The following is a 57,671-nucleotide window of genomic DNA, read 5'->3' as shown; positions in this document are numbered from 1 at the left end:
AAATACTGAGCTTAAAAATATAAAAGATAATTACAATCTAAATATTTTAAGCTTATATGAACTTTGTGATATGAATATGTATCAAGATACGTCTAACTTATTGAAAAAAATTATAAATACATACCAAAATAGCGGAAATGTTTATGAAAAGGATGCTGAGGGTTCTTCACTTTTATCTCTAGCGACTAAACATGTTACAAGAGATGATGTAAAAGTTATTGTATCAGATAATGCTAATTTTAGGTTAACAACAATGAAAGAGATGGATTTATATCGAATAATAATTAATATAGTCAACAATGCGGTAAAGGCTATGAAGAATAAGGGAACTATAATTGCTGAATCATACGAGGATTTAAACAATATAGTTATAAATATAGCAAATGACGGGGAAAAGATTCCCGATAACATAATTAATAAAATTTTTGATTCTGGATTTACTACTAAAAATAATAATAACAAGAATCATGGCTATGGTTTAAGTATAGTAAGAGAATTAATTGAAAAGCATAATGGAAGAATTAAAGTTGAAAGCAATGAATATATGACTAAATTTACGATTGTGCTACCAATAAATGTGGCTGCATAATTACATATATATTTAGATAATAAAGGAACATCTTTTTAATAAAAACAGCTATTGGACTTTTTCACTATATCTGAAAGTGGAAATCCAATAGCTGCTTTTTTATTCCCTTTATGAATTGTAACTTCCTAAATAAGTCTTTTCCATGAATCATATCGTCAAGGGGCATAATGTCTACAGATTTAACTTAAATATAAATTTCTAGATAATAAAAAAGGCAGCAACTTTCGTTGCCACCAAGTCCATTTTGCAAAATTAGTATAACTTAAGTTATCTATAGAAATCAAGGGGGAGTAGTTAAAATAATTTAGCATATAGAATTAAATAAATAGCTCCAATATTATACTGTAGCTCATAATTAAAGATTGGTTATGCCAGTATTTACAATTTATGATATAATTTATTTATATAAAATTAGAAGAGGCAGATGATTTTTGCAGTATGGGGGAAAAAATGAGTGATAAAAATAAGGGCAAAGTTACTTTATATTTGATGAGGCATGGTCAAACTATTTTAAATAAAGCAGGAAGGACTCAAGGATGGTGTGATGGGGTTCTAACTAAGGAAGGAATTGAAGTGGCTGTAAATACGGGACTAGGACTTAGTGATGTGAAGTTTAAAGCAGTTTACAGCAGTGATCTAGGAAGAGCAATAAAAACAGCTCAAATTGTCATAAAAGAGAATAAGGCAAGTGGGGACTTAGAACTAAAAGAATTTGAAGGCTTAAGAGAAGTATATTTTGGAAAATATGAAGGAGAGTTTGAGAAAATAAAGTTTAAGGCGATACTTGATTTCCTTAATGTAACTTCATTTGAAGAAATGGCAGAAAAATATGATTTTCAAAGGGCATATTGTGATTCATGTGCTGCATTAGATGAAACGCATGAGGCTGAAGATTATAATACAGCTTTAAAAAGATTTGTAACAACTATAAATAATATATGCATTGAAAATGAAGAAGATGGTGGAGGGAATATTCTAATAGTAGTTCATGGAGGAATGCTTAGAGTATTTATTGAACATTTAGATAAAAATTTCGATATAAGGAATATGGATAATTCAAGTATATCAAAAGTTGCATATGAAAACGGAAAATTTAAGGTTGAATCTGTAAATGATAGTAGTTATAGCGAAAAAGGTAAAGCTATGCGACAAATACTAAAATAATGAGATGCTTAGTACTTATTTCGGGGAGCCATATGCATAAGTCCAGAGCTTAGTTGGAGTATCTATAATGAATAGTATTTAGCCAAGTTTAGCTGGTATAGATTCAATCTCAAGAGTAGGAGTACTAATAATATTAACATATTAGAACGACGATGATAGCATTACAAACTCATACGTATCATTGAAGTAATTAATCAGTTTTCATAACTTCTATGATTATTTAGTAAGTGAACATTAGCATGTTGGGGGCTGGCAAGTCATGAATTAGGTGGCAAGTTGCTCCTAAATGAAACATTGCACCTTTAATATTCCCCTGGAAATATTCATTTAAAAGTTAGTAAGCTAGGTTCTTAGTTGAAGATAAGATGTAGTAGCTCAATGGCAAAAGAGATATTGTGAAACATGGGTTTAAAGAATATAATGTATATATAAGTAATTAAAGTTAAAATATTGTTTAAATAGAGGTGTGAATTTTGAGTAAAATTAACAGAAAGGTATTGCTAGGGATAACTTCATTAATGTTGTTTGCTTTAGGAATATTATTTGGAATTTCATTAGGCGGAAATCCTAGTTACGGGGACCTTATATTAAAGTTTATAGGTTTAGGTACATGGTCAAATGTTGATACAGGGCTACATTATACAGCAATTATATCTTTAATATTTTTAATACCGGCAGTTGTTTTTGGATATATGTTTTTAAAGGAAACTTTAGAATTAGTAAATATGAAGGGCAAGAGAAGAATAGAGACTTTAGAATGTAAATTAAGTATATTAATAGTTTTAATAAGCACCTTTATTTTGCCGGGGAAAATAGAACAGAATGTGGGAAGCTTTTTTGAGTACGCGTTTGGCTTTCCTTTAAATTATTGGTCTGTATATCAAGGAGACGGAAGAAGTTCTTATTTATTCGGTAACTTATTTAATGGAAATATTGGAATGAACATTAATATAGTAAATTTATTCCTTGATATAGTGATTATCTATTATTTCTTATTAATAATAAGAAAAGTATTTATAAAATTATATGCCGTATATAAAAAATAATTAATTGAGAGGATTATTTAAATATGGTGATATTCAGAAATGAATTCACCATATTTTTTTCGTATGGAAATTCCATAAAATGTAAGTTTGGTATGTTAAATATGAAGTATTCTTTAAAATTAAAGTGAATATCAATTAATATATAAAGGAAGTATAAAAAACTTAAATAGCATATTATAAGAACGTATTTATAATTATTAATATAGAATTTAGAATAATTTTCTTTTTAAAAGTAATCCTATAAATTAGATAGAATTACAGGAGGTTTTAGAATGAAGCTATTAAAAAAATTTATAATAATAATTACAGTAACAGTTATAGTAATGGAAACCTTAATTGAAGCAGTCCCATTAAATAGTCATAACAATTCAACAAATCCAGTAAATGTAGGAGTAGTTTTTTATAGATTCGATGATCCTTATGTTATCGATTTAAGGCACAGCCTAGAAGATATTGAATCACGAAATGAAGGAATGGTTAAATTTAATTTTTACAATAGTGAAAATAACAGAGATATACAAAATCAAACCATTAATAATCTTCTAGAAAGCGGAAATATTGATCTTCTCATATTAAGTTTAGTGGATTTGGTAAACGATCCCAAAGAACTAATTAATTCAATCAAAGAAAAAAATATTCCAGTAATTTTTGCTAGTAAAAGAATACTTAAGGTAGATGAAAATATAGTTAAATCATATGATAAAGCTTATTATATATTGCCAGATTCAGAGCAGGCAGGGAGGCTACAAGGAAAATTGTTAGTTAATTTATGGAATGCAAATAAAAATACTATAGATACAAATAAAGATAAGATTATGCAGTATATAGTATTACAAGGAGGAATTAATAGTAATGGTAATGAGTCAACAGATAGAACTAAATATTGCATTATGATAATCAGAGATGCTGGAATAAAAGTTGAACAACTTGCATCAGAATTTTGTAATTGGAGCGAGGATTTAGCTAGAGATTCAACGGATGCTTTATTGACTAGATATGGAAATAAAATTGAAGTAGTAATAGCTAATAACGATACTATGGCAGTTGGAGCTGTAAAAGCTTTACAAAAGCATGGATATAATAAAGGCGATGGTACAAAAACTATACCAGTTGTTGGAATTGATGCTATTCCAGAATCACTATATTTCATACAAAAAGGATATATGGCAGGTACTGTTTTCCAAGATCCAGATGTTATGGCAAATGCCTTTTTTGACGTTGCAATGCATTTATCAGGCAGAACACGTTTTGAATGTCCTAAGGAGTATCGATGTGATGAGAGTGGAAGAATAATTCAATTACCATTTAAAGAATATATGGCTTAGACTAAAAGTATGTTTATTAAATTTAAAAACGATGTTGTTTTGATGATGAATTTTATTTATCTCGAAGTTAATAATTATAAATTGGTGGTAAATAAAATTTATAGTTAAAAAATTAACAATGAAACATTCCATATTATGACCCTTGTGGCTACAAAAGTATATCACTCATTTCTGATTGGAAGGTATTTCATAGTCCAGATATAGTTTATGATTGTGTTAAATATGTAAAGGAATGCAAACCAAATAATTCTATACGAATGAATTAAGTTACTTAGAGTTTATATTTAATAGTTTCAATATAGAATACTTGTAAATAAATACATTTATAGTATAATGTGTACATGTAATGATAAAAGAGAAGTGATTTATATATTGCAATTAAATTTCTACATTTTAGGCTTTTATTTAGCACTGCGAGTTCCAGAATCTTAAATATCGCAGCATATATATGGGGGAATATACATGGGGACAGCAGTATTGATAGCAATTTTTTAAGTTATTGCAGTTGTAATATTTCAGACGGTTTTCACAATAATTGAAGCAAGAGCTGAGAGTAGATGACTCTGAGCAAATATTTTATATATTTAAGTAGATGTAAAGATGAATGTTTGCAAATAATCATGCACTAATAATAAGGAGTTGTGTTATGATGTTAATTGGAATTTTACCTGTATTTACATTAATTATATCTGGAATTATATATTTTGGAGTGAAAGTATTAGAGCGTTTATTAAATAAAAGCATAATGGGATATGTAATTTTATTATTAATAATTGCTTTTATAGGTATTTATGGGCTTTTATATTTTTCAGAAGATGATGGATGTGGTGGAGGAGCAATATTTTTACTTTTATCTATCTTTGCAATAGATTTCTTTATAATCACTTTTTTCATAATTGAAAAGTTATATAAGAAATTCAGAGCGCGGTTACGATAAATTTAGGTGAATTGTGGACAAGAAATACATTCATTAGAAAGGGAGTTAAATTAACGTGGATAGAAAGATAAAAATTTTTATTGCAGGTGATTCTACAGCTGCTACAAAATTACCAGATGAAAAACCAGAAACAGGATGGGGAGAAAGAATTGGAGAATTTTTTACTAATGATATAGAAATTTGTAATTTTGCTATCAATGGAAGAAGTTCTAAAAGCTTTATAGATGAAGGGATATTAAAAAAGATATCTAAATTAATTGAGGCGGATGATTTTTTATTTATAGAATTTGGCCATAATGATAAAAAAGAAAATGAGGAATTATATACAGATCCATTTACAACATATAAGGCTTATTTAACTGAATATATTAAAGTTGCTAGAAATGCTGGTGCTCACCCAGTATTATTAACATCTATACATAGAAGAAATTTTGATGAAAATGGCATTTTAAAAGATACACATGGAGATTATCTTGTAGCTGTAAGAGACCTTGCGGCTGAATTAAACGTACCATTAATAGATATGGGTGAAAAAAGTAAGCGTTTATTTGAGAAAATAGGAATAGAAAAAACTAAAGAGATATTCTTATGGCTTAAACCAGGTGAAAATCTTAATCATTCCGATGGGATTCAAGACAATACTCACTTTTCGGAAAAAGGAGCAAAGGAGATAGCGAGACTAGTAGTAGAAGGAATAAAAGAAAATTACATAGAATCATTGATAGGGCGTATGAAATAATCAGGTGTATTACGATGTAGCCATTAATAATTATCATCATAATGTGTGTTACTTCTCTAAAGTTACTAAGTGAGATGATCTCTAAGGTATAGACGATATGTTTTATTTTATGTAATATATTACAATTCATAGTGCACAGTTTAAAATTGCGGATAAAATTATTGCAATATTTTTAGAATTATTATGAAGAATTATTTTTACAACTTATGTATTTATTTTATTATGAAAATTGCTATAATAATTTAAAATTGGATGATATTCACTGGAAAGAATCGGAAAGTAGAAAAATAGTTATAAATTATAATGTGTGAGAGGTGTTAAAATTGAAAATTAACAATAAAGTATTTTTTATAGCAAGCATTATATTTAGCGGACTCACAATTATTTCAATATTTTTTATTCATAGTGATATTTCATTTATATTTCTAGGGTTTTCTCTATTATTCGGTGGTTTAGATGAAGTTAACTTATTAAAAGGTATAAATTCGGAAGAGACTAATAAAAGGAATAAGACTGGTGGAATAATTGCGATAGTCGCAGGTTTATTTATAATAATTACTTATATTGTTAGATTGTTATCTTAGATGAGGAGTACTTTCAAGTTATGTAAGATATTTGCGATTAAGTGGGATATATTATATACAAAGAATATTGTAATAAATATCAGGCCGTTTGAAGAAAATTAAGAATTATATTGTTTACGAGATTTGTTATAAGCAATTAAAAATAGTGAAATAAAAGAACTAATGGAATTTAAGCACATAATTTCATTAGTTCTTTTATTTATTAAAATAATCTCTTGATTGTGATTATTAATTATATTAAATCTCTAAGCCATTATTGATTCAGCATCATCATTCATAGAAGTTGCTTTTTTGCTGTGTAGGCAATAATATAAGAAAATGCAGAGAACTGCAACTGCTGCCATCATCATATATAAGCCACGATATCCTATTAATGGGACAAAGTAACCTAAGATAAATGGTCCAATACCAACGCCTAAATCTTGAAATATAAAATTAGTAGATGTAGCTAATCCTATACGATGTTTTGGTGAAACCTTTATTGCAATTGCTTGTACACTAGACGAAGTTGTACCATAGCCAAGACCTAGTATAGCGGCAGCTAATAAAAGAGTCAAGCTTTCATGAGTTTGACTAAGGAAAAATAAAGATAAGGCGAACAATGCTATTGCTGGATACATAACAAAATTCTCACCTTTTTTATCAAACATTTGTCCAGTGAAAGGTCTTGAAAGCAAAACAAATACTGCATAAACGATAAAGAAGAGGCTTCCAACGCTCATTAAATTAATTTCTTTAGAATAAGAGCTTATAAAAGTAAGTATGCTTGAATAACCAAGAGCAATTACTCCAGCAATAATTGAAATAGGAATAGCTTTTATTTCAAAGAAATTATGCAAGGAAAACTCTTTATTATTATTTGAATGTCCTTTTACAATTTCTAACTTTGGAATTTTTATAAAAAAGACAGCAAAAAAACTAAGTATTAAGAAAATAATACATACAACAAAATTCATATAAAAGTTTGAATGCTCAGCAATAAACATGCCTAGAAAAGGTCCAATTGCAGCAGCAATAGTAAGACTTAATGCATAATAACCAGTACCTTCTCCACGACGTTCATTTGGAATTATCTTTGCTACAATAGTTCCAGTTGCTGTCGAAGCAATTCCCATTGCAGCACCATTTAAGAAACGATTAATGAATAGAAATACCATACTATTCACTAAAAAATATAAAAATGTAGTAGCTAAAAATAAAATAAATCCGATATAAAGCATTTTATTCCATCCAACTTGGTCAATATATCTTCCAGAGAAAATACGTGAAAGAAGTACTCCTATTACAAATATACCAGAAGCTAATCCAGCCTCACTTGGTGATGCATGAAACCTTTCTGTTGCAAATGTGGTTATAGTAACCATCAATAAATAAAATGTAAAATAAAGAAAAAAGTTTGCCGTCGAAACAATTAAGAAATTTTTCGTCCATAATTTAGGTTTATCCATTTTTTATATCTCCTTTTCATCCGTAATGTTTTTTTGTATTTTAGGAAGTGTCTCAAATGTTATGATTTGATCATTTTCTGAAATACCCTTTACCACGTCATTTTCTAATTGAGTTATTCTTTCACGGCATACATCATAAAGTTCTTCACCGATTTCAGTTAGCTCAATTATTTTTTCACGTCTATCCTTACCGGATATTGTTTTTACTATTAGTCGTTCTTCTAAACGTTGAACTCTTCGTGTTATGCTAGGCTTTTCGATATTATAGTAGTTAGCAATATCTACTAGGGAAGATGGTTGATTATTTTTTAGATATAGAATAACCTGCCATAATGAATAAGAAAGATCATGTTCACCTAGTAATTCATTTAGCTTACTTATAAGAGGTCGATGTAGTGAAAAAAAGCGTTGAAATAGTCCTTGCATATTATACCCTCCCGAAAATATATAGTTACCATGGTTAACTATTACCCAGGGTAATTATACTATTTTTATTTATAATGTCAAGTCGATTATATAGAAATATTGGAAATCTAATTAAAACTGAATGGATAAACATGCCAAGGGTGCGCCATGCAGGTACATATTTTATATTGTTATCATGTAATACACATTTAAAGAATAAGCTCAATTTTTGTGCTATGGATTAAATTTCCACTGAGGAAATTGTATTTAGTGAAGAGCGCTTAGATGTGGCCGCCAATGAAGGGAGAATAAAAGTAGTGAAGGAATGAAAAAATATCTTTTATTCACTAAGTTATGAAAAAGTGAAGAAGTGAGCGTTGGTGAGAGTTTTGTACATATAATTTAAAGCTGGATTTAAGTGAAATTACTTTGCATGTCTGCAATATTACCTTGACAGACAAAGTAATGTGTTATATATTGTATTCAAGGAGGTGAGTATATTGTTTAATTCTAAAATATCCTCTGATTTAATAAGGGGACATATAGATACAATTATTCTAAAACTTTTGCTTGGAGGCGATAAGTATGGGTATGAAATATCTAGAACTGTGCATTCGGCTTCCAATGGTGAATATGAACTTAAAGAAGCAACTATGTATTCAAGTCTTAAAAGATTAGAGTCAGAAGCATGTGTTATATCTTATTGGGGTGAAGAAACCCAGGGTGGAAGAAGAAAATATTATAAAATTACTGATAAAGGTAAAGAATTATATATTGAAAATAAGAAGAATTGGGAAAATGCAAAGAAAATATTAGATAATTTAATTTAAGAGGTGAAATTAAGATGAGTGAAAAATTAAGAAAGCACTTGGATTATATATTTACTCCATATAATGATTTAATGGCAGTTAGGGAAATAAAAGAAGAGTTATTTATTGACTTGCAAGAGAAATTAAATGACTTAAAAAATAATGGATATGATGAAGATGAAGCATATAATAAAACTATTGAATCTATTGGAGAGGTATCAGAAATTGTAGAAAGTATTACTTCAAAAACTAGAGAGTTACAACAACTTGTTGGTATTGATTTTTCCAAGAGCCCTTTGGAAGATTCGGATTTTAAAGGCGTAGAGATAGTTAATGGAAAGTTTAACTATAGTGCTCTTAAGAATGCCGATTTTAGTAATTCTAACTTAAGAGATAGTTCATTTAAATGTAGTGATTTAAGCAATGCTAATTTTGATGGAGCTAATTTAAGTGGTGCAAAAATAAATAAAGCAAGTCTAAAGGGAGCAAGCTTTAAAGATACAATTTTAGATAATACAGATTTTAGTTACTCAGATCTATCAGGATTATGTTTTGATGGTCAGAAGCTAAATGGTACAATATTTGATTACTCAGGACTTAGAGGAACAAGTTTTAAGAATGCAATATTAAGAAATGTTTCCTTTAAGACAGAAGTTAAGAAAGCTATTTTTGATGGCGCAACTATGGATAAACTTACTTATGCAATCTTAAAAGGCTTCAAAGCTAAGTTAGACAATGTAACTATAATATAGTGGAAGCGATAGCTAAGGCCACAATAAGTATTGTTATATAATGCAATGAAAAATAAACAGAAAAATCCCATTATTCAAGATGATGATGGGATTTTTTTAGTTATAAGTTTGGTTAATTAAAATTACAGAGCTTAAAGCAAATAAAATCATAAATATTATTGCATTGATTGGAACAAGTTTAGTTATTTTATTGTTAGCATTTTTAGTTTTGGTTAATAATTAGAAATTTGAATTTTATAGAACTAAAGGTTTAAAGGAGCTAAGAACAAATATAATTGCTGTGTCATTTCTAAATAATAAAATATCATTAAATTTGCAAAATATATTAGTGTAAGTGTAAATATTTTTAAGGAATCACGAAATACTTCAATTACAAAAATGTGTTATAATTTACATATATTACGTGAAAGGCGTGAAGATATTATGAAAAGAAAAATTATTGCATTTTGTAGTGTTTTAGTTTGTTGCATTGTAGCTTTTTTAATTTTTTATCATAATACACAATATAATAAATATACAATAAAGGGTGCCGCGTACATTACAGAAAAGAATAAGCACTTAGTTGGGGCGGAAGTTGTAGATGGAAAAGGGCAGGTAGAAGAATATGATGAGCATAACATGCTGAAATATAGTAAAACTATAAAAAATATACCTGATGAAATGAATCTAGTGGATTCAGCTTTGATTAGTGACTTTGTAACAAAAGAAAAAAACAATGAATATATAACTCCAGAGATAATAGAGACAAATGGCAGTATAGGTGTATTTACGAAGGATGATGGTAGTGGTTGGAAACTAAATAAAGGAGATTCATTAGTATTTAATTTTAACAAATATCAATCAAAAGTAACGAATAATCAAGCAGCAGTAATCGGATATGTAGTAAATGGGAAGATGGTAAAAGGAGAAAATTTTAAAGATTTATCAGGGGATTATAAAATAACAGCAGACGAGCCCGGAGAATACTATATATACACAATTGATGCTAGCTCAGAATATCTTGCATTCAAAGAAGGAAGCATTAGTGTTCACGAGTGTTAATTTACCTGGAGTTTGAAATGTAAAGACAAGAAGTGTATCGTAATATAAAGGTAATTAAAAGATAAATAGTAACTTTGTTGGAGGAGATAATGTTTTCGCATGATAATATTCAAAGATTTAATGAAACTGAAATTAAGATATATAAGTTTATTATTAATAATGAAGAAAAAATACCTTATATGACTATTCGAGAATTAGCTAATGCAATTCAGGTATCAACATCGACGATTATTAGATTCTGCAATAAGTTAGATTGTGATGGGTATAAGGAATTCAAAGAAAAACTTAAGAAATATGTACATAGAATTCAGGAAATACCACCACAAAGTGATTTGACTGAGATGTTAAATTACTTTAAGAAAACTAACATTAACTCCTTTGAGCAGAAAATAGAGCAAGGTGCAGAGTTGATTAGAAAATCAGAAACAGTGTTATTTTTAGGTTCAGGTTCATCTGGTGCACTTGCGAAATATGGGGCAAGATATTTTTCTAATTTGGGGAAATTTTCAATGGGATTAGAAGATACATTTTATCCAATTACAAAGGATATGAAGACCACAGTGGTAATTGCACTTTCGGTTTCTGGAGAAACAAAGGGTGTTATAGATTTAATAAATCAATTCAAAGTTAGTAAATGTATTATTTTGAGTATAACGAATCAGTCCAATTCTACTATTGCTAAGATGTCAGATTGGAATATTTCATACGATATGGACATGCATCAAGCTAATGGTGGATATAATGCTACTACACAAGTACCAGTGTTATTTCTTATAGAAGCATTGGCAAGAAGAATATGAATCTTGAAACATCTTGTTACTAGATATGTAACAAGATGTTTCTTATACTATTGATAAACGCAATTACGAAAAAAGGAGGATTATAATATGAAAACAGAATTAGAAAAATGTATGGCAGGAGAAAATTATAACTGTCATGATGAAATTTTTTTAGGGTTTAAAAAGACAGCAAGAGCATTACTTTCAAAATATAATAGTCTTAGCTATGAGAATAAGGAAGAAAAAAGAGAAATTCTAGGACGCCTTTTTGGTAGAACAGGGAGTAATGTATCTGTCGGATCTCCATTTATATGTGATTATGGTTGCAATATCTATATTGGTAATAATGTATCTGTAAATATGAATTGTACTTTTGTAGATTGCAATAAAATTATTATAGGCAATAATGTACTAATTGCATCTAATGTACAAATTTATACAGCAACTCATCCAATAGAGTTAGAGGATCGATTGGTAGAAAATTGGGATTCAGAAGCTGGAGAATATTTTTGCCATACTTATGCACGTCCCATTACTATAGGCGATGGATGTTGGATTGGAGGCGGAGTTATTATTTTACCTGGAGTTAATATTGGAGCTGGAAGTGTTATAGGGGCAGGCAGTGTAGTAACAAAGGACATTCCTGAAAATAGTGTAGCAGTTGGAAGTCCGTGCAGAGTAATTAGAAAGATTAATGGAGCACAATAATATTATAAAGCTGCTAAAAAAATATCTTTTTAAAATAAAGAGTGGTAATTTGTCTAATATGTTATAATTGTATATAAAAAATGTACTAAGCCATGAAGAGAGGGAAGTATATAAATGATTAAAGAAATTGAAATGCGTAGAAGCATAAGAAAATATAGTAGTAAACCAGTAGAAGATGAAAAAATAAATGAATTACTTGAAAGTGCAAGGCTTGCTCCATCAGGTAACAATACTCAGCCTTGGCATTACATAGTAGTGAAATCTGAAGAAATGAGACAAAAAATAGTAGAAGCTTCTCATAATCAAAAATGGATGTTTACAGCTCCAGTATTTATTGTATGTGTTGCAGATATACGTTGCAGAATTAAAGAAGGGGATGTGTATTTAGATGATAACAGTCCTCAGGATGAATTAAAAAGAATAATTAGAGATACTTCAATTTCAACAGGGTATATGCTACTGGAAGCTAATAACTTGGGACTAGGCGTTTGCTGGGTGGCAGAATTCACACAAGAAGAAATTAGACCAGTATTAAATATACCATCAGACAAATATGTAGTTGGAGTTTTAACTATTGGATATCCAGATGAAACTCCTAAAGCTCGTCCAAGAAAGAAGCTTGAAGATATGGTTCATTACGAAAGTTGGGAGTAATAAAGTAATAACTACATTAACATTTAATATATTGAAATCTAGCCTTAATTAGGAAATTGTTTTCCTAGAGTTTTAAATTTAAATCTATTAAAGAAATATATATAATGATTTATAAACCATAAAAAGTAAATATTCGATTAAAGTATCACACTATTAAAATTTCAAGTTGGTAGTGTGATTATTTTTATATTAATGAAATAATTTTAATAAGAAGTAATTCATAATTAAGTTTTTATACAGTTTATGAGTAATGCAAATACAAGTTGCGGATTTGCAATTACAGGTTGGTGTTATTTTATTGTAAAACTCATTATAATTTGCACATAATAATAAAGAAAAGAGGTATGAAGTTATGAGTTTTTCAGATAATTTAAAATTAATTAGGCAAGAAAGAAATATTTCACAAGAGAAGCTAGCAGAAATAGTTGGAGTAAGTCGCCAAGCAGTTTCTAAATGGGAGCAGGGAAGTGGCTATCCAGAAATGGAGAAATTGCTTATCTTATCTAAAGAACTTAATGTATCTTTAGATTATTTGATGTTGAGTGAGATAAGGTCTAGTGAAAATAATAAGCCTTTATCTAATAATTTAATTCTGCCAACTGGGAAAATCACTATTAAATCATATGATGGAAAATCAATTGTTAATTGCTATAAAGTTTTAGCGTCAAGTGTAATGTATAAAGCAAGAAACGATGAGCCTAAATATTGGTTAATCGGTATTAATAGCGGAGCACTTTGGGGAGAAAAATCAACTGTACTTGGATGGTATGCTGATGAAGAAAATATTAAAAAAGAAATGGATAAAATTGCAGATGCAATTAATAAAGGCATACCAGTATATGAATTAAAATATGCAGTAAAAGTTAAGAATAAAATGCTAAGAGTAAAAATAGATGAAGATTAATAAAAGGCAGAGGCTGTTCAAATGTAACAGCCTCTATTTGCTGTAGATAACTAGTGTATTCTAATATTCTTTACCATAAATATTGTGAAGAATATATATTCTAAGCCATAGTTATTCTGAAGAATATTAGAATATATATTCTTCAGAATATGCTTGAATAATGCGGGTTTAGAGGACATGTTCTAAAAACTTTGGATTTTTAAAAGACATTAGTATTAAACATATCCACCATTAATTCGAAGAGTTTGACCTGTTATCCATTGAGCCTTATTACTAACTAAAAATTCAATAGCATTTGCTATATCATCTGGTTCACCAATACGTCCAAAAGAATTCATTTGTCTAATTGCTTCTATCTGCTCATCTGTCTTTCCAACGTTGAAAAGTTCAGTATTTATTGGACCGGGTGCTACAGCATTAATTGTAATTTTTTTAGGACCAAATTCCTTTGCTAATTGACGTGTGATTTGTTCAACTGCTCCTTTTGTAGCTGCATAAACGCTATAAGTAGGAAACATACTTCCAACCACTGAGGTAGAGAAATTAATGATTCTTCCGTTATCCTCCATATGTTTCATAGCTTGTTGGCATGCAAAATAAGTACCTTTTACATTTATATTAAAAAGCTTATCAAATTCTTCTTCTGTTACATCAGAAAGTAATTTATAAAGTATTACGCCTGCATTATTTACTAATATATCTACCTTTCCAAATTTAGTTATTGTTTCTGAAAATAATCTTTCAACGTCTTTTATATTACTAACATCAGCTTTAATTGCAACGGCTTGCTCACCTGATTTAGTTATTTCTTCTACAACTTCTTCTGCTTTTACTGCATTATTAGAATAATTGACAACTACTTTAGCCCCAAGTGCAGATAATTGTCTAGCTATAGCACTTCCTATTCCTCTAGATGCACCTGTTATTATTGCAACCTTACCTTCTAAGTTTCTCATTGATACAAACCTCCATTAAAATAATTTACTTATAATTAAAGATATATGATAGTATTTACATTGAGTAAATATTTTTGTCTTGCATATTCTTTATTTATTGATTTGATTATAGGATAATTTAGATATGAATAGGTAGCCTATTTATTCTTAATCATTGCACAATCCTGCAAAAGAAATTATAATTTTTTTATGAGGAGATATTATTATGGAAAAAAGGATTTACAATATAAAAAATTATAAATTATGTAATCAGCAAAGGCGCCTGGCTTCTCTAGTTGAGAAATTTACTTATAGAGATGGATTTCAATCAACTGATATACCATCATTGGATTTAATACGTGCCTCTAATATTTCAGAACCGCTGCATTCGATTTACATCCCATCCATATGCGTAATTGTACAAGGTGCGAAAACTGTAATTCTAGGAAAAGAAAGTTATAGATATGATGCAAACTCCTATTTAGTTGCATCTGTTAATTTACCTATTATAGGGAAAATAATTGAAGCTAGTCCTGACCATCCATATTTATGTGTCAGACTTAGTTTTAATTCAGATCAAATTCTTGATATCATCAAAGAATCAAAACAAAATTTTGAAGAAAAGCCTGGCTTGGAAAGAGGATTAACTGTAACAAAAGGTAATTCATCACTTCTTGATGCATTGCTAAGGCTTGTAAGCCTTTTAGAAACGCCAGAGGAAATTCCAGTTCTTGCTCCTCTATTTATTAGAGAAATACTTTATAGAGTTTTACAAGATAAACATGGATACATATTGAAGCAATTTGCTATGATAGGCAGCCATGCACGGGCTATCTCAAAGGCTATTAACTTGATTAATAATAATTTTGAGAAACCTCTGCGGATTGATGAATTAGCAAAGGAAATTAATATGAGTTCTTCATCGTTGCACCATTGCTTTAAGAAGGTTACTGCAATGAGTCCGCTACAATATCAAAAGCAGATTAGATTACAAGAAGCAAGGAGACTGCTGCTTTCAGAAGTATTAGAAGCAGCGGAGGCAGGTTATAAGGTTGGTTATGAAAGTCCATCTCAATTTAGTCGTGAGTATGCGCGAATGTTTGGATTACCACCTATAAGTGATATTAAACGGCTTAAGGACTCTATTTATATCAATTTTTGAGAGTGGTAAATTAATAATATAAATGGTGAGAGAGAGGTATAATAAAAAGCTTGATTCTTTACTTATGATACCGTTCACCGTATCATAAGTAAATGCGGTTTATAGCCTTAGGCATTGATATAACTTGCCTAAGGCTATTTTTATAAACAAAAATACCGTATTACAAGTAATAATTAAATTCAACTTATAATTATAAAAGAGAAAAAACGCTCAAGGGTTAGCTCAAGAAAAAGTTGCTGATTATCTGAGTATATAAACACCAGCATTTAATAAATGGGAAAAGGGTAGTTGTTATTCATATATAATTATATTAACAGCACTAGCAAGACTTTTAAGCGTAAATTTAAATATATTACGGTATTTAAATGCTATTTTAGAAAAATGCAAACAAATATTAAAAATGTTTAATTATATATAGACAAAAGTGAAAATATTATATAAAATGTAATTAGAAAACTTTGGAATTGGAGTGAGAGTAATGAAGGGGAATGAAATTTTATGGGAGTCATCTATAGATGAGATTAAAAAAGGTTACATTGAAAGAGCAGAAGAGTTTACTTGTATATTTTGCAATAGCAGCTTTGAAAAGGGGAGAATATTTAAGAGAGAAGAGGATTTTTATGATGCAAAAAAAATAACTGAAATTCATATTAAAGAAGTGCATAATTCTTCCTTAGGTTATTTATTAAATATGAATTCAGACTTTACAGGAATATCTGAGATTCATAGAGAACTAATAAAATTAATGGCTCAAGGGTTTTCAGACAAGGAGATAGCAACAAAGCTTGGCATAGCCCAATCAACTATTAGAAACCATAGATTTAAGCTAAGGGAAAAGGAAAAGCAAGCTAGACTATTTTTAGCTGTAATGGAACTTTTAAGTGATACAGCATCAAAGGAGATAAATGTTTTAGATAAGGAAGTTATAACAGACCCTCACAAAACTGCTACAACCTTAGATGATAGATATAACATTACTGATAAGGAAAGAGAAGTAACTATTAAGGCATATATGGATGAAACAAATGCTTTAAAATCCTACCCAGCTAAGGAAAAGAAAAAGATTATAGTTTTAGGGGAAATAGTGAAAAACTTCTCTACGGGTAGGACTTATACTGAGAAGGAAATAAATAGAGTATTAAAAAGGATTTTTGAGGACTATGCAACCATAAGAAGAGCCTTAATTGAGTATGGATTTATAGATAGAAGCAATGATTGCACTAAGTACTGGGTTAAGGAATAGGAGTGGTCTTAGATGATAAAAGAGTTTAGAAATTTAAATGGGGATGAAATAAGAGAGGTACAATTATATTTAAATAGCTTAGAAAAAAATGATAAATCTATACCACAAATAAAAGAGGAATTCGATACAAAGGCTTATAATTTTGGTGAGGGAATATTATTTTTTTTTAGGGATAATAAGGTAGTAGGTTCAGTAAAAGTTATCCTAGAAGCCATAAAGCATTTAAGAGTAATATATATTCATTTTTTAAATGTAGCTAATAATGTAGAGAATGAGGTTCATATTGTAAGTGAGATTCTTACATCTGCCATTAATCTTGGTAAATGTAAGGGGTGCATCAAAATCTTATTAGGGGTAAGGAATGAGAAAATTTTAAAGTTACTTAATGAGTTAGAATATATTCCAAGTTATAATTCCTATAAAATGAAACTTGGAAATAGGAAAACAACTAGTGAACCCTTAGAGTTAATTAATCTATCAGAGAAAAATAAGGAAGAGTATCTTAATGTTTTTAATAAATCATTTAGTGATATGCCCCATGGTTGCTATTACGAAATGGAGGATATAGAGAAATATTTAAATGATAATAGTGAAAATAGATATTATTTAGTTAGAGATAAAAACAAATTAATAGGATTTATGAATATAGAGATAGAGAATAAGGTTGGGAGTTTTGATATTGGCTTGTGTAATGAGTTTAGAGGTGTAGGTTATGGAAAGAGATTATTAGAAACTGCTATATACACTTTAAATGGAGTTAATGTGGATAAGGTTACATTAACTGTTATTGAAAAAAACTCAATTGCTTTAAATATGTATTTAAAAAGAGGCTTTGTAATAGATAATATCTTAAGTCACTGGATAGAAATTGCATAAGAATAAAATGGAAAAACCTCACTTGAAGTAGTTACGGAAAATCATATCACAAATAAATGACGATAAGTAAGTTTAAGCAAAAATAACTGTTTTTTATTAAAAATGGTAGCCATCCAAATTGCAAATGGGGCTACTATTTTTTTGAGATTTTTTATATAAGAATCACAATTAATATTAATAGTGACATTAAGAATAAACCAACTTGAAGTAGAAGCATAAAAATTCTTGTTTTGTTTAAAGAAGAAAATTCATAATAAATCCTGAAAATGTAATACTGCTATTTGGATAATATAACAATAATAGTATTTATATCAAAAATATACTATATCATTTATTGACATATATATCTTTTAATGATATAGTTTATTTAATGATATATCGTTAAATGATATAGAGGAGGTGTATGAGATCTGGCTAGAAATAATTCTTTAGATATGGGCGAACTTACGGATGCGTATTACTATATTTTATTATCTTTAATAAGGCCTAAGCATGGTTATTTAATTATGAAATCAGTTGAGGAAATGTCAGAAGGAGAGTTCTCAATAGGTCCTGCATCATTATATACTAGCATAAAAAAACTTCTTGATGCAGAATTTATAGAACTTACGCAAGAATTAGAAAAGAAAAAAGTTTATGTAATAACTGATAAAGGAATCGAATCTTTAAAAAATGAGCTTGAAAGAAAGCGTAAAATGGTTAAAATTGCTGAGAATGCATTTAATGATAGGGAGATGTTATAATAGATGTTTGGTACAAAATATATTATGAGTAAAGTATTGTCATCTGCTGAGGACGAGGAAATGCAGATGCTATCTGAATATGCTAGTAGAGGATGGAAATTAGAGAAATTTGCATTTATGGGATATAAATTAAAAAAAGCTGATCCTGAAAAACTCCAATATGCTTTAGATTATAGAATAAATCCAGATGAAGAATATTTTTTATATTTTAATGAAGCAGGATGGACTAATGTGTGTTCGATAGGAAATATAATTCATATATTTAGTGCTCCTGAAGGAACAAAAAAAATTTATACTGATAATGATACTGAAATAGAAAAGCATATAAGCATGTATCAATCGCTAAAAAAGGTGGCAATGCCATTTTCTATTTGTTTTAGTATACTTTTTATTTTAATGGCTTTTGTTAAATATAGCTATTTGCCTGATATATATAATACAGTGCTTTTTATTATTTCTATACCAATAATGGCAGTTTCTATTTTTACAACAATACCATGTTTAGAGCATTATAGTAAAATAAGCGAATTTCAAAAAATGTCTGATTCAGATAAGAAACCTAAAATAAGTAGATTTTTAATACTAAATTTAACAATATTTATATTGTTACTTGCTCTAATGGTTTCAAAAGTTATAAGTATGCCTACGGGAATATATTTAATTGTTTTTAACATTATTATATTAATGTCTGTATATAGACGAAAATTCATAAAATAGAAATAAGAGACTTATATATTTTAAGTATTATTTGATATAGATACTTCTATACTTTTAATTTATTAATAATATGGGGAATGCAGAAATTTTAGTATTTTATACTGATACGATGAATTATATAATAAATATGACTTACAGCTTTGGGCATTTATATATTGTCTAAGGCTATTTTTATAAGTGATTGCAATGTGTCATGAACAATGTCATGTTTACAAAATATGTTATAATTTAAAGAAGTGAGAGATGTTTTTAATATAAAATAAATATGAAAATAATGATTGGTGAAGCTTATATTTTCTATTTATTGTTGTTATTGAAAATCAGAATTTCAGTAATATTTCTTTATAATGAAAGTAAACTTTTATCAAAACGAAATTTTTAGTTTATGTAAAAAGTATTTGGGAGAGGGCCTTAAAGTGATAATTAAAAAATCTTTGATAAATAAAAGCATTGAATACATTTTGCAGCATATAGATGAGGAGATTTCTATTGAAGATGTTGCTAATTACTGTAATTTTTCAAAATATCATTTTAGTAGAATGTTTAAAGCAGAAACAGGAATAAGTTTATATTCTTTTATTAAACGTATAAAAATGGATCAAAGTGCAGTAAGTCTTAAGGTTGAAAAAGACAAAACTATTACTGATATTGGAATTAATTATGGATATAGTTCTTCCAATTATAGTTCAGCCTTTAGTAAGCAATATAGTATTTGTCCAAAGAGGTCACATGGTAATAGAAAAGAAATATCATATTAATAATTATTATTTAACTATGTTATAATTACCACATGAAGGTAACACTAAACAAAATACACGGAATGCTAGTGGAGGAAAAAGTAATGGATGCAAGTGAAATAAATATTTTAACGGAAAGATTAGAATTAAGGTGTATTACGCCTTTAGACGCTGAATCAATTTTTGAATATCGATCAAGTGAAGAAGTAGGTAAATTTCAAACTTGGAGGCCTAAGTTGCTTAAAGAAGTAGAGGAATTTATTTCTGAAAAAGTATCAAGAATTCCCAATATACCAGATACATGGCACCAGCTTGGAATTATAATTAAAGAAACTAATGAGTTCATAGGAGATGTTGGTATTCACTTTTGTGATGAAGATAATGTGCAAGTTGAAATTGGATATACATTATCTGAAAAATATCAAGGAAAAGGGTATGCTACTGAAGCAGTAACAGGCGTGATAGATTACTTGTTTAATGTTTTAAATAAACATAGAATAACGGCATCGGTTGATCCTCAAAATAAAAAGTCTATTACTTTGCTTGAGAGAATTGGAATGAGAAAAGAGGCACATTTTAAAAAAAGTTTTTGGTTTAACAATGAGTGGGTTGATGATGTAATATATGCGATTTTAAAAGAAGAATGGAATATTCAGTGACATGGAATTTGGCGCAAATAAATGATAAAAAAATATATGACAGAACTCTTGGAAGAGAGCTTTTAACTATTTAAAGTTCTTACTAAGTAGTCTATTTAATTCAGCACAAAAGCCAGTTTCCCATATAAAAATTATATTTAATGTATAATATGTTTAAATATATATACCGCAAAAATAATTCTTCATCATAATTCTAAAAATATTGTAAGAATTTTAGCTGCAATTGTGAATTGTGAAATGTGCATTGTGAATTTCAACATATATATATATAAATGGATAGATATTTTGAGCTCTATCCATTTTTTTATTTTGGTATTATATTTAAATAAATATTAATCTAATTGATTTAGATACTTACGAAAGTTTTTTTCATTTTCTTGTAAAATACCAAAAAAATTATCATCTATTTTTTCAACAACAGGAAGAGCGAGTTTTACCATTTCTTGCCCCTTTGGCAGTAGTATAATTGCATTTGCTCTACTATCTTTCGGATTTACAGTTTTTCTTATAAATTCCTTCTTTTCTAATCCCTTAACGATTTGGGATACTGACATGACATCCATATCTGCCATCTTAGAAATACTTACTTGAGTCACATTATCATCAGATTGGCTGAGAAAGTTTAAGGTGGTAAGCACTACAAATTGAGGATGAGTAATCCCTAATTTACGTAACTCTTGATTTATAATGGAATGCCATTTATTATATACACGAATAAAAAGAAGTCCGGTTGACGATTCTGCATCATCTTTAAAGCGATTTGATGGAAATTCCAATTTATTTTTCAACCTCCTTTTTAATTATCATAGTAGATTTAGGTACATCAGAAAATACATTGCAAAGAAAATTTAAATCATCTTCTGATGGTTTTTCTTTATCCAATCTCACAGTATGTTGAATGAAAGTTTTACCATCTTGTTGCAATATGTCATGTCCAAAATATATGCCTCCAACCCCAGGGACATCAGTTTTATCCCAATAAGAACAATTAGGAACTATATTAGTAAGAGTAAAAGACATCTCTGGCATTCCCTCTAGTTTCATTGTTCCAGTGGTTCCTGTTTTTAATTCTCCATTAAATTTAATGCTTTCTAAATCTTCTTCCCAAACATGTCTTTTTTCAAGATCAGCATAATAAGACCAAATAGCTTCCTTAGGTGCATTTACTTCTAATTTGAATGTTAACTCCATTTTAACATCTCCTTTAATATATATATTTATTATAAGTACATTTATTATATATATATTTATGATATTAATTCCTTATTTTGTCAAGTTAAATAAATCAATTAATTTATGTGAAGATTATTTTAGGAGGACTTCTGAAAATAATTATGTAGTATAATTATTTATTATAAATCTACATTAAGGTACAACTAAAAAATAATAGCCTAGTATGTTTGCATATTTCGCATCATGCTGAGACAGTAAATTCTTCTAGTAGATCGGCTATAAGCAGAATTTACATATCTGTCTGGCACGAAATATGAAGGGCATATTTAATTTATTATTTTATTTCATATGCTAAAATATAATAAGAAATATTACTGAGGGAGTTGGTGTATTAATCATGGAAAAGTTATATTCTTTAATAAATGAAAAAGTGAAAGAAAATTCAAAGGCGTTAATTGGTATTAGCGGCATAAGTTTAAGTGGGAAAACTACTTTCGCTAATAAATTAAAAGAAAGATACCCAGGCCAATATAATGTTTATACAATTTCTTTAGAGGAGAATCAAGATGTATTAAAAGAATCTCTTAGTAATATTAATCCATCTAAGTATTACTATGAAAATGCTTATGATTTTTCTTCAATAAAAAATGAAATTGAAAATGCATGTAAAAGTAATGATATAGTTATAGTTGAGGGAGCATTAATATTTAAGAATACTGTAGATATTAATTTTGATATAAGCGTATGGTTAGATTGTACTTTTACATCGTCCATAGAAAGAAGTGATGAAGATAAAAAAGATCTTTATGGAGATTATTTCATGTGGCTTCAAAGACAGCATTTTTCAATAGATAATCCTAAGGCAAAGGCAGATATAATAATAAAAAATGATAAAATATTAGAAAAAGAGTCAGAGGTTTTTATTGATTTAGTAAATGATCCTTCGTCAGTAGATAAGATGAAGTGGCTATATGAACCTAAAGTGTGGAAAGTGGGAGAAAAGGGAATTTACGTGGAACCTGATAAGGTAACTGATTTTTGGCAAAGGACTCATTATGGGTTTAGAAATGATAATGCTCATATGTTTTATATAGAAATCGAAAAGGACTTTACTATGACAACAAAGGTTAAGTTTAATCCAATCAATCAATTTGACCAGTGTGGATTGGCAGTAAGAGTGGATGAGGATAATTGGCTGAAGACTTCTATAGAATATGAGTTAGATAATCCTCCAAAACTTGGTGCTGTTGTAACTAATTTGGGATATTCAGATTGGTCTACACAAGAGTTAGATAAACAAGTTGATGAAGCTGAATTTAGAATTAGCAGACAAGGAAACGACTATAAAATAGAGGTTAATGTTCTAAATAAAGGTTGGAGACAACTTAGAATTTGTCATCTACACAGTCCAAAGAAAAATGTTAAATGTGGGATATATTGCTGCAGCCCTATTGATAGTGGTTATAATGTTTTATTTACAGAATTGAAGATAAAAGAGGATTTTTTTTAATATATTGCAAGGATAATTCTTCATTATAATTCTAAAGATATTTCAAAAATTTGGCATTAATTGTGAAATGTACATTGTGAATTTCCAAAATAGCAAACTTATAATGGATACGAATATGAATAAAAGAGCCTGCTATAAATATTAAATATGGATAGCGAGGAAACAGCCTAAAGCATAATACAACGTGTTTTAGGCTGTTATTTAATTTCAGTTGCTCATTTTTATTTTAGTTCGTTAGGGTTTATTAACATGTTGCGTTAAATTAATGATTATCTTTAGAAGGAATAAATCCATTTTGAATTTTAGATGTTAGTACTGAAGTTATTTCAGGAGTTATTTCATCAAATTCTATTTGTTCAAGAATACCAAAAAGTCCACATACAATAAAGGAGATGTTACTCTTATTTACAAGTCTTGATTTTTCATCATTTTGAGTTTTTTCTAAAAGCTTTTTAATAATAAGCTGTTTCGTCTTATACATAGAAAAAGAGTGCCTTGGTGAATTGAAAAATGGAACATAAAGATCCCTATTTTCCCTAAATATATCTAATGTTTTTTCAATTATTTCTGGCATGTGATTTATTAACTCGGTAAAATCATAAGGTTCTATAACTTTAATGGTTTTATCGACGGCATAATTCATAAAACTATCTGCACAATCGTAAATATCTTTGTAATGTAAATAAAATGTACTCTTATTAATGTCTGCTTCTTCACATAATTCTTTTATAGTAATATCTTTTATATCTTTATTTGATATTAATTTAGCAAAAGCAGTTTGAACAGCTTGTTGTGTTTTTCTTTTACGCCTATCTGTCATTTGTAATCCCCCATTTAATAGACAAATTTACCATTTTAGTTTATTAACAGACTTATCCATTAATATTGATTATTGAATAAGAATCCACATATTTCTATAATAGACCTGTGTCTATATAAAGGATAATTCATAAAAAATATAATGTCAATATATGTATTAATCCTAATTAAGTTAACAATAAATATACAATTTATGAGGTTTAAATTTTAGAAAATAAAGTTTTCTAGATTATATTTTAGGAGGAATTTTATGAAAGTAAAAAATGCAGCATTAGTAGTATTTTCAATGGTTGTAGCTAATATATTTACAGGATGCACGCCAGTATCTACATTAACTGGAGACAAGCTAGTAAAGCAGACTCAGAGTAATTTAATAGTGCAGTCAAATGTTGACATGACAGATGTTAATGTAAATACATTAATTCCTGGAAAGGTCAAAGAAATTAAAGTTAAGGAAGGTGATAATGTAAAGAAAGGAGATGTTCTCCTTATAGTTGATAGTGATACATTGGCAGCTCAACAAGCTCAAGTACAAGCTCAAATTGAAACAGCAAAATCTCAGCTAAATGCTGCGCAGGCAGCTAGGAATGCTGCAAGTGCAAAGCTTGAGTTAGCTCAAAATGGTGCAAGACCAGAAGAAATTGACCAAGCTAAGTCTGCTTATGATCTTGCGAAGATAACTGTAGATAGACTAAAAGTTTTATATGATCAAGGTTCAATTCCTAAATCGGATTTTGATAATGCTGAAACTCAAATGCAGGTAGCAAAAGATAAGTATGATATTGCACAAAGCGGTGCAAGACCAGAAGATATAAAGGCTGCTCAGGCACAAGTAGATCAGGCAAATGCATCAGTTGAAGCAGTTGAAGGGCAAATAAAACAGGCGGAAGCAGCACTTCAAGGAGTTAATGTAAATCTTAATTATGCTACAGTTACCGCACCAGAAGATGGGACAATAACACAAGTCAATGTTGAAGCAGGAGAAGTTATATCAACAGGAATGCAGCTTATTGTAGTTACTAAAACTGATGAACCATCAATATTATGTAATGTTAGAGAAACAGATTTATCTAAAGTAGACTTAGAACAAGAAGTTTCTGTAAAGATTCCAGCATATAAGGACGAGGAATTTAAGGGGAAAGTAGTTAGAATTAATAAAGATGCTGATTTTGCAGTTAAAAGAGCAACAAATGATAATGGTGAATTTGATGTACTATCTTATGGTGTTAAAGTTGAATTGACTGATAACGATAAGCCACTCCGTTCTGGAATGACTGCTTTTGTTGATTTTGGAAAGTGATGTGAGAATAGGTATGAAGGAAATAGTATCGAAGCTTAAAGAAAGATTTATAAAGTCTAAAGAAATTATAGTTTCTGTTATGTTACTTTTGATAATACCAGCTATTTCTAGTTATGCTTTAGGTTATACATATAGTGAACATGTAGTAAAAAATGTCCCTACAATGATAGTTGATCATGATGATTCAGCTTTGAGTAAAAATTTTATTACTAAAATAAATACAAACGAAGTATTTAATGTAGTTAATTATAGTGAGAATGATAATGATGTTAAAAATTCAATGGATGAAGGGAAAGTCGTGGTTGGTATTATCATTCCTGCAAATTTTGCTAAAGACTTAAACGATGGAAAGGCCCCTAAAATCATGGTTTGCTATGATGGTTCCCAGATGTCAGCAGTAAGTGCAGGTAAGACTAGAATAGCTGAAATTTTAGGGACTATTAAAGTTAGTTATTTAATGAAGATTGGGGAAGGTAAACTTGGGATAATGCCTCAGGAAATTAAAAATAATATTATTCCCATACAAACTGATTCTATATTTTTAGGGAATTCAGCAAGAAGCACAGCTAATTTTTTACTTCAAGGAATGTTAATTGGAATTGCCCAGATAGGAATTATTTCACTTGGCGCATTATTAGTAAAGGAAAAAGAAAACTATTTTTTCTTATTAATTAAAAGCATTATTTTTGGATTAATAGGTTCAATTTCAATTTTTCTATTGATGTTTATACAATATAAATATTTTCAAATGCCTTATAGAGGATCAGTTAAAGCTGGAATTGCATTAACTATAACTTTTAGTATTGCTATGATAAATTTAGGGATTTTATTTAGATTGATTATAAAAAGTAAGCTAGAAGCAGTGAGTAGCTCTAGCCTTATGGCTTCATCTTTTGTTTTACTGTCAGGGTATACATTTCCACTAATGGCTGCACCTGAGATGTTTAAAAAATTATCTAAAATTATTCCATTCCTATATTATGGAATTCCAATGAGAGACTTATCTCTTTTAGGATTAAATTTTAATTATGTAGTGCCTAATCTATATTATTTGATAAAATATATGATTTTCACATGGATTATTATGTTAGTTATACTGCTAATTAAAAGTATTTCAAAGAAAAGAACTAATATTAAAGAGAAAATTTTAAATAAAGTTATTAGAAGGAGGAAAAAAGATGAGGTTTCTGAAGTTTCTAGCTAGAGATAAAAAAAGTATCATTTCACTTAGTTTACTTCACATTAGTATAGTAATTTTTGTGGCTTGTATTTTCAGTAAAGTCTATATTGAAAATATTCCTTTTGGAATAGTAGATATGGATAACTCATCTTTATCTAGTACTATAATAGAAGAACTTAAAAAGAGTCCAGGTGTTAATATTAATTATTATGCAGATTCACAAGAAGAATTACAACAAGCGATTAAGGAGAAAAAGGTTAGTGGGGGAATGGTTATTCCTAAAGATTTTAACAAAGATGTTGTCAAAAAGAAATCCCCTAGTGTTGCATTATTAATAGATGAAACAAACGTTGTTGTTGGAAGTAATTTATATGCATATTGTAATGGAGTCACAGGAACTATAAATGCTGGAATTCAACTTAAAGTATTTGAAGGGAAAAATATGATGCCATATAATGCAAAGAAAGCCATTACGACTTTTTCATATAGTGAGCGTGTTCTTTATGAACCACAGCTTAGCTATATAAGATACCTGATGTATTCTCTTGTACCATATCTGCTACAGGGAACTTTTCTTATGACATTTTTAGTGCCTGCTTTAATAAAAACTAGAGAAAAGCTAACTTTAATCAATTTTAAATCAAAAGATACTGTGAAAAACATACTTATTCTTTTAGCAAGAGTTTTAATGATTCTTTTTATATCAGTATTTTCAAGCTTAATTGCCTTATGCATTTTAGGAAAATACTTTGATTTGCCTCTTCGTGGAAATATATTAGAATACTTGACGTTGACTTTAATATTCCTTATTGACGTTACAGCTATTGGAGTTTTATTTGCAGCATTATTTGATAATTTAATATATTTCACTCAATTTTTTACCATGATAAATATAGTAACCTTTTTAGCTAGTGGAATTCCATTCCCAGAGTATGCAATGCCTAGCGGACTTCCTAGAATAATTAAAAATATTTGGCCATTTATGAATGTAGCACTTCCATTAAAATTCATAAACTTAAAAGCAGTTGGATGGGATGTTATATTACCATATATAAAAAGTGGAATAATGTATGCAGAAGAATGGTTTTTAATAGGGATTGTATTATATTCAGCTAGAATTGCACTGAGTAAATATAGAAATAAGAAGATATCAAAGGAAGAAGACGAAAAAATATCAATAGAAACTTATGATAGACCCGAACTTATGCAATAGCTCGCCGAAATAAGGATTATGCTGTTGTTCCAGTTTCTAAGGAAATTATGATGGATGATTCTAAGATCACAAGTTGCACCCAACATGCTAGCCTCAAAGGCGAGCTTTGAACTAGCATACTTGGAACAACTTCTAATCTAAGAATCAAAACCATCAAATCCCTAATGAAACATTTCACAAAAGCATAATTCTTATTTTTAGTTAGGATATATTTCATAGTCGCATGGAACAAATATGGATTCAATTTCGGCTGATATTCACATAAGTTCAGTTCTCATTGTGGAACACTATATGTTTATTCAAATGGAATTATGAATCTATTAATTGGAAATATTTAATACAAGGGGGAAGAATAAATGAAGAAGAATATAAAAAATATAGTTGCTATTGGAATTGGATTAAGTATAGTAAGCGGAAGTATAAATCCAGTCTTAGCAATAGAGAATCAAAAAAATAATGAAATAGTAAGTGCCCAAATAATAAATGGACAATCATCTAACGGTAAACCAATTCTTACTTTAGATCAGGTTATAAATGCAGCTATAACTAATAGTGAAGATTTAAATCTAAAGTCTCAGCAAATTTCTATGTACAGAAAGAAAGAAGATATTCAGGATAAAACTAATGACTTTTATGAGAGTCTTGGTGAAAAAATATATGATTTTCCATATGACAAGCTTGAGCTTTTAGAAAAACAAACAAATCAGTCGAAAGATTTTTTACAAGATCAAATATCGAGTGACATCACTAATAAGTATAATGCAATTATTATAAAGCAAATAGATATAAGTCAAGCTAAGACAAATTTAGATATAAAAAATAAAGACTTAGAAACTATTAAAACAAAAGTGCAAATCGGCATGGCAACCTCAAATCAATTAACAGATAAGCAGATTGAAATTAATTCTTTAAAAAATGATATAGATGCAAAAGAAAATTCATTAAAGGATAGCATGGATTATTTAGGAGTTTTAACTAATTTGAATTTATCAAATTATACTTTAGATCCCAATATAGAATATAATTTATTTAAAATTGATGGTTCAAGTGATGAATACATAAATGATAAAATTGAAACTTATTTAAAATATAATCAGAAATTAATTAATCTTACAAAGGATTATTTAGATGACTTAAAGGATGATGGAGTAAAGGATATTATGAATAAAGATATTCCAAGCATGCCACTTGGTGGAATCCCCTCTTCAGCTTCATATATGAAAAAAGATGATGCTACAGGAACAGTTGAATTAGACGAAGGTGCTTATTCCATTGGACTTAGTTCTTATGCTCTTCAACTTATAAATTATGAAAAAAATGCATTGAAGTATTATATGGATCTTACTAAGTATGGAGCATATGTAGATGGTAAGTATGGAGTGGAGGAAGCACAAGTTAAGCTAGATGATTCAAAAAAGAGTTTGAAAAATGGATTAAGGCAAGCTTATTCAACGTTGCTTGACTTGGAAAATAAAATAAATGACTTAAATGATACAATAAAGTCAACTAACACAAAACTTAAATATGCAAAGACACAAGTAGATGTAGGACTGATGACAGAAAACAATTATAATGCTTTAGTTCTAAAAAGTGAGCAGTTAGATTCATCACTAAGAACACTCATTAATGCTTATAATAATTTAAAGACCACTATTCAGGAGCCTTGGGTGCTAGGGGCTAATTAGTTATTGAAATATTGCTTCGATTTAGTATTAAAAGAGAATACTAATATATAAAATAATTAATATATTTTTGCTGTAATATGATAAAATAATATGTATATTATTGATAGAGATGAGGAGCAGTAAAAATTGATAAAAAATAGTTTTGATTTAAAAAAGCTTATAGATTTAGAAAAATGGGACAGTCTACAAGAATCTCTTTCAGCAGTTACAAGGATGGCAATAATAATCGTTGACTATAAAGGTAATCCAGTTACTAAGCACAGTGGATGTCATAAATTTTGTAATGAAATAAGAGGTAATTCGGAACTTGTAAAGTATTGTGAAAAGTGTGATTCGAGAGGTGGGCTTGAGGCAGTCCGCTTAAATAAACCATATATGTATTTATGCCATTACAATATAATAGATATAGCTATTCCAATAATGATTGAAGGTAAATATATTGGGGCAGTTATGGCAGGACAGGTAAAATTATTAAATGCTGATGCTGAAAGCATATTAGAGCAAATAGTAGTTTTACCTAAAAACTCTATAGCTAAAAAGGCTTTGGAGGATTTTAAAGCATATTACTATGAATTGCCTGTATTATCATATGAGGAAGTAAATAAAATTGCCGATATGTTATTTTCTTTATGCAACTATTTGGTAGAGGAGTCATTAGAAAAAAATTTGATTTCAGATATGTATCAAAAGGTAATGAAAAGACATTCTGAAATAGATTCAAACACATTGAAGGATTATACAATAAAGAATATTGAAAATGCAAAAAAAGAAATGTCTAATGCTATAATAAATGCTTATATTAAAGATAGCACTTTAAGTAATGATAATAATGTTAAAGTAAATGATACTTTAAAACCAGCAATAGAGTATATTTATGAACATAAAAGTGAAAACGTTAAATTAGATCAAATGGCCAAGATTTGTCATATTAGCATAAGTTATTTTAGCAGATTGTTTACAAAGGAAATGGGAGAGAATTTTTCAACGTATGTATCTAAACTAAAAATTGAATGGGCAAAGAGCTTATTAGAGGAAACGAGTATGCAGATTAATGAAATTAGTGATGAACTTGGATTTAGTGAAGTAGGATATTTTATAAAAATATTCAAAAAATATGAAGGTGTAACGCCATTTCTTTATAGGAAATATTGTAAGAAAAAATAATTGTTAAGAAACTGTCTAAAAATGTATTAAAGCATTTTTAAACAGTTTCTTTTCATTATATAAACAATATTTATTTAATGTCAGATAAATAGAAAAATACAATTAATCGATTAAATGACAAGAATTTACGGTTTGAAATCGTAAATTCTTGTCATTTTAGTCCAATGTATTTATTTGAAAACGATATTATAATAAAAGCAACTTAAAAATATTTGAATGAAAAGGAGAAATCAATTATGAGAAAAGCATTTATTTGTCCAACTAAATACGTACAAGGTGAAGATGAAATTTTAAATTTAGGTTATTTTGTTAAGAGTTTTGGAAAATCAGCGTTATTAATAGCACACAAGGATGATGTTGCAAGAGTTAAGGATAAGCTAAATAAAACTTGTGAAAAGTTTGAAATTACTTTTGTAGAAAGTGGATTTAAAGGAGAATGTTCTAGAGAAGAAGTAGCAAGACTACAAGAAATTTCTAAGAAAAACAAGTGTGCATGCACAATTGGTCTTGGTGGTGGTAAAGCGATTGATACAGCTAAATGTGTTGCAGAAGGAGAAGCATTAATTATAGTTCCAACTATAGCTGCTACAGATGCACCAACAAGTCATTCAGCGGTTCTTTATACACCAGAAGGTGCATTTGATGATTATGCTTATTTTAAGCAAAGTCCAAGTGTAATTTTAATAGACACTACAGTAATTGCAAAGGCACCAACTCGTTTCTTAGTTTCAGGAATGGGAGATGCATTATCAACATATTTTGAGGCAAGAGCAACTTCAAAATCATATTCTAATGTAAATGCGGGATTACCTTGCGGATATAGAGAAGGAACGTGTGGTGAAGCAAAAGGAACTAATACAGCACTAGCACTTGCAAAATTATGTTATGAAACACTTATCAGTGATGGAGCAAAGGCGAAGGCAGCGTCAGATTGCAATTTAGTTACACCAGCTTTAGAAAACGTTATAGAAACAAATATTCTTTTATCAGGTATTGGTTTTGAAAGTGGTGGATTAGCTGGAGCTCATGCTATTCATGATGGACTAACTATATTAGAAGGTACTCATAAATATTTCCATGGTGAAAAAGTTGCATTTGGTACAATAGCACAATTAGTTTTAGAAAATGCGCCTATGGAAGAATTAAATCAAGTATTAGATTTTTGCTTAGAAGTAGGATTACCAATTTGTTTATCAGATATTGGTGTAGATAGCATTACAGAAGAGGAACTTATGGAAGTTGCTAAAAAGTCATGTATTAAAGAAGAATCAATTTATTCTATGCCATTCCCAATAACTATTGAGGCAGTAGCAGCAGCAATTGTTACAGCAGATAAAATAGGTAAAGATTATAAGCTAAAGAAAGAGGCATGTAAGTAATGAAGAAGTTAATAAATAATCCTAATAATGTTTTAGTGGACATGTTAGATGGACTTACATCTGCTTATCCAGAATATTTAAAAAAATTAGATGGCACAAATGTGATACTTAGAGCAGATAAGTCAAAAAATAAAGTATCAATAATAAGTGGAGGTGGAAGTGGACATGAACCTGCACATGCTGGATATGTAGGATATGGAATGCTAGATGGTGCAGTATGTGGGGAAGTATTTACTTCCCCAACTCCAGATCAAATATATGAAGCAATCAAAGCTACAGATGATGGAAAAGGGACTTTGCTTGTAATAAAAAACTATACTGGAGATGTTATGAATTTTGAAATGGCCAGAGAAATGGCTGAAATGGAAGGAATAAAAGTTGAAGAAGTAATTGTAAACGATGATGTTGCAGTAGAAGATAGCTTATATACAGCGGGAAGAAGAGGAATTGCAGGGACTGTATTTGTTCATAAGATATCTGGGGCTAAGGCTGAAAGTGGAAGTACTTTAGAGGAAGTAAAAAGAGTTGCAGATAAGACTGTAGCCAATGTTAGAAGTATGGGAATGTCTTTATCGTCTTGTATAGTACCAGCAGCTGGAAAAGCAAATTTTGTTTTAGGTGAAGATGAGGTTGAAATTGGAATGGGTATACATGGAGAGCCAGGTACTCATAGAGAAAAGATTTCAAGTGCAGACCAGATAGTAGAACATTTAATGAATAAAATATTAGATGACATAACAATAAATAATGGAGAAGAAGTTGCAGTTCTTATAAATGGTTTAGGCTCAACTCCAAATATGGAACTATATATAATTAATAAAAAAGTCAGTGAGATATTAGAAGGTAAGAAAATAAGAATTCATAGGACTTTCATTGGAGAATTTATGACATCTTTGGAGATGGCAGGATTTTCTATTTCAATATTGAAGCTCGATGAAGAACTTAAGAATTTACTTGACGCAAAAGCTAATACCCCAGGATTTAAAGTATTTTAAAAGTATACTTCAGGAGGTTAGAAATGATTAATGGTAATAGGTTAAAAGACATTTTGAATAAAATAAGTGATGTTATAGAAAAAGAAAAATTATATTTAAGTGAGTTAGATGCAGCAATTGGAGACGGAGACCATGGTCTTAATATGAGCAAGGGATTTAAGGCAGTTGTAGAAAAAGTAAATGACATTCCAGAAGAGGATTTAGGTAATATATTAAAAAATTGTGGAATGGCATTGGTAAGTAATGTTGGAGGTGCATCTGGTCCATTATATGGAACAGCTTTTATGAAAGCAGCAAGCGTAGTTACGAAGAAAAGCTGTATGGATATAAATGACTTTATAAGAGTGTTAGAAATGTCTTTAGAGGGAATCAAGATGAGGGGAAAATCAACAGAAGGTGAAAAAACTATGATTGATACGCTAGCACCAGCAATAGAAGCAGGTAAAAAAGCTTTAGATGAAAACAAATTTTCAAAAGATATTTTAATTGCAATTAGGGATGCAGCTAAAAGTGGAATGGAAAACACTAAAAATATAGTTGCAACAAAAGGAAGGGCAAGCTATTTAGATAAAAGAAGTATCGGTCATCAAGATCCTGGAGCAACTTCAATGTATCTAATACTTAATACAATTGCAGAAGAATTTTAGAGGTGAGGTGAAATAAAATGGTTGGAATTGTAGTAGTATCTCATAGTGATTTAGTAGCAAGAGGTGTTAAGGATATTGCAGGTCAAATGGCACCAGAGGTTAAGATTGAGGCCGCAGGCGGAACTGAAGATAATAGAATTGGAACTGGTATTAATAAAATAACTGAAGCCATAGAAAAAGTTTATAGCGAAGATGGTGTAATGATATTTTTTGATCTTGGAAGTGCCTTTATGAATACAGACATGGCTATAGAATTTTTGGATGATTCTATGAAGGAAAAGATTCAAATTATAGATGCTCCTTTAGTTGAAGGTGTAATAACAGCTGCTGTTGAATGCAGTATGAATAAAAATATAGAAGAAATTAAAATAGTATTAAAAGAAATGGCTTTAAATAAAATTTAGTTACATGTAAAGCTAGATTTATTTCATTTCCAATAAAGGTTGAAGAATTGGAAGTAATTATTGTCGCAGAATATGGTGAATATTACAAAATTATTATAGAGGTGTTTAAGTAATGAAGAAAATAATGAATAAAGCAGAAAATGTAGTAATGGAAATGTGTAATGGAATAGCTATGGCACATCCGGAATTAGAATTTGTAAGAAAATGTAAAATTATGAAGAAGAAAAATATTAATAAAAATAAAGTTAGTCTAATAAGTGGTGGTGGAAGTGGACATGAACCAGCCCATGCAGGATTTATAGGCAAAGGAATGTTAGACGCAGCAGTATGTGGAGATGTATTTGCTTCGCCATCTCAAATCCAAATCTATCAAGCAATAAAAGCTACCTGTAGTGAAAAAGGAACACTATTAATTATTAAGAATTACAGTGGAGATATGATGAACTTTAAAAATGCAGCATACCTAGCAAGTGAAGATGGAATTAAGGTTGATTATATTAAAGTAGATGATGACATTGCAGTTCAAGATAGTTTATACACTGTTGGACGTCGTGGAGTTGCAGGAACTGTTCTTGTACATAAAATAGCAGGTGCAGCAGCAGAGTTAGGATTATCATTGGAAGAAGTTAAAAAGATTGCTGAAAAGGCTGTTTCAAATGTCAGAAGCTTAGGATTTGCATTTTCATCATGTACAGTACCAGCTAAGGGGACTCCAACATTTGAAATAGCAGAAGATGAAATGGAATTTGGAGTTGGAATTCATGGAGAGCCTGGAATTAAGAGAGAACAAATAGGTACAGCTGATGAGCTAGCTGAAAGAATTATAAATTCTATCTTAAAGGATATGAAAATAGATGGAACAAATAATGAAGAAGTTGCGTTGTTGATTAATGGATTTGGCGGAACTCCATTACAAGAATTATACTTATTTAATAATTCTGTCACAGCAGAATTAGCAAAGAGAAACATTAACATATGCAGAACTTTTGTAGGAAATTATATGACAAGCATAGATATGCAAGGTGCATCAGTGTCATTAATGAAGTTAGATGGACAACTTAAAGAGTTATTATCAGAAAAATGCGATGCACCATCATTTAAAGTTTCTGGACCAGTAGATGCAATTGAATATACAGCATTGCAGGAGAGTGATGATGCAGAAAATGAAGTTACTTTTGAGGCAGAAACTAGTGAGAAATTTGCATGTATTAATAATGAAAAAATAAATCTAGATAATATGATTTATATTATTGATAAAATGAGTGAAGTTATTATTAAAAATGAAGTACCATTCTGTGAATTAGATTCTCATGCTGGAGACGGAGATTTTGGTATGAGTGTGGCAAAAGGATTTAAGCAGCTAAAAAGGGAATGGAAACAAATTCTTTCAGAAGAGCATAAAACAATAGGAGAATTTTTAAATGCATGTTCATTAGTAATAATGGAATACTGTGGAGGAGCATCAGGTCCAATATGGGGATCTGCATTTAGGGCAGCAGGAAAGCAAGTATCAGAAAAGGCTGAATTAACAGTTTCAGAATTTGCAGAAATGATACAGGCAGCAGTTAGAGGAATTCAAGCTACTGGAGAACGTTCTTTTGGAAGAGGAGCTGTCGTTGGAGACAAGACACTAATAGATGCTCTAGTACCATGTGCTGATGCTTGGATAGATTGTGCAAAAGTAAACATTAATTTTAAAGAAGCGTTTGAGATTGGGGCTAAAGCAGCTGTCGAAGGAGCAAAAAAGACAGAGGAAATAGTTGCGCGTATGGGACGTGCGGGAACCGTTGGTGATAGAAGTTTAGGATATCCAGATGCAGGAGCATATGGATTAGGGGTAATATTCACAGAAATTTCAGAGGCAATAAAGTAGTTTATCAAAGAACCTAATAGAAAATATTTAATGCCTGTAGACACTTTAATAGATGTATACAGGCATTTAGACTTTCTAGTTATATATTAAATAGCTAAGAAAATGTGGTTTCAACTTTTGCTTATTATCATTAGCTACTGTTATTTTGATGATAGAGTAGTAAGTTTATGAGAGCTCTTGTAGTTGTAAGTGATACTAGTGAGTTTAACTATCACAATGAGTTAATATAGTTTAAAATTACATAATTTAAAAGAAGGATGATTGTGGTGATGAAGAATGAATAACATTATTAATCTTAAGGATATAATAAGTATCGATGATTTCCAGAATATTCAAGACGATATTGCAAAAGCTACAGAAATTTCTATTATAACTACAGATTATAAAGGTAAACCTGTTACAAAACATAGTTGCTGTACAGAATTTTGCAGTATTATACGCCGCGACAAAAAACAATCAGAATTATGTGAAAGATGTGATTCAAGAGGTGGAATCGAAGCTACAAGAACAGGAAAGCCATATATATACATATGTCATAAGGGGTTAGTAGATTTTGCGGTACCTATTATAGTTCAAGGGCAATATATAGGAGATATAATGGCTGGACAAGTTCTTATAAATCAAGATGAACAAAAATATTTAGAAAGTGTTACAAATGTTAATTGCGATCTAGGAGGAGATCAAGAGCTTATATATGCATATAATAGACTTCCAACTATTCCACTAGAAAAAATTAAAAATATATCCCAAATGATTCTACACTTATCAAAATATTTAGTAGAAGAAGGGATGCATAAGATAACTGTAAAGAAGTTAAATGAAAGTAGTGAGCAGTCTACCAAATTGGAAACTGAACAAATTAAATTACAAAATAATTTAGAAAAATTAAAATTAAAATCATTATATACTCAAATAAGTCCCAAATTTGTATTTAACATAATGAATAATATTTATTCACTAGCATTAATAGAAGATGCAGAAAAAACAAGTGATCTAACTTACAAATTTACAGAATTTATAAGAAATACATTTTATAAATCTAATAAAGTGGTTACATTAAAAGAAGAATTAGATTATTGTTTAGATTACTTAAATTTGCAGAAGATTAGGTTTAGTGATAGATTAAGTTTTAGTATTAGTTTAGGCAATGTAGATAATTTTAAACTTCCATTTATGAGCATTTTCCCATTTGTTGAAAATTCTATAGTCCATGGGATCATGGAAAAAGAGGATGTTGGGGATGTAAATATAGTTGTAGATAAAAAAGATGAATTCATAATAATTTCAGTTACGGATGACGGAATAGGAATACCAAAAGAAAAATTAAAGTTTATAAATTCTGAAGAAAACAATATAAATTACTCTTTAAGTGGTATAGTGGCTGCAAAACAACGAATAAAAAATTTCTATAGGTATGATTATTTTATAAATGTAGTAAGTGATTTGAATAAATGGACAAAAGTTATAATAAGCTTACCAATTGATGAAAGGTAGGTAATATTAATGTGTAATGTTATGTTAGTAGATGATGAGAGCATAGAGCTAGAAGCACTTAAAAAAATAATTAATAAATTAGATATTAAAATGAACATTGTCGCCGCATTAGAAAATGCCAAAAAAGCAATAGAAATTGATAAAGAAGTTAATTCAGATATAATAATTATAGATAATGAGATGCCAGGAATAAATGGAGTTGAGGCTTCAAAAATTATAAAAAAAAATAATAAAGATAAAATTATAATATTACTTATTGAATATTATAATTTCAATAATAAAGTAGTTGATCTAAATATTGATGATTATATATTAAAACCAATAAGTTTAGAAAATTTGTATAACATGTTAAATAAACATATTATAAATTTAGCAACAAATGAAAATAAATTAAAAGAAAAAGAGTTATTGATTCTATCTAAAATAATTTTTAATGAAGAAAAAGATATTAAGGATTTGCTTCAGAATTTATTATATGGATATGAATTGTTATGCAATAGGGATATTAATATTTATAAAGATAAATGTACAAGTTTACTAAATAGAATGATTAATATTTTTATTAAAATGAGAGATAAAAATAAGGGATATACAAATCTTAATATATATAATGATAAGTTATATACTATTAATAATATATCTAAAATAAATATTGTTATGAATGAATTCTTAGAATTTATGAGCCAAGATAATCATGATGATATAATTAGGGAAAGATTGATTGGAAGTAAAGAGATAAACACTGTTTTAAATCCAGTTTTAACTTATATAAGTGAAAAATATAATGAAAAAATAACATTAGAAAGTGTGTCTAAAGCTTGTAATTTAAGTGTTTTTTATCTAAGTAAATTATTTAAAAAAAACACAGGAATGAATTTCAGTGATTATATAAATTTATATAAAATAGAAAAAGCTAAGCAGTTATTAGATAATACGGATATGTCTATAATAGATATATCTATAAGTTTAGGATACGATGAATCAGGATATTTTTCAAAAGTTTTCAAGAAAGCAGTAGGAATAACTCCATCAGTATATAGAAATAGTAATTAGAATAATTAAAGACAAAAAGCTATCTAATAATGATTTTTATCACTATTGGATAGCTTTTTATTTTTAATGTAACTTTTAATAAAAATTGAAATTTAAAGAAAACTGTTGCGCACAACAAGGATGTCAAATTTTTAAATTTAGAGGAATCAACAAAAACGTTATCATTAAACAAGAAAATACTAATAAATAAAAAAGTAAGACAAGATAGCAAGAAAGTACAAATATTAAGCAATAAATTTTGTTAAAAATTTATCAATACGATGATAATATTAGATTAAGCCAAGCGAAATTATGATTGGAGGAAATTAGAATGATAAGTAAAGGATTTAGTACCCAAACAGAAAGAATAAATAATTTAAAAGCTCAAATATTAAATGCTAAACCATGTGTAGAGTCAGAGAGAGCAGTATTAATAACAGAATCATTTAAAGAAACAGAAGGGCAGCCGGCAATATTAAGAAGGGCATTGGCTTTAAAGCATATATTGGAAAATATCCCTATAACAATTAGAGAAGAAGAACTTATAGTAGGAAGTTTAACTAAAGAACCAAGATCTTCTCAAGTATTTCCTGAATTTTCTAATAAATGGTTACAAGATGAATTAGATAGACTAGACAAAAGGACTGGAGATGCATTTCAAATTTCAGAAGAAAGTAAAGAAAAATTAAAAGCTGTATTTGAATATTGGAATGGAAAAACAACAAGTGAATTAGCAACTTCATATATGACTGAAGAAACAAGAGAAGCAGTAAATTCTGATGTATTTACTGTAGGAAATTATTACTATAATGGAGTGGGACATGTTTCCGTTAGTTATGAGAAAGTATTAAAAATTGGATTTAATGGGATTATAAATGAAGCAAAGGAACAATTAGAGAAAAATAGAAGTATAGATCCTGATTTTATAAAGAAAGAGAAATTTTTAAATAGTGTTATTATTTCCTGCGAAGCAGCAATAATATATGCAAATAGATATGCTAAAAAGGCTAAAGAGCTTGCAGACAATGCAAATGATTTAAAAAGAAAATCTGAATTAAATGAAATAGCAAAAATCTGTCTAAAGGTTCCAGCAGAAGGAGCAACTTCTTTCTATGAAGCGTGTCAATCATTTTGGTTTGTTCACGCAATAATAAATACAGAATCTAATGGACATTCTATTTCGCCAGCTAGATTTGATCAATATATGTATCCATATTATGAAAATGATGAAAATATAACAGAGGAATTTGCTCAAGAGTTAATAGATTGTATATGGATTAAATTAAATGATATTAATAAAGTAAGAGATGAGATTTCAACTAAGCATTTTGGAGGCTATCCAATGTACCAAAATTTAATCGTTGGAGGGCAAAATTCAGAAGGAAAAGATGCAACAAATAAAATATCATATATGGCATTAGAAGCAGCAGTACATGTTAAATTACCTCAACCATCTCTATCAGTAAGAATATGGAATAAGACTCCAGACGAATTTATGCTTAGAGCAGCAGAATTAACTAGAGAAGGATTAGGACTTCCAGCTTATTATAATGATGAAGTTATTATTCCAGCATTAGTTGCTAGAGGACTTACGTTAGAAGATGCAAGAGACTATGGAATAATTGGATGTGTTGAGCCACAAAAGCCAGGAAAAACAGAAGGATGGCATGATTCAGCATTCTTTAACCTTGCTAGAATAGTAGAGTTAACTATAAATTCTGGATTAGATAAAAATAAACAAATTGGACCTAAAACTCAAAGTTTTGAAGAAATGAAATCTTTTGATGAATTTATGAATGCCTATAAGATTCAAATGGAGTATTTTGTAAAACATATGTGTTGTGCTGATAATTGTATAGATATTGCACATGCAGAAAGAGCACCATTACCTTTCTTGTCATCTATGGTTGATGATTGTATTGGTAGAGGAAAAAGCCTTCAAGATGGTGGGGCAGAATATAACTTTAGTGGACCACAAGGTGTTGGGGTAGCTAATATAGGAGATTCATTAGTTGCTGTTAAAAAAGTTGTGTTTGATGAAAATAAAATTACGCCTTCAGAATTAAAGAAAGCATTAAATAATGATTTTGAAAATGCAGAAGAAATACAAGCATTACTAAAAAAAGCTCCTAAGTTTGGAAATGATATTGATGAAGTTGATGATTTAGCTAGAGAAGGTGCATTAGTATACTGTAGGGAAGTTAATAAATATACAAACCCAAGAGGTGGAAAATTTCAACCAGGATTATATCCATCATCAATAAATGTATACTTTGGAATTTTAACAGGTGCTACTCCAGATGGTAGAAAATCTGGACAACCATTAGCTGATGGGGTTTCTCCATCAAGAGGATGTGATGTGTCTGGCCCTACTGCAGCTTGTAATTCAGTTGCTAAATTGGATCATTTTATAGCTTCAAATGGAACTTTATTCAACCAAAAATTTCATCCATCAGCATTAAAAGGTGATAATGGATTAACAAATGTATCAGCATTGATAAGAAGTTATTTTGATCAAAAAGGTTTTCATGTTCAATTTAATGTAATAGATAAACAAATATTACTTGCAGCACAAAAAAATCCTGAAAAGTACCAAGACTTAATTGTTAGAGTTGCTGGATATAGTGCGCAATTCATTTCTTTAGATAAATCTATACAAAATGATATCATTGCAAGAACAGAACATGTTATGTAAAAAAGTTTCAGAGGGGATAAAAAGTGATGAGTAAAGATATTGAAGGTGTCATATTTAATATACAAAAATTTTCATTACATGATGGACCGGGGATAAGAACTATAGTATTTTTCAAAGGTTGTAATATGTCATGTTTATGGTGTAGTAATCCAGAATCACAAGAAGTTGCTCCTCAAATAATGTTTAATAAAAATTTATGTACTAAATGTGGAAGATGTCAGTCAGTATGTGAAACTTCAGCTATTGATATGAATTCAGTATATAGAATAGATAAAAGTAAATGCATTAAATGTAAAAGATGTGTTGAAAGTTGTTTAAATGGAGCGCTTGTTCTTGAAGGAAAGAAATACAGTGTTGAAGAGATCATTAAAGAATTAAAAAAAGATAGTGTCCAATATAGAAGATCAAATGGTGGAATTACATTATCTGGAGGCGAAGTGTTACTCCAACCTGATTTTGCAGTAGAGCTTTTAAAAGAATGTAAAGCATATGGATGGCATACTGCTATTGAAACAGCAATGTATGTGAATAGTGAAGCCGTAAAAAAGGTAATGCCATATATAGATTTAGCTATGATTGATATAAAGAGTATGAATGATGAAGTTCATAAGAGATTTACAGGCGTAAGCAATAATATTATCTTAAAAAACATCAAATTAAGCGATCAATTGACTAAAGAAATAATAATTAGAATTCCCGTAATTGAAGGATTTAATGCAGATTTACAAAGTATAGGAGAAATAGCTCAATTTTCAAAATCATTAACAAACCTTAAAAGAATTGATCTTCTTCCATACCACAATTATGGAGAAAATAAGTATGAAGCTATTGGAAGAGATTATTTACTAGGTGAATTGAAATCTCCTAGTGAAGATAAAATGGAGAGATTAAAAGCTTTAGTTGAAATTATGGGAATACCTTGCACAATTGGAGCGCAGTAATATTCTGAAGGCGACTAAAAAATATGTCTATGAAAGGAGATGTGAATCTTGAAGAAGTTAAATGAAATAAAACAATTAAGCCTTGATATAGTAAAGGAAATGGCTGTGGCAGCTGAAGCTAAAGCTGCTGAAATGAATGTGCCAATAGTGTTTGCGGCAGTAGATTCAGGGACAAATTTAATGCTTATGCACAGAATGGAGAACGCTTTTATAACAAGTGTTGATATAGCAATCAACAAAGCATTTACTTCAGCAGCATTAAAAATAGGAACTCATGAAGTTACTCCAAGCATTCAGCCAGGAGAAAGTCTTTATGGATTACAATTAACCAATAACTGCAGAATAATACCTTTTGGCGGCGGTTTCCCGATAATAGAAAATGGACAAGTTATTGGAGCCGTGGGAGTAAGCGGAGGAAGTGTTGAAGAAGATATGGCTATAGCAAAGGCTGCAGCAGAAATTTTTAATAAATAATTTTAAAATGAAAAGGAGAATATTTTATATGAGAATGTATGATTATTTAGTACCAAGTGTAAACTTTATGGGAGCAAATTCAGTATCAGTAGTAGGCGAACGATGTAAAATATTAGGTGGAAAAAAAGCATTAATAGTTACAGATAAATTTTTAAGAGACATGGAAGGTGGAGCTGTTGAATTAACAGTTAAATATTTAAAAGAAGCTGGATTAGATGTTGCATATTATGACGGAGTTGAACCGAATCCAAAAGATGTTAATGTTATAGAAGGATTAAAAATATTTAAAAATGAAAATTGTGATATGATAGTAACTGTAGGTGGAGGGAGTTCTCATGATTGTGGTAAAGGAATAGGAATTGCTGCAACACATGAAGGAGATCTTTATGATTACGCTGGAATAGAAACACTTAGCAATCCATTACCACCAATAGTAGCAGTAAATACTACTGCAGGAACTGCTAGTGAAGTAACTCGTCATTGCGTATTAACTAATACAAAGAAAAAAATAAAATTTGTTATAGTTAGCTGGAGAAACTTACCATTAGTTTCTATAAATGATCCAATGCTTATGGTTAAAAAACCAGCAGGATTAACAGCAGCTACAGGAATGGACGCTTTAACTCATGCAATTGAAGCATATGTATCAAAAGATGCAAATCCGGTGACAGATGCTTCAGCAATACAAGCTATTAAACTAATATCACAAAATTTAAGACAAGCTGTAGCTTTAGGAGAAAATCTTGAAGCAAGAGAAAACATGGCTTATGCATCATTGTTAGCTGGAATGGCGTTTAATAATGCCAATTTAGGATATGTACATGCAATGGCTCACCAATTAGGTGGATTATATGATATGCCACATGGTGTTGCTAATGCTATGCTTTTACCTCATGTTGAACGTTATAATATGATATCAAATCCTAAGAAATTTGCGGATATAGCAGAATTTATGGGAGAAAATATTTCAGGTCTTTCAATAATAGAAGCAGCAGAAAAAGCTATAGATGCTATGTTTAGACTTTCAAAAGACGTTGGAATCCCAGCAAGTTTGAAAGAAATGGGAATTAAAGAAGAAGATTTTGAACATATGGCAGAACTAGCTCTTTTAGATGGAAATGCATTTAGTAATCCAAGAAAAGGAAATGAAAGAGATATCGTAAATATATTTAAAGCTGCTTATTAATATTTCAATTTATGGAATCTTCTAATCAAGAAATTTCACTAATGGAAACTTTATTGAAGTTTACGACTATATTTGAAAGACGATTGATAAGATATTTTTGTAATCTTATATATTTTATTTAATATAAAACTGCCCTATAAAGATGGACTTTTATTAAATTGTTTATCTTTATAGGGTATTTTTAATTGGTTAAAAGTTAATCTTATTCAGTAAGTTCCCAGTAGATTCCCTAAACTTAGGTGAAGTACGAACATGGATTGTTCTAAATGGAATGGATGGATTATCTATTCTTGAAAGTAACAAATCTGCGGCAATATCTCCCATCTCATAACTTGGGATACTAACAGTAGTGAGATGAGGTTCAATTATTTTTGATTCCATTGAATCATCAAATCCACATACTAAAATATCATCAGGTACAGAAATATTTTTATGTTTTAGAGCTCTTATGACATTAATTGCAATAAAATCGTTTGCGCATACAAGAACTTGAGGAAGAACTGAAAGGTTCATTATCTTGTTACCAAGCCATTCAGGATCAGCATAAGGTTCTTTGTCGTTTTCGATAATAGAATTATTAATATCAAATGAGAGTTTTGAATCTAATAGAGCAGAGCAATAACCCTTCCAACGTTCGTAAAAACTCTCACAATGATATATATCGCCTACAAACCCTATATTTGTTTTATTATTATTAATTAGGGTTTTAATAATATTATAAGTACTATGGAAATTTTCCATTAAAAGAATATCAGCATTTACGGGTTTACTGTTGTGGGTGCTAGGTGAATCGATAAATAGTGTAGGAATGTCTAATCCACATATAAGCTCACTATAATTTTTATCAAACATTTCTATGCATATTATGCCATCAACCAACTCAGGTTTAAAGTTCGATGGTAAGCTTGAGGAATTTAATTCATTATCACGAACAACATACATAGACAATCTATAGCCAAGAGTGCTCATCTTTTCTTCAAAACCTGATAAAAGATGAGATCCAAAATGGGAACTGTTTGGCATACTGCTTGTTAATAGTGCAATTTCTTTATTTAAAGATGAATTGGGAGAAATGGATGATACATTGTTTACATATGCAAATTGTTTGTAACCCATTTCAATTGCCTTTTGAATAATTTTAGATTTTGTAGCTTCTGCTAATGTTCCAGTATTATTTAAAGCTTTAGAAACTGTATTCCTTGAAATCCCCAATTCATCGGCTATATCTTGAACCGTTATTTTCTTATTTAGCATTATTAAAGGCTCCTTTCTTTGTCATATAAAATCTGTATCAATATTTTAAGTATTGTTATTGACATTAGTATAACAAATGAAGTGACAAATGTAAAATAAAATAATTATATATACATAAATGCTGGCAAATAAAAAGAGATATAATATATTTTGTGTGCAAATGTAAAAACGCAGTGATGATAAAATGTAATATTTATATTGACAAATGTAATGAAAATCTGGTAATATCTATTTATAAATTAAAGATAAGGTTTACAAAAAAGATTTAACAAGCAGAGTGGATTTGTAAAGGTAAATTGAGTTTGTGTTACAAATGTAAAAAATAAATAATAAAATGAAAGGGGAAATAAGTTTGAATGGGGTAAAAAGTACAAGATTTAATTTTAACAGATTAGATGGTGGAGATCCTATTATTAATAAAAAGAACTCTAAAATACATAGTAAGTTAAAGTATATCAAAAAGAATTATCAATTATATCTGTTCTTCACGCTACCGCCACTAATACTGTTAATTATTTTTAAGTATATTCCTATGGGAGGAGTACTAATTGCATTTGAAGATTATAGTGCTATTTCGGGAGTTTTCCATAGTCAGTGGGTAGGATTAAAACATTTTGAAAGATTTTTATCTTCCCCAGATTTTATGACTTTGTTAATGAATACTTTAAAGGTAAGTTTATATGGAATATTGTGGGGATTCCCGTTACCGATTATACTTTCTTTACTTTTAGCAAGAATAAAGAGTGAGGGAATTAAGAAAAAGATTCAATTAATTTTGTATGCTCCTAATTTTATTTCTGTAATAGTAATTTCAGGTATGATTATAGTTTTCTTATCACCGATTGGGCCAGTTAATCAATTTTTTGGAACTGCTACAAACTTTATGGCAATGCCTAGTGCATTTCGGACTATATATGTAGCTAGTTCAGTTTGGCAGGCAACTGGTTGGGCATCAATTATTTATACAGCAGCTCTTTCAAATGCAAGTCAAGAATTAACAGAAGCAGCTGTTATAGATGGAGCGAATATTTTTCAACAAATTTTGAATGTTGATTTACCAGCAATTAAGCCAATTATGGTTATTCAATTTATTTTATCAGCAGGAAATATTATGAGTGTAGGTTTTGAAAAAGCATTAGCTTTGCAAACAGATTTGAATTTACCAACTTCAGAAATTTTACCAACTTATGTTTATAAAATGGGTCTTCTAAATGGAGATTATAGTTTTTCAACAGCCGTAGGTTTGTTTAATTCAGTTATTAATATAGTTTTATTAATAGTTGTGAATTCAATTGTTAAAAAATTAAATGAAGGAGAAGGAATATAAGATGAATATAAAAATGAAAATGAAAAAATTCAAAAAATTATCATTTTCTGATAAATCTATTACAATAAGTGGTTATGTAGGCGTAATACTTTTTGTATTAGCTATTATTATACCACTTATATATATAGTTGTTGCTTCTTTTATGGATCCCAATACATTAAACAATCAAGGAATAACATTTGATTTTAGTAAATGGTCAATAGAAGGATATACAAGAGTATTTAAAGACGATATGCTTTTAAGAGGATTTTTAAATTCCGTATTCTATTCTACTGCTTATGCGGTAATTTCAGTTGGAGCCACACTTTTAGCTGCATACCCATTATCTAGACCAGATTTTGTGGGGAAAAAAATTATTACTACTTTATATATTATTACTATGTTTTTTGGCGGAGGGTTGATGCCAACATATCTTTTGGTTGACAATCTAAAGCTTCTTAACACAGTGTGGGCGATTTTACTTCCAGGTGCAATTAATGTATGGAATATTATACTGGCAAGAACTTATTTTCAAAGCTTACCAAAAGAGTTAAGAGAAGCATCTGCTATAGATGGTGCAAGTGATATTACACATTTCTTTAAAATAATGATTCCAGTATGTAAACCAATTATTGCAGTATTACTTTTATATCAATTTGTAGCTCAATGGAATAGTTACTTTGATGCTATGATTTATTTAGATGATACTAAATTGCAACCTCTGCAATTAGTAATTAGATCAATCTTAATTCAAAATACACCAAGACCTGGTATGATTGCAGATGTTCAAAGTGCAGCAGCAATGGCTAAAATGGCACAATTGCTAAAATACTCCACTATTGTTGTTTCAAGTTTACCTTTACTAGTTATGTATCCATTTTTCCAAAAGTATTTTGATAAGGGAATAATGGCAGGATCAGTGAAGGGATAAAAAAATATATATAGAAAAAGGATGGGGAAATAATATGAGGAAAAATAAAATTAGAAAGTTGGTTAGTATTTCTTTAGCTATGTTAACAGTATTATCATTTACAGCATGTAGTAGCTCAAGCAAGAAAACAGATACAGCTACATTAAAGGATGTTTCATTTCCATTAAAAGAAACAGCTACTTTAAAAATGCTTACAAGTGCGCCATCAATTTCGACTCAAGACCCAAATGAAAGAATTATTTTTCAAAGATTAGAGAAAGAAACAAATGTGCATATCGATTGGACGTGCTATACAGATGATCAATTTCCTGATAAAAAGAATTTAGCATTATCAAAAAAAGATACACTTCCAGATGTAGTATTTAATGCTGGTATGAACAATAATGATTTACTTCGTTATTCAAAACAAGGAGTTATTATTCCAGTTGAAGATTTAATAACAAAATATATGCCAAATTTATCAAAAGTTCTAGAAGAAAAACCAGAGTATAAGAAAATGATTACTGCACCTGATGGTCATATTTATTCATTCCCATGGATAGAGGAATTAGGAAGTGGAAAGGAAGCTATTCAAGCTGTTGGAGATATTCCATGGATAAATAAAAAATGGCTTGATGAATTAGGTCTTCAAGTACCAAAAACAACTGATGAATTAGTTACAGTTTTAAAAGCATTTAAAGATAAACACCCTGAAGGGAAAACAGATGTAATTCCAATGTCATTTATTATTAATGCTGTTGGCGGAAATGAAGATCCAGGATTTATACTTGGGGCTTTTGGATTGGGAGACAATGGAGATCATTATATGGTGACTAATGATAAGAAAGTTGTATATTCAACTACTCAAGATGGATATAAAGAAGGTATCAAGTGGCTTCACAAGCTTCAAGAAGAAGGTCTTATAGATCCAGAAGCATTTACTCAAAAGTGGGATACTTTTGTAGCAAAAGGAAAAAATGATCGTTACGGTATGTTTTTCACTTGGGATAAAGCTAATATAGCTGCAAACAAAGATGATTATATTCCACTTCCAGCACTTGCAGGTCCTAATGGAACTGTTAATGCTACTAGATCAAATGGATATGGGTTTGATTTAGGAAGATGTGTTGTAACATCGGCAAATAAAAATTTAGAATTAACAGCAAAATGGATAGATAAGTTATATGATCCTCTTCAATCAATACAAGATAACTGGGGAACATATGGTGATGAGAAAAATCAAAATGTATTTGAGTTAACAGAAAATAAAACTTTAAAGCATTTACAATTAGGTACAGCATCACCATGGGAAGTTCGTGCAAATCAATTTGTTTCAGGACCATTAGCAGTTCTTGATAGTTATTATGGAAAGTATACAACATCTCCAGATGATGCCCAAGAAAGATTAGATATACTTCATAAAACTTATGTTAAAGATATGAAAGCTGATTACAATTATCCACCTGTATTTATGTCTCAAGAAGATATAGAAAAACTTACTCAATATGAAACAGCAGTAAAGGCATATACAGAACGTAAGAAAGCTGAATGGATTTTAAATGGTGGAATAGATGAAGAATGGGACTCTTATTTAAAAGAAATGGATGATCAAGGTTTATCAAAAATATTAGAAATTAAACAAAAATATTTAGATGCATACTTTGCAAAATAAAAAACTTATATAAGCGGCTTGTATGGTCGCTTATATAATATTTAAGATAATTGAAAGGAAATGATTATGAATAATGTAGTGAGAAATAGTAGTGAAATTTTAAATAAAGCAAGAGTTTTTGAAGAAGAATCTATAAAGAGTATACCAAAAGAGCAGAGGCCATTGTTTCATTTATCATCACCAGTCGGCTGGATTAACGATCCAAATGGATTTTCTAAATTTGCAAAGGAGTATCATCTTTTTTATCAATATTATCCATACGATACTAAATGGGGACCAATGCATTGGGGGCATAGTAAGACAAAGGACTTTATAAAGTGGGAGCAGTTACCAACAGCTCTTGCGCCAGATCAGGAATATGATATGGGAGGATGTTTTTCTGGAAGTGCAGTAGAGTCAGATGGAAAGCAAATACTCATGTATACTGGAGTGTTGGACAAAGTTCAAAAAGATGGGGCTCATATAATTAGACAAACTCAATGTATTGCAATTGGAGATGGAGTAAATTATGAAAAGCTAACTTGTAATCCTGTGATAACAAGTTATTCTCTACCAGAAGGTAGTAATTTAGAAGACTTCAGAGATCCTAAGATATGGAAAGAAGATGATGGTTTTTATGCTGTAGTAGCTAGCAGGCATGCTGATGGAAGCGGACAAATTCTTTTATATAAATCAAGTGATTTGAAAGAATGGAGCTTTGTTTGTATTCTGGATAGAAGTAAAAATGAGATAGGTAGCATGTGGGAATGTCCAGACTTTTTTAATATTGATGGAAATAATATCATGATCATTTCACCAATGGAAGTAAAGGCGAATGGACTAAAATTCCATAATGGACATAATACGGTGTACTTAATTGGAAAATATGATAAGGAAAATCATACGTTTAATAGAGAAGATTATGGAACTATAGATTTTGGTTTGGATTTTTATGCTCCTCAAACTCTAGAAGCAGAAGATGGAAGAAGAATTATGATAGGATGGATGCAATCATGGGAAAATAATATTGTTCCAAGTGACTTTAAGTGGTGCGGAATGATGAGCATTCCTAGAGAACTAACAATAAAGGATGGAAAGCTAATCCAAAATCCAATTAGAGAAATTAGGAATTATTATAAGAATTCTGTTAAATACGAGAATGTATTAATTAAAGATAATGTGGAGTTAGAAGGTATATCAGGAAGAGAATTAGATATGACTCTGGAAATTGATGGTTCAAATTGCGAAGAGTTTATAATTAAAATTGCTAAAAATAATGACTATGAAACATTAGTTACTTTTGATCCAAGAAAAGATATCATTTCATTTGATAGAAGTTATTCAGGGAAACTTTGTGATTCCTTACATAAGAGAGAAATGAATATAAGAAATCAAAATGGAAAGATTAAACTAAGATTAATTATAGATAAATACTCTGTTGAAATATTTGCAAATGATGGCGAACAAGTAATGACATCTACTTTTTATACTAACTTAGATGCAACAGATATTTCGTTTTGTGCTAAGGGTGAAGCAAAAGTAAGTATTGAAAAGCATAGTATTGTTTTAAATTAAGGATTATATTTAGATGTGTTTAAAAAAGCGACTAAATTAGGTTTTATAATTTAGCCACTTTTAAGTACATAGATAAGTGGAAAATTTCAAATAAATGTTAGTTTTTAAAGTGAATTTCTATAGTTTAATGAATATAAACTAAGATATATGGAGGAGTAAGATGAGTAAAAATATTTTTTGTATAGGAGAGCTTTTAATTGACATGGTTTGTGTTGATAATAAAGGATTAAAAGATGGAGAAAAGTTCGAGAAAAAAGCAGGTGGGGCGCCAGCAAATGTTGCAGCATGCATTTCTAAATTAGATGGAAATGCTTATTTTTTAGGACAAGTTGGTGATGACTACTTTGGAAAACATTTAATAGAATTGTTAAAAGATTTAAATATAAATACAGAAATGGCAGTAGAAAAAAGTAGTACAACAATAGCGCTAGTTGGTATAGATAAAAATGGTGAGCGTAATTTTGATTTTCTAAGAGGCAGTGATGGAGAATATTCATTTAATAATATTAATTTATCAAAAATAGATAACTCAGATATCATTCATTTTGGTTCCGCTACAGGATTTTTAGAAGGTGAATTAAAGAAAACATATTTTAAATTATTGGAATATGCAAAATCAAATAATATATATGTATCTTTTGACCCTAATTATCGTGATGCATTAATAACGCCAGATAAATTAGAAATGTTTGTTGAAGATAGTATTAAGTTCATAAGAGAAAGCGATTTTACTAAATTGAGTGATGAAGAACTTTTTCTATTAACTAAGGAAAAAGATATAACAACAGGAGTTAATAAACTACATGAATTAGGCGTTAAGGTTGTAACTATTACGCTAGGATCTAAAGGGACGTATCTAAGTGTTGGTGGACAGAATGGAATAATTCCATCCATTAAAATTAAGCAAGTAGATTCAACTGGTGCTGGAGATGCATTTGTTGGAGCTGTATTAAAACAAGTATCTGATATTGAGAATAAACAAAATATAAGCTTTGAAGAATGGAAAGACATAATTACATTTGCTAATAAAGTAGGTGCTATTACATGTACAAATTATGGAGCAATAGCATCAATGCCTATTTTAAGTGAAGTAAGAAATTTATTTTAATATATATTGCAATAATAAATTTATATTTAAACTTCTAATGAGCAAAGTACTCAGCTAGGTCAAAAATTTAGAGGCTCAATTATAACATATATATTAGTGTGAAAAAATATAACAAATAATATTAGAGTGTAATTGTACTAAAAAATAATAGAAAAAGTGTGTTAATGAAAGTCTGTATTGTGTAAATTAAAAAGAAGAGTGTAAAGAGTAAATATTTTTATTAAGTGAAGCTGGTTTAAGCTTAAATTTATTATAATATGCTTTATTTACACTCTTGTTTGGTACAATAATTGCTTTGAATAAGAAATTAGGTAAGTATTTAGTTGGAAATTTAAATAGAAGTGTTATTTATAGATTTGGATATATAATGGTAAGTACTAAAAATTAAAACTAGGGATTAGAGGAAAGTGATAATGCTATGAAGCAAATTGATAAGATTTATAAGTATATATTATCAAATTCTAGGGAATTTACTAAAGAAAAATTATTTAAAATTAAGGGATTTAGTGCGCAGCAAGTTGCTGAACACTTGGGGATATTAAGGAGTAATGCTTCCAGAGAACTTAATATTCTTTGTAGAGAAAAGAAAATAATTAAAATTAAAAATAGACCTGTTCTATATTTTGATAGAGAGCAGTTTATTAGAATATTAAATGTAAACTTAAATGATAAATGTGAAGAAGGTATAGAAATTAATGATTTTATCAATTTGTTAGAGGAAAAAGAAGATAAATCACCTTTCGACTCGCTAATAGGATTTAATACAAGTTTGAAAAATCAAATAGAACAAGCAAAGGCTGCTTTATTATACCCACCAAATGGGTTGCATACCCTAATAATTGGTAGTACTGGTGTTGGTAAAAGTTTATTTGCTAATATGATGTACAAATACTATAAAAATATAAAACAGTCACAAAAAGATCCGCCATTTATAATATTTAATTGTGCTGATTATTCTAATAATCCTCAACTTCTTCTATCACATATATTTGGACATGTCAAAGGTGCGTTTACAGGAGCTGAAAAAGAAAAGGAAGGGATTGTTGAAAAAGCTGATGGAGGTATATTGTTTCTAGATGAGATACATAGATTACCACCAGAAGGGCAGGAAATGGTATTTTACTTTATGGATACGGGAACCTATAACAAATTAGGCGAAACAGATAGACAGCATAAAGCGAATGTGCTATTGATTGGAGCTACAACAGAGGATCCAAGTTCTACGCTACTTAAGACTTTTATTAGAAGGATTCCTATAACAATAACTATTCCACCTTTTGATGAAAGACCTGTTAATGAAAAAATAGAGCTTGTACAATATTTGATTTCCAAAGAAGCACAGAGAGTGAACAAAACTATTAAGATTTCGTCGGAAGCAATTAAAGCTCTCATAGGCAGTACCAATTATGGAAATGTAGGACAGCTAAAATCTAATATACAATTGGTTTGTGCAAAGGGCTTTTTTAATTGTATTAACACAAATAAGGACATTGAAATAAATTTAAGTACGCTACCTCCAAATATAAAAAGCGGAATATTAGCTTTTGGAAATCAAACTAAAGATAAAACAACTATGTGGAATATCATCCCTAACAATATCACTATTCAGCCAGATGGCAATAGAAAATTCTTAGAAACAGAGGATTATGAAACACCATTTAATATTTATAGAATAATAGAGAGTAAAACTTCTGTGCTTCAAGAAGAGGGCATGAATGATGAAGAAATAAAGAGATTTATTACTACAGACATTAGCATTCATTTAAAACAATTTTATGATAGATTTAATAATGATATAAGTCGTAGAGAAGGCCTATTAAAGATTGTTGATAAAAATATTGTGGAATTTTCAGAAAAGATAAAAATACTAGCTGAAAATAGATTAAATAGAAAATTGAATGAAAGATTTATTTATGCAACAAGTCTTCACTTTAGCGCACTATTTAATAGGATTAAGAAGAATACTGTTTCTTATGAGTCCAATATTGATTTATCGATATCAATTGAAAGTAAAGAATATGAGGTTGCTAAAGAAATCCATGCACTTATTGAGAAGAACTTTAACCTAAGTATACCTAATGTTGAGATCGAATATTTAGCATTATTATTAAATTCAATACAAGAATCATCTCGTCAAGAAAGAGTTGGAATTGTAGTAGCATCACATGGATCAGGAATTGCAAGTAGCATGGTTAATGTAGCTAAAAAGCTATTTGAAGCTGATAATATTCTTGCTGTTGATATGCCTCTTGAAAGAGCACCATCAGATGTTTTAGATAATGTTATAGAAAAAGTTAAGGAAGTTGATGAGGGAAAAGGCGTATTGCTTTTAGTAGATATGGGATCTTTGAATAGTTTTGCAGATGTTATTACAGAAAAGACAGGAATAAACATAAAAAGTATTGATATGGTTTCAACGCCACTAGTTCTAGAAGCTGTTAGAAAGTGTTCCGTTTGTGACGCTGATTTAAATTCAGTATATTCGTATTTACTTACTGATTTTAGGGGATACACTAATAATATTAACACTCAAGCAATTCAAGAAACTAAGGAAAAAAATAAGGTTATGATTACTGTATGTTCTACTGGAAAAGGGGCAGCTATAAAGCTTAAGGAGTTGGTAGAAACTGTTACAAATAATATAGGTGTTAAGAATGTTAATATTATTTCACTTGGGCTTACGAACTTAACTAAGTCAATTAAGAATATTCAGGAAGAAAATAATATTCTGGCTATTATAGGTATTGCAAATCCTAATCTTGGAATTCCATTTATATCTATAGAACAATTAATCGATGGAACAGGGGAGAATATATTAATAAGTATTATCCAAGGTAAAAAGATAGAAGCTATAAAAAATACAGGAGATAAGCAAATAATATTTGAAAATATTTGTAAAGAAACCATTGCCGAGTTTATAACATTTCTTAATCCACAAAAGATCTATTCCCTATTAAATGAATTCTTGAATTGTACTGAAAGGTTATTGAGTGAAAAATTTGAAAATCCAGTTAAATTACGAATCATGTTTCATGTTGCATGCGCATTGGAGAGAATGTTGCTGAATAATGGACTAGTATATGATGAATGTGATACAAGTTTTGACAAAAAAATTATAGAAGCATTAAAACAAGCTAGTTTGATTTTCAAAAATGCATTATCAATAAATCTAACAGATGATGAAATATATTATATTGCTGATATAATTGGATGAAACTTGGTTTAGTATAGGACTTTAACTAAAACATTAAATTTTAATTAGTATATATGTTGTGATAATGATTTTAAGATCAAAACTCTATTAAGCTGAGTGCATGATTAAAACCAGGATTTGGAAACTTAATCGCAATATATAAAAAAATTATGACTTGAAAATATGAAATTTAAAAGTTAACTGCCATTAATACATGGATCTAAAAGGATCGTGTGTTAGTGGCATTTAATTTTTATATACATGTGTGTTAATTCTACAAAATTATTTAATAAACTGTGTTAAATGTGATTTGAAGTATGTAAATCTTAAACTCATAGTGTAATTAAAAATATTTAAATATCAAAAAAAGGTAGTTATAGCCTTAGTTTTGGATGATTTTTTTATTTACATCCTTAGTTGGCATAGGAATTGCTATGTATATAAATATAAAAATAATATATGTAGCAAGAAAGGATGATAAAGTAATGATCTCAGTAATTATAGGTACCCATGGTATATTTTCAGAGGAGATTCTTAAATCAGCAGAAATGATTTTTGGAGATCAGGAAAATGTAGGTGCCGTTACATTTAAACCAGGTGAAGGGATTGAGTCACTTGTAGAAAAATATAACACTCTTATAAAAGAGTTAGATTCAACAGACGGAGTACTATTTATGGTAGATCTGTTTGGAGGAAGCCCGTTTAATGCGGCAAGCATAATCGCAATGCAACATGAGAATATGGAAATTGTAGCAGGTGTTAATCTGCCAATGATTTTAGAGGTTCTAGGAAGCAGAGATTTTTCAAGCATAACCGAATTGTTAAGAGTAGCAGAAAACTCTGGAAAAGAGTCTATAAAAGTTTTAACTAAAAATATCAATATAGATGAAGAAATTATATAAGTATTCCAGATAACTGCATTTTTAGTTCCATAATTATAATAGGTAAAGTTAATTGAGAATGCTAATACATAAGTTCTTTGGAAAATAATATTGAAAATTTATGCAACAAGTTATATCAATATAAGCGCAATTTAAGTAAATATAAAAATTAAAAGATAGGAGATAAAAAAATGGAAATTAGCTTTGTAAGAATAGATGACAGATTAATACATGGACAAGTAGCAACAGTTTGGACTAAGGAGAGTGGGTGTAACAGAATATTTGCCTGCAGTGATGAAGTTGCAGCAGATGATTTAAGAAAACAATTAGTAATTCAAGTAGCGCCTCCAGGAATTAAAGCATATGTGCTTCCAATAGCTAAAGCAATTGAAGCATATAATAATCCTAAATTTGACAGTTTTAAAACTTTATTCTTATTTACAAACCCTACAGATGTATTAAGAATGGTTGAAGGCGGAGTACCTATTAAATCTGTAAACGTTGGAGGAATGTGCTATAAGGCTGGTGATAAACAGGTTACAAATGCATTATGTATGAATGATATTGATATTGAGGCGTTTAAAAAGCTTAATGAAAAAGGTATCGAATTAGAGGTAAGGAAACTAGCAAAAGATACTAAGATAAACTTAATGGACAGATTAAAGGAATTACAATTTATATAAGCATATAAAAACTTTTTTATATAAATCAAAAAAAGAAAGAGAGGAATTATAAATGAGCACTTTACAATTAATTTTATTAGTAATAGTTGCAGCAATTACTGGTATGGCAAGTGTACTTGATGAGGCACAGTTCCACAGACCAATAATTGCATGTACACTAGTAGGCCTTGTACTAGGGGATATTAAAACAGGAATTATACTAGGTGGAACACTTGAAATGTTAGCATTAGGATGGATGAATGTCGGTGCAGCTATGGCACCAGATGCAGCACTTGCAAGTGTAATTTCAGCAATACTTGTTATAATTGGTAAACAGTCAATTGGAGCAGGTATAGCAGTAGCAGTACCAATTGCAGCTGCAGGACAAGTTCTTACTATATTTGTGAGAACAATAACTGTATTTTTCCAACACTTAGCTGATAAATATGCTGAAAAGGGTAACACAAGAGGAATAGAAATGTGTCATATACTAGGGTTATCACTTCAAGCAATACGTGTAGCCATTCCAGCAGCTATAGTAGGAGTACTTGCAGGAACAGATGCAGTAAATGCGGCACTTGCAGCCATACCACAAGTTATTACAAGAGGACTTCAAGTATCAGGTGGATTTATAGTAGTTGTTGGTTATGCAATGGTAATGAATATGATGAATAGTAAGTCATTACTACCATTCTTCTTCATTGGATTCCTACTAGCAGCATTTACGAACTTCAATTTAATTGGTTTTGGTGCTGTAGGTGTTATTGCAGCAATATTCCATATAAAATCAATAGCTAATGAAGGTAAAGTAGCAGTAGCTGGAACTAGAAGTATTGATGATATTGATGATTCAGACTTAATGTAATTACAGAAAGGAGATAAAATAATGAGTGAAAAGAAATTAAATAAAAGTGATATAGTAAAAATGTTTATTCGTTCAAATTTCTTATTGGGATCATTTAATTTTGAAAGAATGCAAGCAATAGGTTTTTGTGTTACATTAATTCCAGC

General features: G+C 29.4%; 54 protein-coding genes and 1 pseudogene (1 of these 55 running past the window's edge). 48 read left to right on the top strand and 7 right to left on the bottom strand.

Features of this window, described 5'->3' with window-relative positions; genetic code table 11:
• From ACJDTP_RS15195 to ACJDTP_RS15165, 7 genes are all read left to right on the top strand, one after another.
• Positions 1-589, top strand: the 3' portion of a protein-coding gene (locus tag ACJDTP_RS15195; RefSeq protein ID WP_406761743.1) for an ATP-binding protein. The gene continues 668 nt to the left of window position 1, outside the view; 589 of the gene's 1,257 nt are visible here — the last part of the coding sequence; its start codon lies off the left edge, out of view; it ends in the stop codon at positions 587-589.
• Between the two features lie 450 nt (positions 590-1,039).
• Positions 1,040-1,753: a histidine phosphatase family protein gene (locus tag ACJDTP_RS15190; RefSeq protein WP_406761714.1), complete on the top strand. Its 714-nt coding sequence runs from the start codon at positions 1,040-1,042 to the stop codon at positions 1,751-1,753.
• A 473-nt stretch (positions 1,754-2,226) separates the two neighbouring features.
• Positions 2,227-2,799 (top strand): hypothetical protein, encoded by a 573-nt coding sequence (locus ACJDTP_RS15185; protein ID WP_406761713.1) that lies wholly within the window; start codon positions 2,227-2,229, stop codon positions 2,797-2,799.
• Between the two features lie 272 nt (positions 2,800-3,071).
• The gene (locus ACJDTP_RS15180; protein ID WP_406761712.1) at positions 3,072-4,124 is read left to right on the top strand and encodes a galactose ABC transporter substrate-binding protein; all 1,053 of its coding nucleotides are present in this window, start codon (positions 3,072-3,074) and stop codon (positions 4,122-4,124) included.
• 646 nt (positions 4,125-4,770) lie between these two features.
• The gene (locus ACJDTP_RS15175) at positions 4,771-5,061 is read left to right on the top strand and encodes a hypothetical protein (RefSeq protein WP_406761711.1); all 291 of its coding nucleotides are present in this window, start codon (positions 4,771-4,773) and stop codon (positions 5,059-5,061) included.
• Positions 5,062-5,116: 55 nt separating this feature from the next.
• Entirely contained in the window at positions 5,117-5,800 is a 684-nt protein-coding gene (locus ACJDTP_RS15170) for a rhamnogalacturonan acetylesterase (protein ID WP_406761710.1), read from the top strand.
• Between the two features lie 323 nt (positions 5,801-6,123).
• Positions 6,124-6,384 carry a hypothetical protein gene (locus ACJDTP_RS15165; RefSeq protein WP_406761709.1) on the top strand — a complete coding sequence of 87 codons (261 nt, stop codon included), beginning with the start codon at positions 6,124-6,126 and terminating at the stop codon, positions 6,382-6,384.
• 245 nt (positions 6,385-6,629) lie between these two features.
• On the opposite strand, the gene ACJDTP_RS15160 is transcribed toward ACJDTP_RS15165, so the two are convergent.
• Complete coding sequence (locus tag ACJDTP_RS15160; RefSeq protein WP_406761708.1) at positions 6,630-7,832, bottom strand: MFS transporter; 1,203 nt, start codon at positions 7,830-7,832, stop codon at positions 6,630-6,632.
• Positions 7,833-7,835: 3 nt separating this feature from the next.
• Complete coding sequence (locus ACJDTP_RS15155; RefSeq protein ID WP_077844363.1) at positions 7,836-8,258, bottom strand: MarR family winged helix-turn-helix transcriptional regulator; 423 nt, start codon at positions 8,256-8,258, stop codon at positions 7,836-7,838.
• Between the two features lie 479 nt (positions 8,259-8,737).
• Between ACJDTP_RS15155 and ACJDTP_RS15150 the strand changes: the two genes are divergently transcribed.
• From ACJDTP_RS15150 to ACJDTP_RS15120, 7 genes are all read left to right on the top strand, one after another.
• A complete protein-coding gene (locus ACJDTP_RS15150) occupies positions 8,738-9,067 on the top strand; it encodes a PadR family transcriptional regulator (RefSeq protein ID WP_406761707.1) in 330 nt (109 codons plus the stop codon).
• A 14-nt stretch (positions 9,068-9,081) separates the two neighbouring features.
• Positions 9,082-9,798, top strand: a complete 717-nt coding sequence (locus ACJDTP_RS15145) for a pentapeptide repeat-containing protein (protein WP_077844364.1) — start codon at positions 9,082-9,084, stop codon at positions 9,796-9,798.
• Positions 9,799-10,221: 423 nt separating this feature from the next.
• Complete coding sequence (locus tag ACJDTP_RS15140; protein ID WP_077844365.1) at positions 10,222-10,839, top strand: hypothetical protein; 618 nt, start codon at positions 10,222-10,224, stop codon at positions 10,837-10,839.
• Positions 10,840-10,928: 89 nt separating this feature from the next.
• On the top strand, positions 10,929-11,639 hold the full coding sequence (locus tag ACJDTP_RS15135) for a MurR/RpiR family transcriptional regulator (protein ID WP_406761706.1): 711 nt from the start codon (positions 10,929-10,931) through the stop codon (positions 11,637-11,639).
• Positions 11,640-11,726: 87 nt separating this feature from the next.
• Positions 11,727-12,326 (top strand): sugar O-acetyltransferase, encoded by a 600-nt coding sequence (locus ACJDTP_RS15130; RefSeq protein WP_406761705.1) that lies wholly within the window; start codon positions 11,727-11,729, stop codon positions 12,324-12,326.
• Positions 12,327-12,440: 114 nt separating this feature from the next.
• Positions 12,441-12,980, top strand: coding sequence for a nitroreductase family protein (locus tag ACJDTP_RS15125; protein ID WP_173708677.1), 540 nt, complete (start codon positions 12,441-12,443; stop codon positions 12,978-12,980).
• A 352-nt stretch (positions 12,981-13,332) separates the two neighbouring features.
• On the top strand, positions 13,333-13,884 hold the full coding sequence (locus tag ACJDTP_RS15120; RefSeq protein WP_406761704.1) for a helix-turn-helix domain-containing protein: 552 nt from the start codon (positions 13,333-13,335) through the stop codon (positions 13,882-13,884).
• 215 nt (positions 13,885-14,099) lie between these two features.
• Here the strand turns inward: ACJDTP_RS15120 and ACJDTP_RS15115 are convergent, their stop codons facing one another.
• Positions 14,100-14,840, bottom strand: a complete 741-nt coding sequence (locus tag ACJDTP_RS15115; RefSeq protein ID WP_406761703.1) for an SDR family oxidoreductase — start codon at positions 14,838-14,840, stop codon at positions 14,100-14,102.
• Positions 14,841-15,045: 205 nt separating this feature from the next.
• On the opposite strand from ACJDTP_RS15115, the gene ACJDTP_RS15110 reads away from it, so the two are divergent.
• From ACJDTP_RS15110 to ACJDTP_RS15080, 7 genes and pseudogenes are all read left to right on the top strand, one after another.
• Positions 15,046-15,981, top strand: a complete 936-nt coding sequence (locus ACJDTP_RS15110) for an AraC family transcriptional regulator (protein WP_406761702.1) — start codon at positions 15,046-15,048, stop codon at positions 15,979-15,981.
• A 478-nt stretch (positions 15,982-16,459) separates the two neighbouring features.
• On the top strand, positions 16,460-17,224 hold the full coding sequence (locus tag ACJDTP_RS15105) for a DUF2087 domain-containing protein (RefSeq protein WP_173708673.1): 765 nt from the start codon (positions 16,460-16,462) through the stop codon (positions 17,222-17,224).
• Positions 17,225-17,236: 12 nt separating this feature from the next.
• Positions 17,237-18,100: a GNAT family N-acetyltransferase gene (locus ACJDTP_RS15100; protein ID WP_406761701.1), complete on the top strand. Its 864-nt coding sequence runs from the start codon at positions 17,237-17,239 to the stop codon at positions 18,098-18,100.
• Between the two features lie 410 nt (positions 18,101-18,510).
• Positions 18,511-18,843 (top strand): PadR family transcriptional regulator, encoded by a 333-nt coding sequence (locus tag ACJDTP_RS15095; RefSeq protein WP_077838187.1) that lies wholly within the window; start codon positions 18,511-18,513, stop codon positions 18,841-18,843.
• Positions 18,844-18,846: 3 nt separating this feature from the next.
• Complete coding sequence (locus ACJDTP_RS15090) at positions 18,847-19,560, top strand: DUF2812 domain-containing protein (RefSeq protein WP_406761700.1); 714 nt, start codon at positions 18,847-18,849, stop codon at positions 19,558-19,560.
• Positions 19,561-19,976: 416 nt separating this feature from the next.
• Positions 19,977-20,279, top strand: a pseudogene (locus ACJDTP_RS15085) (AraC family transcriptional regulator); the annotation flags it as partial.
• 122 nt (positions 20,280-20,401) lie between these two features.
• The gene (locus ACJDTP_RS15080) at positions 20,402-20,956 is read left to right on the top strand and encodes a GNAT family N-acetyltransferase (RefSeq protein WP_406761699.1); all 555 of its coding nucleotides are present in this window, start codon (positions 20,402-20,404) and stop codon (positions 20,954-20,956) included.
• 332 nt (positions 20,957-21,288) lie between these two features.
• Here the strand turns inward: ACJDTP_RS15080 and ACJDTP_RS15075 are convergent, their stop codons facing one another.
• Together ACJDTP_RS15075 and ACJDTP_RS15070 are read right to left on the bottom strand one after the other, a co-directional pair.
• Positions 21,289-21,732, bottom strand: coding sequence for a MarR family winged helix-turn-helix transcriptional regulator (locus ACJDTP_RS15075; RefSeq protein ID WP_031276329.1), 444 nt, complete (start codon positions 21,730-21,732; stop codon positions 21,289-21,291).
• Position 21,733: 1 nt separating this feature from the next.
• Complete coding sequence (locus tag ACJDTP_RS15070; protein ID WP_023976766.1) at positions 21,734-22,147, bottom strand: SRPBCC family protein; 414 nt, start codon at positions 22,145-22,147, stop codon at positions 21,734-21,736.
• A gap of 379 nt (positions 22,148-22,526) precedes the next feature.
• Between ACJDTP_RS15070 and ACJDTP_RS15065 the strand changes: the two genes are divergently transcribed.
• The gene (locus tag ACJDTP_RS15065) at positions 22,527-23,639 is read left to right on the top strand and encodes a DUF1349 domain-containing protein (protein WP_023976765.1); all 1,113 of its coding nucleotides are present in this window, start codon (positions 22,527-22,529) and stop codon (positions 23,637-23,639) included.
• A 262-nt stretch (positions 23,640-23,901) separates the two neighbouring features.
• Here ACJDTP_RS15065 and ACJDTP_RS15060 read toward each other — a convergent pair whose 3' ends face one another.
• Positions 23,902-24,459 carry a TetR/AcrR family transcriptional regulator gene (locus ACJDTP_RS15060; RefSeq protein ID WP_039769659.1) on the bottom strand — a complete coding sequence of 186 codons (558 nt, stop codon included), beginning with the start codon at positions 24,457-24,459 and terminating at the stop codon, positions 23,902-23,904.
• Positions 24,460-24,708: 249 nt separating this feature from the next.
• On the opposite strand from ACJDTP_RS15060, the gene ACJDTP_RS15055 reads away from it, so the two are divergent.
• From ACJDTP_RS15055 to ACJDTP_RS14980, 16 genes are all read left to right on the top strand, one after another.
• On the top strand, positions 24,709-25,758 hold the full coding sequence (locus tag ACJDTP_RS15055) for an HlyD family secretion protein (RefSeq protein ID WP_406761698.1): 1,050 nt from the start codon (positions 24,709-24,711) through the stop codon (positions 25,756-25,758).
• Positions 25,759-25,771: 13 nt separating this feature from the next.
• Complete coding sequence (locus ACJDTP_RS15050; protein WP_174775798.1) at positions 25,772-26,962, top strand: ABC transporter permease; 1,191 nt, start codon at positions 25,772-25,774, stop codon at positions 26,960-26,962.
• Positions 26,937-28,151, top strand: coding sequence for an ABC transporter permease (locus tag ACJDTP_RS15045; protein WP_023976761.1), 1,215 nt, complete (start codon positions 26,937-26,939; stop codon positions 28,149-28,151). The genes ACJDTP_RS15050 and ACJDTP_RS15045 overlap by 26 nt, the downstream gene beginning before the upstream one ends.
• 356 nt (positions 28,152-28,507) lie before the next feature.
• Positions 28,508-29,836: a TolC family protein gene (locus tag ACJDTP_RS15040; protein ID WP_406761697.1), complete on the top strand. Its 1,329-nt coding sequence runs from the start codon at positions 28,508-28,510 to the stop codon at positions 29,834-29,836.
• Positions 29,837-29,962: 126 nt separating this feature from the next.
• Positions 29,963-31,000: a PocR ligand-binding domain-containing protein gene (locus tag ACJDTP_RS15035; protein WP_078117175.1), complete on the top strand. Its 1,038-nt coding sequence runs from the start codon at positions 29,963-29,965 to the stop codon at positions 30,998-31,000.
• A 236-nt stretch (positions 31,001-31,236) separates the two neighbouring features.
• A complete protein-coding gene (locus ACJDTP_RS15030) occupies positions 31,237-32,379 on the top strand; it encodes a glycerol dehydrogenase (protein ID WP_078117176.1) in 1,143 nt (380 codons plus the stop codon).
• The gene (dhaK, locus tag ACJDTP_RS15025; protein ID WP_406761696.1) at positions 32,379-33,374 is read left to right on the top strand and encodes a dihydroxyacetone kinase subunit DhaK; all 996 of its coding nucleotides are present in this window, start codon (positions 32,379-32,381) and stop codon (positions 33,372-33,374) included. Before ACJDTP_RS15030 ends, dhaK (ACJDTP_RS15025) begins: the two co-directional genes overlap by 1 nt.
• 23 nt (positions 33,375-33,397) lie before the next feature.
• On the top strand, positions 33,398-34,021 hold the full coding sequence (gene dhaL / locus ACJDTP_RS15020; RefSeq protein WP_406761695.1) for a dihydroxyacetone kinase subunit DhaL: 624 nt from the start codon (positions 33,398-33,400) through the stop codon (positions 34,019-34,021).
• A gap of 17 nt (positions 34,022-34,038) precedes the next feature.
• A complete protein-coding gene (gene dhaM / locus ACJDTP_RS15015) occupies positions 34,039-34,425 on the top strand; it encodes a dihydroxyacetone kinase phosphoryl donor subunit DhaM (RefSeq protein WP_023976754.1) in 387 nt (128 codons plus the stop codon).
• A 112-nt stretch (positions 34,426-34,537) separates the two neighbouring features.
• A complete protein-coding gene (dhaK, locus tag ACJDTP_RS15010) occupies positions 34,538-36,298 on the top strand; it encodes a dihydroxyacetone kinase subunit DhaK (protein ID WP_406761694.1) in 1,761 nt (586 codons plus the stop codon).
• A gap of 276 nt (positions 36,299-36,574) precedes the next feature.
• Positions 36,575-37,792 carry a PocR ligand-binding domain-containing protein gene (locus tag ACJDTP_RS15005; RefSeq protein ID WP_406761693.1) on the top strand — a complete coding sequence of 406 codons (1,218 nt, stop codon included), beginning with the start codon at positions 36,575-36,577 and terminating at the stop codon, positions 37,790-37,792.
• A 9-nt stretch (positions 37,793-37,801) separates the two neighbouring features.
• Entirely contained in the window at positions 37,802-38,845 is a 1,044-nt protein-coding gene (locus tag ACJDTP_RS15000; RefSeq protein WP_406761692.1) for a response regulator transcription factor, read from the top strand.
• A gap of 310 nt (positions 38,846-39,155) precedes the next feature.
• On the top strand, positions 39,156-41,519 hold the full coding sequence (gene dhaB1 / locus ACJDTP_RS14995; protein ID WP_271808851.1) for a glycyl radical glycerol dehydratase DhaB1: 2,364 nt from the start codon (positions 39,156-39,158) through the stop codon (positions 41,517-41,519).
• Positions 41,520-41,545: 26 nt separating this feature from the next.
• Positions 41,546-42,460 carry a glycerol dehydratase activator DhaB2 gene (gene dhaB2 / locus ACJDTP_RS14990; protein WP_087702493.1) on the top strand — a complete coding sequence of 305 codons (915 nt, stop codon included), beginning with the start codon at positions 41,546-41,548 and terminating at the stop codon, positions 42,458-42,460.
• Positions 42,461-42,508: 48 nt separating this feature from the next.
• On the top strand, positions 42,509-42,934 hold the full coding sequence (locus ACJDTP_RS14985; protein ID WP_406761691.1) for a GlcG/HbpS family heme-binding protein: 426 nt from the start codon (positions 42,509-42,511) through the stop codon (positions 42,932-42,934).
• A 28-nt stretch (positions 42,935-42,962) separates the two neighbouring features.
• Complete coding sequence (locus ACJDTP_RS14980) at positions 42,963-44,120, top strand: iron-containing alcohol dehydrogenase (RefSeq protein WP_406761690.1); 1,158 nt, start codon at positions 42,963-42,965, stop codon at positions 44,118-44,120.
• A gap of 189 nt (positions 44,121-44,309) precedes the next feature.
• Here ACJDTP_RS14980 and ACJDTP_RS14975 read toward each other — a convergent pair whose 3' ends face one another.
• Entirely contained in the window at positions 44,310-45,374 is a 1,065-nt protein-coding gene (locus tag ACJDTP_RS14975) for a LacI family DNA-binding transcriptional regulator (protein ID WP_023976808.1), read from the bottom strand.
• Positions 45,375-45,726: 352 nt separating this feature from the next.
• Between ACJDTP_RS14975 and ACJDTP_RS14970 the strand changes: the two genes are divergently transcribed.
• From ACJDTP_RS14970 to ACJDTP_RS14925, 10 genes are all read left to right on the top strand, one after another.
• Complete coding sequence (locus ACJDTP_RS14970; RefSeq protein ID WP_406761689.1) at positions 45,727-46,701, top strand: ABC transporter permease; 975 nt, start codon at positions 45,727-45,729, stop codon at positions 46,699-46,701.
• Position 46,702: 1 nt separating this feature from the next.
• Positions 46,703-47,611, top strand: coding sequence for a carbohydrate ABC transporter permease (locus tag ACJDTP_RS14965; protein WP_023976806.1), 909 nt, complete (start codon positions 46,703-46,705; stop codon positions 47,609-47,611).
• Positions 47,612-47,645: 34 nt separating this feature from the next.
• Positions 47,646-49,262 carry a type 2 periplasmic-binding domain-containing protein gene (locus ACJDTP_RS14960; protein ID WP_023976805.1) on the top strand — a complete coding sequence of 539 codons (1,617 nt, stop codon included), beginning with the start codon at positions 47,646-47,648 and terminating at the stop codon, positions 49,260-49,262.
• 66 nt (positions 49,263-49,328) lie between these two features.
• Positions 49,329-50,816 carry a glycoside hydrolase family 32 protein gene (locus ACJDTP_RS14955; protein WP_023976804.1) on the top strand — a complete coding sequence of 496 codons (1,488 nt, stop codon included), beginning with the start codon at positions 49,329-49,331 and terminating at the stop codon, positions 50,814-50,816.
• Positions 50,817-50,976: 160 nt separating this feature from the next.
• Entirely contained in the window at positions 50,977-51,924 is a 948-nt protein-coding gene (locus ACJDTP_RS14950) for a carbohydrate kinase family protein (protein WP_023976803.1), read from the top strand.
• 418 nt (positions 51,925-52,342) lie between these two features.
• Positions 52,343-55,138: a sigma-54-dependent transcriptional regulator gene (locus ACJDTP_RS14945; RefSeq protein ID WP_023976802.1), complete on the top strand. Its 2,796-nt coding sequence runs from the start codon at positions 52,343-52,345 to the stop codon at positions 55,136-55,138.
• 464 nt (positions 55,139-55,602) lie between these two features.
• The gene (locus ACJDTP_RS14940) at positions 55,603-56,019 is read left to right on the top strand and encodes a PTS sugar transporter subunit IIA (protein ID WP_031276348.1); all 417 of its coding nucleotides are present in this window, start codon (positions 55,603-55,605) and stop codon (positions 56,017-56,019) included.
• Positions 56,020-56,189: 170 nt separating this feature from the next.
• Positions 56,190-56,681 carry a mannose/fructose/sorbose PTS transporter subunit IIB gene (locus tag ACJDTP_RS14935; RefSeq protein ID WP_012060035.1) on the top strand — a complete coding sequence of 164 codons (492 nt, stop codon included), beginning with the start codon at positions 56,190-56,192 and terminating at the stop codon, positions 56,679-56,681.
• Positions 56,682-56,733: 52 nt separating this feature from the next.
• Positions 56,734-57,525, top strand: a complete 792-nt coding sequence (locus ACJDTP_RS14930; RefSeq protein WP_406761688.1) for a PTS mannose/fructose/sorbose transporter subunit IIC — start codon at positions 56,734-56,736, stop codon at positions 57,523-57,525.
• Positions 57,526-57,546: 21 nt separating this feature from the next.
• Positions 57,547-57,671, top strand: a 125-nt coding sequence (locus tag ACJDTP_RS14925; RefSeq protein ID WP_406761742.1) for a PTS system mannose/fructose/sorbose family transporter subunit IID, incomplete at its 3' end; no start/stop codon positions are given.

The sequence above is a fragment of the Candidatus Clostridium helianthi genome, assembly GCF_045310795.1.
Lineage (GTDB): Bacteria > Bacillota > Clostridia > Clostridiales > Clostridiaceae > Clostridium > Clostridium helianthi.
This window is presented reverse-complemented; position numbering and strand designations above follow the sequence as displayed.

Excerpts from the sequence above, each read along its gene's own strand:
- ACJDTP_RS15005 (WP_406761693.1), top strand. The coding sequence starts at position 36,575 with ATGAATAACATTATTAATCTTAAGGATATAATAAGTATCGATGATTTC.
- dhaB2 (WP_087702493.1), top strand. The coding sequence starts at position 41,546 with ATGAGTAAAGATATTGAAGGTGTCATATTTAATATACAAAAATTTTCA.
- ACJDTP_RS15030 (WP_078117176.1), top strand. The coding sequence starts at position 31,237 with ATGAGAAAAGCATTTATTTGTCCAACTAAATACGTACAAGGTGAAGAT.
- ACJDTP_RS15180 (WP_406761712.1), top strand. The coding sequence starts at position 3,072 with ATGAAGCTATTAAAAAAATTTATAATAATAATTACAGTAACAGTTATA.
- ACJDTP_RS15000 (WP_406761692.1), top strand. The coding sequence starts at position 37,802 with ATGTGTAATGTTATGTTAGTAGATGATGAGAGCATAGAGCTAGAAGCA.
- ACJDTP_RS14940 (WP_031276348.1), top strand. The coding sequence starts at position 55,603 with ATGATCTCAGTAATTATAGGTACCCATGGTATATTTTCAGAGGAGATT.
- ACJDTP_RS15110 (WP_406761702.1), top strand. The coding sequence starts at position 15,046 with ATGGAAAAAAGGATTTACAATATAAAAAATTATAAATTATGTAATCAG.
- ACJDTP_RS15055 (WP_406761698.1), top strand. The coding sequence starts at position 24,709 with ATGAAAGTAAAAAATGCAGCATTAGTAGTATTTTCAATGGTTGTAGCT.
- ACJDTP_RS15090 (WP_406761700.1), top strand. The coding sequence starts at position 18,847 with ATGTTTGGTACAAAATATATTATGAGTAAAGTATTGTCATCTGCTGAG.
- ACJDTP_RS15040 (WP_406761697.1), top strand. The coding sequence starts at position 28,508 with ATGAAGAAGAATATAAAAAATATAGTTGCTATTGGAATTGGATTAAGT.
- ACJDTP_RS15130 (WP_406761705.1), top strand. The coding sequence starts at position 11,727 with ATGAAAACAGAATTAGAAAAATGTATGGCAGGAGAAAATTATAACTGT.
- dhaB1 (WP_271808851.1), top strand. The coding sequence starts at position 39,156 with ATGATAAGTAAAGGATTTAGTACCCAAACAGAAAGAATAAATAATTTA.
- ACJDTP_RS14935 (WP_012060035.1), top strand. The coding sequence starts at position 56,190 with ATGGAAATTAGCTTTGTAAGAATAGATGACAGATTAATACATGGACAA.
- dhaK (WP_406761696.1), top strand. The coding sequence starts at position 32,379 with ATGAAGAAGTTAATAAATAATCCTAATAATGTTTTAGTGGACATGTTA.
- ACJDTP_RS15100 (WP_406761701.1), top strand. The coding sequence starts at position 17,237 with ATGATAAAAGAGTTTAGAAATTTAAATGGGGATGAAATAAGAGAGGTA.
- ACJDTP_RS15175 (WP_406761711.1), top strand. The coding sequence starts at position 4,771 with ATGATGTTAATTGGAATTTTACCTGTATTTACATTAATTATATCTGGA.
- ACJDTP_RS15045 (WP_023976761.1), top strand. The coding sequence starts at position 26,937 with ATGAGGTTTCTGAAGTTTCTAGCTAGAGATAAAAAAAGTATCATTTCA.
- ACJDTP_RS15065 (WP_023976765.1), top strand. The coding sequence starts at position 22,527 with ATGGAAAAGTTATATTCTTTAATAAATGAAAAAGTGAAAGAAAATTCA.
- dhaM (WP_023976754.1), top strand. The coding sequence starts at position 34,039 with ATGGTTGGAATTGTAGTAGTATCTCATAGTGATTTAGTAGCAAGAGGT.
- ACJDTP_RS14945 (WP_023976802.1), top strand. The coding sequence starts at position 52,343 with ATGAAGCAAATTGATAAGATTTATAAGTATATATTATCAAATTCTAGG.
- ACJDTP_RS14960 (WP_023976805.1), top strand. The coding sequence starts at position 47,646 with ATGAGGAAAAATAAAATTAGAAAGTTGGTTAGTATTTCTTTAGCTATG.
- ACJDTP_RS15050 (WP_174775798.1), top strand. The coding sequence starts at position 25,772 with ATGAAGGAAATAGTATCGAAGCTTAAAGAAAGATTTATAAAGTCTAAA.
- ACJDTP_RS14975 (WP_023976808.1), bottom strand. The coding sequence starts at position 45,374 with ATGCTAAATAAGAAAATAACGGTTCAAGATATAGCCGATGAATTGGGG.
- ACJDTP_RS15080 (WP_406761699.1), top strand. The coding sequence starts at position 20,402 with ATGGATGCAAGTGAAATAAATATTTTAACGGAAAGATTAGAATTAAGG.
- ACJDTP_RS15125 (WP_173708677.1), top strand. The coding sequence starts at position 12,441 with ATGATTAAAGAAATTGAAATGCGTAGAAGCATAAGAAAATATAGTAGT.
- dhaL (WP_406761695.1), top strand. The coding sequence starts at position 33,398 with ATGATTAATGGTAATAGGTTAAAAGACATTTTGAATAAAATAAGTGAT.
- ACJDTP_RS15115 (WP_406761703.1), bottom strand. The coding sequence starts at position 14,840 with ATGAGAAACTTAGAAGGTAAGGTTGCAATAATAACAGGTGCATCTAGA.
- ACJDTP_RS14955 (WP_023976804.1), top strand. The coding sequence starts at position 49,329 with ATGAATAATGTAGTGAGAAATAGTAGTGAAATTTTAAATAAAGCAAGA.
- ACJDTP_RS15145 (WP_077844364.1), top strand. The coding sequence starts at position 9,082 with ATGAGTGAAAAATTAAGAAAGCACTTGGATTATATATTTACTCCATAT.
- ACJDTP_RS15070 (WP_023976766.1), bottom strand. The coding sequence starts at position 22,147 with ATGGAGTTAACATTCAAATTAGAAGTAAATGCACCTAAGGAAGCTATT.
- ACJDTP_RS15135 (WP_406761706.1), top strand. The coding sequence starts at position 10,929 with ATGTTTTCGCATGATAATATTCAAAGATTTAATGAAACTGAAATTAAG.
- ACJDTP_RS15140 (WP_077844365.1), top strand. The coding sequence starts at position 10,222 with ATGAAAAGAAAAATTATTGCATTTTGTAGTGTTTTAGTTTGTTGCATT.
- ACJDTP_RS15160 (WP_406761708.1), bottom strand. The coding sequence starts at position 7,832 with ATGGATAAACCTAAATTATGGACGAAAAATTTCTTAATTGTTTCGACG.
- ACJDTP_RS15190 (WP_406761714.1), top strand. The coding sequence starts at position 1,040 with ATGAGTGATAAAAATAAGGGCAAAGTTACTTTATATTTGATGAGGCAT.
- ACJDTP_RS14950 (WP_023976803.1), top strand. The coding sequence starts at position 50,977 with ATGAGTAAAAATATTTTTTGTATAGGAGAGCTTTTAATTGACATGGTT.
- ACJDTP_RS15120 (WP_406761704.1), top strand. The coding sequence starts at position 13,333 with ATGAGTTTTTCAGATAATTTAAAATTAATTAGGCAAGAAAGAAATATT.
- ACJDTP_RS14980 (WP_406761690.1), top strand. The coding sequence starts at position 42,963 with ATGAGAATGTATGATTATTTAGTACCAAGTGTAAACTTTATGGGAGCA.
- dhaK (WP_406761694.1), top strand. The coding sequence starts at position 34,538 with ATGAAGAAAATAATGAATAAAGCAGAAAATGTAGTAATGGAAATGTGT.
- ACJDTP_RS15060 (WP_039769659.1), bottom strand. The coding sequence starts at position 24,459 with ATGACAGATAGGCGTAAAAGAAAAACACAACAAGCTGTTCAAACTGCT.
- ACJDTP_RS15105 (WP_173708673.1), top strand. The coding sequence starts at position 16,460 with ATGAAGGGGAATGAAATTTTATGGGAGTCATCTATAGATGAGATTAAA.
- ACJDTP_RS15155 (WP_077844363.1), bottom strand. The coding sequence starts at position 8,258 with ATGCAAGGACTATTTCAACGCTTTTTTTCACTACATCGACCTCTTATA.
- ACJDTP_RS14930 (WP_406761688.1), top strand. The coding sequence starts at position 56,734 with ATGAGCACTTTACAATTAATTTTATTAGTAATAGTTGCAGCAATTACT.
- ACJDTP_RS14965 (WP_023976806.1), top strand. The coding sequence starts at position 46,703 with ATGAATATAAAAATGAAAATGAAAAAATTCAAAAAATTATCATTTTCT.